Here is a 56,049-nt window from a genome sequence, read left to right on the forward strand (position 1 = left end):
ATGTGCTCTTCGTCGGGGAGGCGACAGCGATCGACACAGGACCCATCCCACCTTAGGACGGCACGAGTGTTCGTTCCCGAGACCGCCCACCTGGATCCCGAGACACCCAACATCTCCCGCATCTACGACTACTACCTCGGCGGGGCGTTCAACCTGCCGGTCGACCGCGAGCGCGCGGCCGTGATCAAGTCGGTGCTGCCCGGCATGGAGATGCTCGCGCGGTTCAACCGCGGGTTCCTGCGCCGTTCGGTGGCGTTCATGGTCGAGCAGGGCGTCACCCAGTTCCTCGACCTCGGTTCCGGCCTGCCCACGGCGGGCAACACGCACGAGGTCGCGCAGGCGCTCGACCCGGCGGCCAAGGTCGTCTACGTGGACTACGAGCCGGTGGCCGTCGCGCTCGGCGAGCGCATCCTGCGCGACAACCCGGACGCGGTGATGGTCGGCGCCGACGCCCGGCGGCCCGACGACCTGCTCGCCCACCCGGAGGTGCACCGGTTGCTCGACCTCGACCGGCCGCTGGGCGTGCTGATGACCGGGGTGATGGTGTTCGTCGGCGACCACGAGGACCCCACCGGCCTGATGAAGGCCTACCGCGACCTGTGCGCGCCGGGCAGCTACATCGCCCTGTCGCACTTGACCGACGAGCGCGCCGACCCGGAGACCAAGGTCCAGGTGCACGCCATGGTCGAGGCGTACAAGGGCGTGATCGAGCAGCTGTACGTCCGCGACCTGGCGGGCGTGCACGCGCTGTTCGAAGGCATGGCGCTGGTCGAGCCGGGCGTGACCCTGATGCCCGAGTGGCGCCCCCGCCCGGGTCTGGACATCCCCACCGGCAGCCCCGCCCACCACCTCGGCTACGCCGCCGTGGGCCTGGTGCGCTGACCACCGCGTCGGTCGGCCCGGCACGCCGCCGGACCGACCGACCGACGACGGGGTCAGTCCCGCAGTTCCATCGTGCAGCACTTCGGGCCGCCGCCGGACTTGCGCAGCTCCGAGATGTCCACGAAGACCGGTTCGAAGCCGTGGTGGGCTACTTGGTCCGCCAGAGCGGTCGCTTCGACGGGCAGGACCACGTGGTGGCCGTCGCAGACCGCGTTCAGGCCCAGGCAGGCGGCGTCCTCGGCGGTGGCGAGGATCGCGTCCGGGAACAGGCGGCGCAGGACGCGACGGCTGCCGGGGGAGAAGGCGTCCGGGTAGTACGCGACCAGGTCGTCCGCCAGGACGAACAGCGCGACGTCCAGGTGGTAGTAGCGGGGGTCCGTCAGCTGGAGGGAGATCACCGGGACGCCCAGGGCCTCCTGCGCCTCGGAGTGGGCGAGGGGGTCGGTGCGGAAGCCGGTGCCCGCCAGGAGGTACTCGCCGGTCCAGGTGAAGTCGCCCTCGGCCTCGTTCGTGCGCTCCGGCATGACGACGTCGCGGTAGCCGTTGGCCAGGAACCAGCGGCGGAAGTGGTCGGCTTCGGCGGCACGTTGGGGAGCCCGGAAGCGGGCGCCGAGGACCTGGCCGTCGATGACCGTGCCGGAGTTGGCCGAGAAGACCATGTCGGGCAGCCCCGGTTGGGGCTCGATGGTCTCGACCCGGTGCCCCAGGCGCTCGTAGGTCTCCTTCAGGGCCGTCCACTGCTCCACCGCCAGCGACGTGCTGATCGGCTGCGTGGGGTCCATCCACGGGTTGATCGCGTACTCCACCGTGAAGTACGCGGGCGGGCACATGAGGTACCGACGGGTGGTCGGCACGCGCACCTGCGCGGCGGGCGTGGCGACGTCGAGCACGATCGGCTCGTCACCGGGGCCCGCGAAGGAAACCGAGGTCATGGATCGAAATGTAGATTGCCGTCTGACCCTCGAACAACGCCGCGATATTGCGTCTTCTAGGGCACTATGTTGCGTGTGGACACGATCGACCAGCGAATCATTTCACGCCTGATGGCCAACGCCCGTTCCAGCTACGCCGACATCGGCAAAGAGGTGGGCCTGTCCGCCCCGGCGGTGAAGCGCCGGGTGGACAAGTTGCTCGACACGGGCGTCCTGCGCGGCTTCACGGCCGTCGTCGACCCGGAGCAGCTCGGGTGGGGCACGGAGGCGTTCGTGGAGGTGCACTGCCGCGGCAACGTGACGCCGCACGACATCCAGCAGCGCCTGGAGTCGATGCCCGAGGTCCGCGCCGCCTACACCGTCTCCGGCGCGGCGGACGCCATCGTGCACCTGCGCGCGGCGGACATCCACCACCTGGAGACCGCGCTGGAACGGCTGCGCGCCGTCGAGATCATCGACCGGACGGTCTCGACCGTTGTGCTGTCCCGACTCCTGGACCGACCACCGGCACCCTAGAGTCGCGCGCATGGCCGAGGTGCTCCTGGAACGCTCCGACCGCGTGGCGGTCATCACCGTGCACGACCCCGACCGCCGCAACGCGCTCACGCTCGACCTCTCCGACCAGCTCGTGGCCGCCGTCCGGACCTGCGAGGACGACGCCGACGTGCACGCCGTCGTGGTCACCGGCACGCCACCGGCGTTCTGCGCGGGCGCGGACCTCACCGCGCTGGGCGAAGCCCGGGAAGAGGGCCTGCGGCGCATCTACGCCGGGTTCCTCGCGGTGGCCCGCTGCGCGCTGCCCACGATCGCGGCGGTCGGCGGCGCGGCCGTCGGCGCGGGCCTCAACCTCGCGCTGGCCTGCGACGTGCGACTGGTCGGCGCGAACGCGAAGTTCGACGCGCGGTTCCTCCAGCTGGGCCTGCACCCCGGCGGCGGGATGACGTGGATGCTCCAGCGGCTCGCCGGCCCCCAGACCGCGACCGCCATGACCCTGTTCGGCCAGGTTTTGACCGCGGACGCCGCGGTATCCCACGGGCTGGCCTGGGCACGGGTCGACGGCGGGCACGACGAGCTGGTGGCCGCCGCGGTCGGGCTCGCGCGTCCTTCGGCCGAAGCTTCGCGCGAGCTGGTCCGAACGATCAAGGCGTCCATGCGCACCACCGCGAACCTCGCCGACCACGCCCAGGCCGTGGACACCGAGCTGACGCCCCAGGTGGCCTCGATCGCGACGCCGGAGTTCCAATCCAGGCTGGCCGCGGCGCGGGCGAGGATCAGCGGTCGAGAGTGACCTGGACAGGCAGCCCGAATAACTGTAACTTTAAGTAACAGTTACCGGCCAGTACTACTCGATTACTGCCCAGTTGCCGCCCCGCGCACCAAGTGGGACGAACCGTCCCGCAGAGTGGTACTGGAGAAACCGGCTGCCGCGCGGGCACGACTACCCTCGCGGAGGGGCACGGGGGCAGCAGCCCTCAGGCGTTGTGAGGAAAGGGATCGGCGTAGGACATGACTACCGACGTTGGTAACGGCGCCGCGCCAGGTGGCTCGCCGGACGGGCACACGCCCGAGAGGGCGGGCGAGGTCCGCAAGCTCGACCGCGTGGTGATCCGGTTCGCCGGCGACTCCGGCGACGGCATGCAGCTCACGGGTGACCGCTTCACCTCGGAAGCCGCCGCGTTCGGCAACGACCTCGCCACCCAGCCGAACTTCCCGGCCGAGATCCGGGCGCCACAGGGCACGCTCCCGGGCGTGTCCAGCTTCCAGCTGCACTTCGCCGACTACGACATCCTCACCCCCGGCGACCGCCCCGACGTGCTCGTGGCGATGAACCCGGCGGCGCTCAAGGCGAACGTCGACGACCTGCCCAAGGGCGGGATCCTGATCGTCAACACCGACGAGTTCACCAAGCGCAACCTGGTCAAGGTCGGCTACGCGGCCGACCCCCTCGAGGACGACACCCTCACCGAGACCTACCAGGTGCACAAGGTCGCGATGGCCACGCTGACCATCGGCGCCCTGGAGAACACCGGCCTCGGCAAGAAGGACGCGGAACGGGCGAAGAACATGTTCGCCCTCGGCCTGCTGTCCTGGATGTACCACCGCCCGACCGAGGGCACGGAGCGGTTCCTGCGCGAGAAGTTCGCCAAGAAGCCCGACATCGCCGAGGCCAACGTGCTGGCGTTCCGCGCGGGCTGGAACTACGGCGAGACGACCGAGTCCTTCGCGGTCACCTACGAGGTCGCGCCGGCCAAGCTCAACCAGGGCACCTACCGCCAGATCACCGGCAACACCGCGCTCGCCTACGGCCTCGTCGCCGCGGGTCAGCAGTCGGGGCTGCCCGTGGTGCTGGGCACGTACCCGATCACGCCGGCGTCGGACATCCTGCACGAGCTGTCCAAGCACAAGAACTTCGGCATCACGACCCTGCAGGCCGAGGACGAGATCGCGGGCATCGGCGCGGCGCTGGGCGCGTCCTACGGCGGCGCGCTGGGCGTGACGTCGACGTCCGGCCCCGGTGTGGCGCTGAAGTCGGAGACCATCGGCCTGGCCGTGATGACCGAGCTGCCGCTGATCGTCATCGACGTGCAGCGCGGCGGCCCGTCCACCGGCCTGCCGACCAAGACCGAGCAGGCCGACCTGCTCCAGGCGATGTTCGGCCGCAACGGCGAGTCGCCGGTCGCGATCGTCGCGCCGCAGTCGCCCTCGGACTGCTTCGACGCCGCGCTGGAGGCCGCCCGCATCGCGCTGGTCTACCGCACGCCGGTGCTGCTGCTGTCCGACGGCGCGATCGCCAACGGCTCCGAGCCGTGGCTCATCCCGGACCTGGCCGACCTGCCCGACCTGCGCGTGGAGTTCGCCACCGAGCCGAACGCGGAGGACGGCACGTTCTGGCCGTACCTGCGCGACCCGGAGACGCTGGCACGGCCCTGGGCGGTGCCCGGCACGGCCGGCTTGCAGCACCGCATCGGCGGGCTGGAGAAGGCCGACGGCACCGGCAACATCTCCTACGACCCGGCCAACCACGACTACATGGTGCGGCTGCGGCAGCGCAAGATCGACGGCATCGAGGTGCCCGACGTCGAGGTGGACGACCCGTCGGGCGAAGCACGCGTGCTCGTCGTGGGCTGGGGCTCGTCCTACGGCCCGATCGGCGCGGCGGCGCGGCGGGTGCGCAAGCTGGGCCTGCCGGTGGCGCACGCCCACCTGCGGCACCTCAACCCGTTCCCCGAGAACCTGGGCGAGGTGCTGTCGCGGTACGACAAGGTCGTGGTTCCCGAGATGAACCTCGGCCAGTTGGCGCTGCTGCTGCGCGCCAAGTACCTGGTCGACGCGATCAGCTACACGAAGGTGCAAGGTTTGCCGTTCAAGGCCGAAGAGCTTCAGGACGTGCTCGCCGACGTGATCAAGGGAGTGTCCGAATGACGGCGACGGAACTGGGCCTGCCGACCGTTGGTGGTCTCGTCGGCGTGCCCACGGCGGACGAGCCGCAGAAGGCCAAGGACTACAAGTCGGACCAGGAGGTCCGCTGGTGCCCCGGCTGCGGCGACTACGTGGTGCTCAACGCCGTGCAGTCGTTCCTGCCCACGCTGGGCCTCAAGCGCGAGAACATCGTGTTCGTCTCGGGGATCGGCTGCTCGTCGCGGTTCCCGTACTACATGAACACCTACGGCATGCACTCGATCCACGGGCGCGCGCCGGCCATCGCGACCGGCCTGGCCGTGGCCCGGCCGGACCTGTCGGTGTGGGTCGTCACCGGTGACGGCGACGCGCTGTCCATCGGCGGCAACCACCTGATCCACACGCTGCGCCGCAACGTGAACCTCAAGATCCTGCTGTTCAACAACCGGATCTACGGCCTGACCAAGGGCCAGTACTCGCCGACGTCCGAAGAGGGCAAGGTCACCAAGTCCACGCCGCTCGGCTCGCTGGACCACCCGTTCAACCCGGTGTCGCTGGCGCTGGGCGCGGAGGCCACGTTCGTCGGCCGCGCGGTCGACTCGGACCGGGCGGGGCTGACCGAGGTGCTGCGGCAGGCCGCCGAGCACCGCGGGACGGCGCTGGTCGAGATCTACCAGAACTGCCCGATCTTCAACGACGGCGCGTTCGACGTGCTCAAGGACGCCGACGAGGCCGCGCGCCGGATCATCAACGTGGTCCACGGGCAGCCGATCACGTTCGGCAACGGCGAGTACGCCGTGGTCCGGGAGGGCTTCGGCCTGGCCGTGGCCAAGTCGGCGGACGTGTCACCGGCGGACGTCGTGGTGCACGACGCGTCGGACCTGAACCTGGCGTTCGCGCTGTCGCGGCTGTCGACGCAGGACCTGCGGCACACCGTCACCGGGGTGTTCCGCAACACCGCGCGCACCACGTACGACGACGCGGCGCGGGAGCAGGTGGAGCAGGCCAAGGCCGCGAAGCCCGCGGACCTGCGCGCGCTGCTGCACGGCAAGGACACCTGGACCGTGGCCGGCTAGTCCGCGGCCCGGGACCCACCAGGCCCGACCACGACGAAGACCCCCTGTTCCGCCTCCCGGAACAGGGGGTCTTCGCGCTTCCCTCCCCGGGGAAGAGCCTGTTACGGAGCCTGGCGGAAGCCCGCCTTCTCCGCGTCCGTCGTGGTGCGGAACCAGACGTCGGCGCGCGTCTCGCGGAAGTTCGCCGACTCGTCGGTGAAGTACCGGCGGCCGGTCAGGGTCGCCTTGACCTGGAACTCCGGCGCGGGGGCCAGGCCGTCGGACTTCGGCAGCACGGAACCGGGGCCGAACGGCGAGCGCGGGTTGAAGCCCTCCTGCTGGCCCTGGAACCGGCTGCTCGCGGCTGCGGGCTGCCTGCCGCCGGTGCTCGGGCTGAACCCGACGGGCCGCGGGCGCACCGGGCGCGGTGGCGGCGGCGTGATCGGCTTCGGCGCGAGCGGCGCGGGCGAGGGCGTGCGCGGTGCGCCGGCGGGGCGGGTGGGCCGTTGCGGCAGGCCGGTCCCGGTCGGGTTCATCGGCAGCGGGTTGCCGGCCAGCAGCTCGGGCGAGAGCGTCGGCACGAACGGCTGGTCGTTGCCGGACGACGCCGCCGGGCGGGGCCGCTCGGGCTCCTCCTCGTCGTCCTCCTCCAGCGGCTCGAACAGGCTGCGCGGCCGTGCGGGCTCGTCCTTCTTCGGCTCCGGCTTGGGCGCCTCGGGCCGGTCGGCCGACCGGGCGGGCAGGGGCTGCTCGGCCGGCTGCGGGACGAACGTCGGCTCGAACGCCGGCGGCTCCGCCACCTCGGGCTCCGCGTCGGGCTCGGGCGCGACCGCCCTCGTGACGGCGGGCTCGGGCTCCTGCGGCGGCTCGGGCTCGGCGAACTCCGGCTTCGGCTCCGCCGGCGCGGACTCGACCACGGCGCGGATGACGTCGGTGTGCGGGCCTTCTTCTTCGCGGACCTCGTGGGCCTCGCGGACCTCGTCGACCGGGCGCGCGACGGGCTCGGCCGGGTGGACCTCGGCCGGGTGGGGCTCGACCAGCCGCGGGTCGACCGGGCGCACCTCGGTCAGGGCCTCGCTCTCACGGGTCGGCCGCACGTCGTCGTGTCGCGTGTCGTCGTGTCGCGTGTCGTTGTAGCGCGCGTCGTTTCGCGACAGGTGGTCCAGGAACGCCTCGTCGCTGGACGTCGGCCTCGTGGTCGGCTCGGACAGCTCACCCCGTGCCGACTCGACGTCCACCGGCGCGAAGTGGCCGGTGAGGTCGTGCTCGGGCCACGCCTGCGGCTCGGGCTCCTCGGCCCGCCGCTGCTCGCCGTCCACCTCGGCGATGGCCTGCGCCAGCGCGGTGGCCGGGATGAGCGCCGTCTCCTCGGCGGAGCGCGGCCCGCGTTCCGGCTCGTCCTCCTCCTCGTGGCCGGCGGTGTCCACGTCCTCGTCGTAGACCTCCTGGACGGGCTCCTCGCGCCACACCTCGCGCGGCTGGAAGACCTCGACCTCCGGCGGCGCGGTCGGCTCCTCCTGGCGCGGCGCGACCTCGGCGACCGGTGCGGCGGGCACCGCGGGCATCAGGTGCGTCGTCTCGGCGGGCAGCTCGGGCTCGTCGTCGGACCGGTACGGCCGGGGGCGGGGCTTGGGCTCCAGCGTCTCCCGGGTGTCCACCTCCCCGGCGCCCTCCCCCGGCGTCAGCCGCTCGAACAGGCTGCGCGGCGGCTCGGCCTCGTGCTCGGGGAAGTCGTGCTGCTCCTCGAAGTCGGACAACGGCCGGTGCTCGTCGTCCAGCTCCTCCAGCAGCGAGTCGCGCTGGTCCAGCTTCATGTTCGTCACGTCGTACCGGACCGGCTCGGGCGGCGGCGTCTCGAACCGGGCGCGCTCGGCGGCGGGCCCGTGCCCGGGCGGCTCCGGTGTCAGCACGTCGTCGGCCAGCGACCGGGACGCCTCGACGTGCCAGTTGTCGAACTCGTCACCCGCGTCGGCCTTCGGCGCGACCGAGCTGCCGGAGCTGATCGAGCTGACCGAGGTCGAGCCGGTGGTGGGGCGCGGCGACGTGAGGAGGCGTTCCTCCAGGTCTTCCAGCTCCCGCTTGGCCGGCCGCACCAGGACCAGCCAGGTGAGGGCGACGCCTGCCACGAAGGACAGCAGGCTCCACAGCCACACCTGCCCGAAGAGCGAACTCACGGGAGACCCTCCCACTGCTGCTTGTCACACCCCGACGCGCTCCGCTTCCGAGCCTTCACCCGGTAGGGGAAGCGGTGCAAAACTACCCTGACCGCCTGGTCCGGCGCGTGGGGCCGGCCGGACCTGTGACCAGGGTTCGATAGTAGGCCACCCGGAGCAACTGACCAGCCAAAACGGCCGCGTACAGTAGCCCGTGTGCCACCGTTGACCTCTGCCTCCACTGCCCCGGCGGACGTCGACCGCACGAACCGCGGCCTGGCTTTCGGCGTCGGCGCCTACGTCCTCTGGGGCATGGTGCCCGCGTACTGGCCGCTGCTCCAGCCGGCCGGTTCGGTGGAGATCCTGGCACACCGGATCGCCTGGTCGCTGGTCGTGATGGTGATCGTGACCGCCGTGCTGGGCCGCTGGGCGGGCATCCGGGGGCTGTCGGCGCGCGGCTGGGCGATGGTGGCCGCCGCGTCCGTGCTCATCGCGGTCAACTGGGGCGTCTACATCCACGCGGTCAACACCTCGCACGTCGTCGAGGCCGCGCTCGGCTACTTCATCACCCCGCTGGTGAGCGTGCTGCTCGGGGTGTTCGTGCTGCGTGAGCGCCTGCGCCTGCCGCAGTACGCCGCCCTGGCCATCGCGGTGGCGGCGGTCGTCGTGCTGGCGGTGGACTACGGCAGGCTGCCGTGGATCTCGCTGGTGCTGGCGTGCTCGTTCGGCGTGTACGGGCTGTTGAAGAAGACGGTGCCGCTGGACGCGACGGCCAGCCTGACCGCGGAGAGCGTCGTGCTCGCCCCGGTCGCGGTCGGTTACCTGGTCTGGCTCGGCCCGGCGGGGACGTTCCACTCGGGTGGCTGGGGTCACGCGCTGTGGTTGGCGTCGGCCGGCCTGGTCACCGCGGTCCCGCTGATCCTGTTCGGCGCGGGCGCCCGGCTCGTGCCGCTGGTGACCATGGGGATCGTCCAGTACCTGGCGCCCGTGCTCCAGTTCGCGTGGGGCGTGTTCGTGATGCACGAGCCGATGCCCGCGTCACGCTGGTTCGGCTTCGCCCTGGTCTGGGTCGCCCTGCTCGTCTTCACCGCGGACATCGACCACACCCGCCGCCACCACCCCTGACCCCGCGAGTCCTACGTTCAGAACGCGCGTGTCGAACGCTCAGAACACCCGAGTTGAACGCTCAGGACGGGGTGGCTGCGTTCTGAGCGTTCAACTCGGGGTACCGGAACGTAGGACACGCGCGTTCCGAACGTAGGACTCTCGCGCTGTGAACGTAGGACTCTCGGGTTAGTGGGAGCGGGTGACGACGTAGTCGCTGACCGAGGCGAGGGCGTCGCGGGCGGTGCCGGCGGGCAGGACGTCGAGGGTGGCGCGGGCGCGGGAGGCGTAGTCGTCCAGGGTGGCGCGGGCGCGTTGCAGGCCGGAGGAGGCGCGGAGGAGGGCCAGTGCCTCGTCCACCTCGGCGTCGTCGGTGATCGGGGCGGCCAGCAGCTTGGCCAGGCGCGAGTCCGGCTCGTCCTCCAGCGCGTACAGCATGGGCAGCGTCCGCACGCCCTCGCGCAGGTCCGTGCCCGGGGTCTTGCCCGACTCCTCGGACGGCGAGGCGATGTCGATGACGTCGTCGGAGATCTGGAACGCCGCCCCGATCACGTCGCCGTACGCGCGCAGCGCCTCGACCTGCTCCGGCGTCACGTCGGAGAACATCGCCCCGAACCGCGCCGCGGTGGCGATCAGCGAACCCGTCTTCTCCGCGATCGTGGTCAGGTAGTGCGAGACCGGGTCCTCGCCGGGTCGCGGGCCCATCGTCTCCCGCATCTGGCCGGTGACCAGCTCGGAGAACGTCTCCGCGATGATCCGCGCCGCACCCGTGCCCAGGTCCGCGACCAGCGCCGACGCGTGCGCGAACAGGTAGTCGCCGGTCAGGATCGCGATGCTGTTGTCCCACTTCGCGTTGGCCGACTCCGCGCCGCGGCGCATCGTGGCCTCGTCCATGACGTCGTCGTGGTACAGCGTGGCCAGGTGGGTCAGCTCGACGACGGCCGCCGCCTTGATCACGCTCTCCCGGTCCCACGTGCCGCCGAACTGGGCGGACAGGATGGTGAACAGCGGGCGGATGCGCTTGCCGCCCGCGGACACCAGGTGCAGGGACGTCTCCATCACCGGGTGGAACTCGCTCTGCACGACCTTGCGCAGCAGCTCTTCCACCTCGGCCAGCCCGTCCTGAACCACCTCCGCGAGCACGGGGTCCGAAAACCGGAACCCCGTCCCCGCCCGCTCGCTACTGGTCACGGCTACAGAGCCTACGTACCACTAGAAGATGAACGTGCCGGCACCCGCCCAATCGAGGGCGAATGACGGGTACACGCCGAGCACGAGCGTGATCGCCGCACCCAGGGTGATCGCCACCGTGGTGAACGCGCCGGGCACGCTCACCGTCGGGCCGTCCGCCGCGGGCTCGCTGAAGTACATCAGCACGATCACCCGCAGGTAGAAGAACGCCGCCACCGCCGAAGCCACCAGGGCGATCACCACCAGCGGCACCATCTCGGCTTCCACGGCCGCCGCGAACACCACGAACTTTCCGACGAAACCGCTGGTCAGCGGCAGTCCGGCCAGCGCGAGCAGCAGGAACGTGAACACGCCCGCCACCACCGGCGACCGCTTGGCCAGACCCGCCCACTGGGACAGGTGGGTGGCCTCGCCGTCGCCGTTGCGCACCAGGCTGACGATGCCGAACGCGGCGATCGTGGTGAAGCCGTACGCCATGAGGTAGAACATCGTGCCGGACAGGCCCTGGTCGTTCAGCGAGATCACGCCGATCAGCAGGAAGCCCGCGTGCGCCACCGACGAGTACGCGATCATCCGCTTCACGTCGGTCTGGGTGAGGCCGAGGACCGCGCCGATCACCATGGACGCGATGGCCACGCCCCACAGCACGCCGTTCCACTCCCAGCTCGACCGCTCGAACGCGCCGTGGAGCACGCGCAGGATGCCACCGAACGCGGCGACCTTCGTGCACGCCGCCATGAACGCCGTCACCGGCGTCGGCGCGCCCTGGTAGACGTCCGGCGTCCACGCGTGGAACGGGCCGACCGAGGCCTTGAACAGCAGGCCGACGATCAGCAGGCCGAAGCCCGCGTAGAGCAGCGTGTCGGACCGGTCGTTGGCCGTGGTCGCGTTGGCGATGTCGGACAGCTTCACCGAGCCCGCGAAGCCGTACAGCAGGGCCACGCCGTAGAGGAAGAACGCCGACGCGAACGCGCCGAGCAGGAAGTACTTCACCGCGGCCTCCTGCGACAGCAGGCGGCGACGGCGGGCCAGGCCGCACATCAGGTACAGCGGCAGCGACAGCACTTCCAGCGCGATGAACATGGTGAGCAGGTCGTTCGCCGCGACGAAGGTCATCATCCCGCCGAGCGCGAACAGCGTCAGCGGGAACACCTCGGTCTGCATCTCCCGGCGGCGCAGCTGCTCGCGCACGCCCACCGGCGCGCCGGGCAGGATCGAGGCGTCCGCGACGAACGCGCCGCCCGGCTCGACCGACCGGTCCGCGATGAGCAGCACCGCGCCGAGACCGAGCAGCAGCAGCGTGCCCCACAGGAAGATCACCGGGCGGTCGACCGCGATCGTGCCCGAGAAGGTCAGCTTGCCCTGTTCGAGGGTGCTCTCGGCGGACGCGTGCAGCGCCAGCCCGGCGCCCGCCGCGGCGAGCGTGAGCAGGGTCAGCACGACCTGCGCCGCCCACCGCTGGGTCTTGGGCAGGAACGCCTCGAAGAGCACGCTGAGGCAGGCCGCGCCGAGCACGATCAGCAACGGTGCGACGGCCCCGTAGTCGATCTCCGGGGCTTGCAGCCGCTCCACTTGCGAGAGGAACGTCGTCACGTCACTTGCCTTCCTGCGCGACCGGGTCGGCCACCCCGACCTCGCTGAGCGTCGCCCCGACGGACGGGGTGATCACGTCCAACACCGGCTTCGGGTAGAAGCCGAGCACCAGGATCAGTGCCACCAGCGGCGCGAGCACGGCCAGTTCGCGCTTGTTCAGGTCGGGCACGGCGGCCTTCTCCGGGTCGACCGCCGCACCCGGGCCGCCGACGAGGTTCAGCATCGCGGTGCCGCGCACCGGACCCTGGAACACCCGCTGGTACAGCCACAGGACGTACAGCGCGGCCAGGACCATGCCGACGGCGGCCAGGATCGTGTAGACCGGCTCGTTCGGGTAGGAGCCGATGAGCACCAGGAACTCGCTCACGAACGAGTTGGTGCCCGGCAGCGCCAGCGACGACAGGCCGGCCACGAAGAACAGCCCGCCGAGCACCGGGGTCAGCTTGGCCATGCCGCCGTAGTCCTCGATCAGGCGCGAGCCGCCGCGGGCCATCACCATGCCGACGACCAGGAACAACATGCCGGTCGAGATGCCGTGGTTGACCATGTAGAGCACCGCGCCGGTGCCGGCCTGCGAGCTGAACGCGAAGATGCCCAGCGCGATGAAGCCGAAGTGCGCGATCGAGGTGTAGGCCACGAACCGCTTCAGGTCGGACTGGCCGACGGCGAGCAGCGAGCCGTACAGGATGCCGACCACGGCTAGGACCAGCACCAGCGGCGCGAGCTCCTTGCTGGCCGCGGGGAACAGCGGCAGGCAGTAGCGCAGGAACCCGAACGTGCCGATCTTGTCCAGGATGCCGACCAGCAGCACGCCCGCGCCGACGGGCGCCTCCGCACCGGCGTCGGGCAGCCAGGTGTGCAGCGGCACCAGCGGCGCCTTGATCGCGAACGCGACGAAGAAGCCGAGGAACAGCCAGATCTGGGTGGACAGCGGCAGGTCGCGGGTGACCGTGACCAGCGTGGCCCAGTCGAGCGTGCCCTGACCGATCTTGTCCGCGCTGACCACGTACAGGCCGATCACCGAGGCCAGCATGATCAGGCCGCCGAGCAGCGAGTACAGGAAGAACTTCATCGCCGCGTACTGCCGGTTCGGCCCGCCGAAGCGGCCGATCAGGAAGTACATCGGGACCAGCACGGCCTCGAAGAACACGTAGAACACGAACACGTCGGTGGCCGCGAAGACGCCGACCATGCCGGTCTGCATGGCCAGCAGCAGCGCGAAGAACCCGCCGGCGCTGCGGCCCTCGGGCAGCTTGTCCGCCCACGAGCCGCCGATGACGACCGGCACCAGGAACGCGATCAGCGCGATCATCACCAGCGCGATGCCGTCCACGCCGAACGACAGGTGCACGCCGAAGGCCGGGATCCACTCGGCCGAGCTGGTCAGCTGCAACCGGTCGCCGCCCGGGTCGAACGCCGTCCACGCCAGCACCGCCAGCACCAGCTCCGCCAGCGAGAACGCCAGCGCGACCGTCTTGGCCAACCGGTCGTTGCCCCGCAGGAACGCCACCACCAGGCTGCCGACGAGCGGCAGCAGGAGCAGCGCGATCAGCGTCCAGCTCACGAGAACCTCACCATCAGCAGCGCGCCCAGGACGAAGACCGCACCCAGGAGCATGGAGAGCGCGTACGAGCGCACGAACCCGGTCTGCAACCTGCGCAGCCGGCCCGAGCTACCGCCGAGCAGCGCCGCCGACCCGTTCACCAGGCCGTCGACGCCCTTGTTGTCCACGAACACCAGCGCGCGGGTGAGCCAGGTGCCCGGCCGCGCGAACAGCGCCTCGTTGAGCGCGTTGCCGTACAGGTCGGCACGCGCGGCGCGGACCGGGAACGACACCCGGACCGGCCGTTCCACCGGCTGCTCACGGCGCAGGAAGAGCAGGAAGCCGAGCGCGGCGCCGAGCGCCGACAGGGCCAGCACGAGGATGTTGACCACGCCGTGGTCCAGCACGCCGTGCTGCTCCTGCAGCTCACCCAGCGACGGGGTGAGCCAGCCGGCCAGGTTGTGGCCGGAGGAGAAGAACCAGCCCGCGCCGACCGAGCCGACCGCCAGCACGATCATCGGCAGCGTCATGCTGACCGGCGACTCGTGCGGGTGGTACTCGCGGCCGTCGGCCGACTTCAGCTCGGTGTAGCGGGGCTTGCCCAGGAACACCAGGACGAACAGGCGGGTCATGTAGAACGCGGTCAGGCCCGCGCCCAGGGCGGCCACGCCGCCGAAGACCCAGCCGCGCCACCCCTCCATGCTGAACGCCGCCGCGATGATGGCGTCCTTGGAGAAGTAGCCGGACAGGAACGGGAAGCCGATGAGGGCCAGGTAGCCGAGCGTCCAGGTGACGAAGGTGATCGGCATCTTCTTCATCAGCCCGCCCATGCGGCGGATGTTGCCCTCGTCGTTCATGCCGTGCATGACCGAGCCGGCGCCGAGGAAGAGCCCGGCCTTGAAGAAGCCGTGCGTGAGCAGGTGCATGATGCCCAGCGCGTAGCCGATGGGGCCGAGGCCGACGGCCAGGATCATGTAGCCGATCTGGCTGACCGTCGAGTAGGCCAGCACCTTCTTGAAGTCGTCGTACGCGCAGCCGATGACGCACCCGATCAGCAGCGTCACGCCGCCGATGATCATCACGACCAGGCGGCCGTCGGCCGACAGGTTGTAGATCGGGTTCGAGCGGGCGATCAGGTACACGCCCGCGGTGACCATCGTGGCCGCGTGGATCAGGGCGGAGACCGGCGTCGGGCCCGCCATCGCGTCCGGCAACCACGCCTGGAGCGGGAACTGGCCCGACTTGCCGCACGCGCCGAGCAGCAGCAGCAACGTGATCGCCAGCACCTCGGCCGAGGAGAACTCGTCGACGCGGGCGAACACCTCGCCGTACTGGGTCGTGCCCAGCGTCTTGAACATGATGAAGATGGCGATCGCCAGACCCAGGTCGCCGACCCGGTTCATCAGGAACGCCTTCTTCGCGGCCGACGCCGCCTCCGGCTTGTGCTGGTACCAGCCGATGAGCAGGTACGACGCGAGGCCGACGCCCTCCCAGCCGAAGTACAGCGTCACGAAGCCGTTGCCGAGCACCAGCAGCAGCATCGCGGCCACGAAGAGGTTCAGGTAGCCGAAGAACTTCCGGCGCCCGGCCTCGTGCGCCATGTAGCCGATCGAGTAGATGTGGATCAGCGACCCGACACCGGTGATCAGCAGCACGAACGTCAGCGACAGCGGGTCGAGGCGCAGCCCGAACTCCACGTCCAGCGCGCCGACCGGGATCCAGTCGAACAGGTGCACCTCGGTGCTGCGCTGCTCCGGGTCCAGGCCGAGCGTGTCGAAGAACAGCGCGACCCCGTACGCGAACGCCGCGATCACGGTCGCGCTGCCCAGCAGGTGGCCCCACTTGTCGGTGCGCTTGCCACCCACGAGCAGCACGAGCGCGCCGAACGCCGGGAGGGCGAGCAACAGCCAGGCGAGACTCCCGATCCCGCTGGCGGCGATTGGTTCCGTCACCGGTGGCCCCTCAGTACTTCAGCAGGTTGGAATCGTCGACCGAGGCCGAGCGACGCGTCTTGAAGATCGCCATGATGATCGTCAGACCGACCACGACCTCGGCCGCCGCGACGACCATCACGAAGAACGCCATCACCTGGCCGTCCAGCCCGCCGTTGATGCGGGCGAACGTGACCAGGCTGAGGTTCACCGCGTTGAGCATGAGCTCGACGCACATGAACACCACGATGGCGTTGCGCCGCACCAGAACGCCGACCGCGCCGAGGCTGAACAGCAGCGCGGACAGCAGCAGGTAGTACGTAGGGGTCACGACGACTCTCCCTTGAGCGCGTGCGCGTCGGGCTGGTGCCCGCTGCCGGACACCTCCGCGACGTCGTCCTCGAGAGTTTCCTTGGCGGTCGTCTCGATCAGCTCGGACAGGGACTCGGCGGCGACCGAGCCGTCCGGCAGCAGGGCGGGCGTGGCTACCGAGTTGGCGGTGGCGAACACGCCAGGACCGGGCAGCGAGCCGGGGCGGTCGCCGCGGAAGCGCTCCTCGACCAGCTCCTTCTGCGTCTTCTTCGCGTCCTTGCCGGTCCGCGAGGTGAACGCGAGCACCATGGCGCCGACCGCCGCGGTGATCAGCAGCGCCGACGTCAGCTCGAACGGGAACAGGTAGTCGGTGAACAGCGCCTCGCCGATGTTGGCGACGTTGCCGCCGTTCTGGGTGTTCTGCGCGGCCAGGCCGACCGGCTCGACGTCGGTCAGCGCGCGGGCGACCGAGGCGACCACGATGCCGGCGAAGCCGACGCCGATGACCGCCGCCGCGAGCCGCTGGCCGCGCAGCACCTCGACCACCGAGTCGGAGCTGTCCCGGCCGACCAGCATCAGCACGAACAGGAACAGCATCATGATCGCGCCGGTGTAGACGATGATCTGCACGAAGCCGAGGAACGGCGCCTGCTGGACCATGTAGAGCACGCCGAGGCTGAGCATGGTGAGCACCAGCCACAGCGCGGAGTGCACCGCGTTGCGCGCGAAGAGCATGCCCAGCGCGCCGGCGAGGGCGAGCGGGCCGAGGATCCAGAACGCGACCGCCTCGCCGGTGGTGACGGTGTCGACCACCCGCTGCACCTCGTCGGGCTGCTGGAGCAGGAACGAGAGGCTCACTTCCCCGCCTCCTCGGGCCCGGTCTCCACGGTCGCGCCGGCGGGCACGCCCGCCTCCCGCGCCAGCGTCGGCCCGTTCACGTAGTAGTCCTGCTCGTTCTCGCCGAGCCGCATGGGGTGCGGCGGCTGCTCCATGCCGGAGAGCAGGGGCGCGAGCAGGTCCTCCTTGGTGAAGATCAGCTTCTGGCGGTTGTCGTCGGCCAGCTCGTACTCGTTGGTCATGGTGAGCGAACGGGTCGGGCACGCCTCGACGCACAGGCCGCAGCCGATGCACCGCAGGTAGTTGATCTGGTAGTCCTTGCCGTAGCGCTCACCCGGCGAGTAGCGCTCGTCCTCGGTGTTGTCGCCACCCTCGACGAAGATCGCGTCCGCCGGGCACGCCCACGCGCACAGCTCGCAGCCGACGCACTTCTCCAGCCCGTCCGGGTGCCGGTTGAGCTGGTGGCGGCCGTGGTACCGCGGCGCGGTGACCTTCTTGACCTCGGGGTACTCCTCGGTGACGACCTTCTTGAACATCGTGCCGAAGGTGACGCCGAAGCCCTTGACGGGATCAAACACGCCCATCGCTGGCCTCCTTGTGTGAAGCTGCGGGTACCGCGGCCGGTTCCTGCGTCTGGTTCTCGGCGCCGGGCAGCTCGGCCACCCGCACCTGCCTGCGCGGCGGCGACTGCGGGACCTTCAGGTCCAGCGGCGGCACCGGGTAGCCGCCACCGGTGACCGGCACGGCGTCGGGGTCGTGCGGTTCCCGCTTGTCCGGCAGCAGGAACGCGATCAGCAGCACCACGGCGAGGAAACCGCCGATCACGATCAGCGCCGTGCTGGTGTCCAGGCCGCTGTTGGTCTCCCACTCCTGGCGCAGGTAGCGGGCGACCGCCACCGCGACGAACCAGACCAGCGCGATCGGGACCAGGAACTTCCAGCCCAGCCGCATGAACTGGTCGTAGCGCAGGCGGGGCAGCGTGCCGCGCAGCCAGATGAACAGGAACAGGAAGCCGAGCGTCTTGACCACGAACCACAGCAGGCCGAACCAGCCGCTGTTGAGCAGGTGGTCGTCCCCGACGAACGGGAACCGCCAGCCGCCCAGGAACAGCGTGGTGGCCAGCGCCGAGACGGTCACCATGTTGACGTACTCGGCGAGGAAGAACAGCGCGAACTTCAGCGAGCTGTACTCGGTGTGGAAGCCGCCGACCAGCTCCGACTCGGCCTCGGGGAGGTCGAACGGCGCGCGGTTGGTCTCGCCGACCATCGAGCAGACGTAGATGAGGAAGCTGACCGGCAGCAGGTAGAAGTACCAGCCGCCGCTCTGCGCGTCGACGATGTCGGCGGTGGACAGCGAGTGCGAGTGCATGACGACCGCGACGATCGACAGGCCCATCGCGATCTCGTAGGAGATCACCTGCGCGGCCGAGCGCAGCGCGCCCAGCAGCGGGTACGGCGAGCCGGACGCCCAGCCCGACAGCACGATGCCGTAGACGCCGAGCGAGGAGCAGGCCAGCACGACCAGCACGCCGACCGGCAGGTCGACCAGCTGCAACGCGGTGCGCTCGCCGAAGAGGGAGACCTCGCCGCCCAGCGGGATCACCGAGAAGGCGACGAACGCGGGGATGCAGGAGATCACCGGCGCGAGGAAGAACACCCACTTGTCCGCGAGGACCGGGCGGATGTCCTCCTTGAACGCGAGCTTCAGGCCGTCGGCGAGCGACTGGAGCCAGCCGTTCGGGCCGACCCGGTTCGGTCCGGGGCGCTGCTGCATGCGGGCCACGACCTTGCGCTCCCAGTTGATCATGAACAGCGTCATGACCACGAGGAACGCGAAGATGCCGACGACCTTGACGACGATCAGCCAGAACGGGTCGTCGGCGAGGAGTTCTGCCGTGCTCATGCCTTGCCTCCAGCGGGCGACGTGATCTTCGCAGCGGAGCCCGTGACGAGCGGGGAGACGGCCACCACTGAGCCGTGGCCTGCGACGAGGTTGCGCCGCACGGTGACCGCGCCCGAGTTGCCGGGCAGCCACACGACGCCGTCGGGCAGGTCGGCCGCCTCGACCGGCAGCACCACCTCGCCCCGATCGGTGGAGACGGTGATCTCGCCACCGAGTTCGACACCCAGGTGCGCGGCGGTGGCGACGGACAGCTTCGCCACCACCGGGCGCGCGGTGCCCGCCAGGTTCGGCTCGTCGTCCTGCAACGACCCGTTGTCCAGGAGCCTGCGCCAGGTCGCGAGCACGGCCTGACCGGCCTTGGGCTGCGTGAGCAGCGGCGCGGGCACGGTCGGCGCGGACGCCGTCACCGCGACGGAGCCCAGTCGCGCCAGGTCGGCCGCGGCGGCGGCCGGGGTCTGGGTGAACAGGTCCGCGTCCATCTCCACGGCGAGCGTGTCGAGCACCCGGCCGTCCGACAGCGCGCCGGTGCCCTCGATCGTGGTGGTGAAGGGGCGCGGGCGGCCTTCCCAGTTCAGGTAGCTGCCCGCCTTCTCCACCGCGGGCGCGACCGGGAGGACCACGTCGGCGTGCGCGGTGACCGCGCTGTGCCGCAGCTCCAGGCTGACCACGAAACCGGCGAAGTCCAGCGCGCGCTCGGCCAGCGCCGGGTCCGGCAGGTCGAACGGGTCGACACCGCCGACGACCAGCGCGTCCAGCCCACCGCTCGCGGCGGCGGTCAGGATGCCCTCGGTGTCGCGACCGGCCTTCGCGGGCAGCGCGCCCGGCTCCAGGCCCCACACCCGCTCGACCTCGGCCCGGGCCGCCTCGTCGCCGACCAGGCGACCGCCCGGCAGCAACGTCGGCAGCAGGCCGGCCTCCAGCGCGCCGCGCTCACCGGCGCGACGAGGGATCCAGGCGACCTTGGCGCCGGTCCGCTCGGCCAGCGCGGCGACCGCGGAGAACAGGCCCGGCACCTCGGCGGCGCGTTCGCCGATGAGGATCACCGAACCCGGCTTCGCCAGCTCCTCGACCACGTCGGCGGCGTGCTCGGGCAGCGCGTTGATCGCCGACGGCTCGCTGCCGGGCACGCACGCGAGCAGCACGCCGTTGGTCTTCTCCACCGCGGGCGTCGTGTACTGGCCCAGGTGGTAGACCTTCGTCCGGTTCGTGCGGGCCGCCTTGCGCAGCCGCAGGAACACGATCGGCGACTCCTCCTCCGGCTCGAACGCGACCAGCAGCGCGGCCGGCGCGGACTCGATGCCCGCGTAGGTGACGCCGCCGTTGTCGGGGTTCGCGCCGAGGACCGCGCCGGTCAGGAACTCCAGCTCCTCCGCCGAGTGGGCGCGGGCGCGGAAGTCGACGTCGTTGGTGCGCAACGCGATCCGGGCGAACTTCGAGTACGCGTAGGCGTCCTCGACGGTGAGGCGACCGCCGGCCAGCACGCCGACGCCCTTGCCGTCACGCGCCTTCGCCAGACCTTCGGCGGCGTACTGCAACGCCTCGGTCCAGGACGACTCGCGCAGCTCGCCGCTGGCCTTGTCGCGCACCAGCGGGCGGCGGATCCGGTCGCCGGCGCCTGCGTAGGTGAACGCGAAGCGGCCCTTGTCGCAGGTCCACTCCTCGTTGACCTCGGGCGCGTCGCCCGCCAGCCGGCGCTGCACCTTGCCGCGCCGCCAGTCGGTGCGCGTCGAGCAGCCGGACGAGCAGTGCTCGCACACGCCGGGCGTGGACATCAGGTCGAACGGCCGGGCGCGGAACCGGTACGCGGCGCTGGTCAGCGCGCCCACCGGGCAGATCTGGATGGTGTTGCCGGAGAAGTAGGACTGGAACGGCTTCTCCGCCGCGACACCGATCTGCTGCTGCGAACCGCGCTCCAGCAGCTCGATGAACGGGTCGCCGGCGATCTGCGCGGAGAACCGCGTGCAGCGCTGGCACAGCACGCACCGCTCGCGGTCCAGCAGGACCTGCGTCGAGATCGGGATCGGCTTGGGGAACGTCCGCTTGTGCTCGTGGAACCGCGAGTCCGAGCGGCCGTGCGCCAACGCCTGGTTCTGCAGCGGGCACTCGCCGCCCTTGTCGCAGATCGGGCAGTCCAGCGGGTGGTTGATGAGCAGCAGCTCCATCACGCCCTGCTGCGCCTTGTCCGCCACCGGCGAGGACAGCTGCGTCTTGACGACCATGCCGTCGGCGACGGTCATCGTGCAGGAGGCCTGCGGCTTCGGCATCGGCCGGCCGCCCATCTCCACCTCGACCAGGCACTGCCGGCAGGCGCCCGCGGGCTCCAGCAGCGGGTGGTCGCAGAAGCGCGGGATGACCGTGCCGAGCCGCTCCGCGGTGCGGATCAGCAGCTCGCCCTTGGGCGCGACGACCTCGATGCCGTCGATGACGAGCTTGACGTGGCCCTCGGGCACCACCAGCTCGGCCTTCTGTTCAGGCGCGATCGTCATGCGCTTGCCCCCGCCAAGACCTGGGAGTTCTGGTCGCACAAAGCCAGGAACTCGTGCTTGAAGTACTTGATGCCGCTGGTGATCGGGCTGACCGCGCCGTCTCCGAGCGCGCAGAACGAGCGGCCCAGGATGTTGTCGCAGACGTCCAGCAGCGTGTCGATGTCGCTGGCCGTGCCGTTGCCCGCCACCATGCGTTGCAGGATCTGGACCAACCAGTAGGTGCCTTCACGGCACGGCGTGCACTTGCCGCACGACTCGTGCTTGTAGAACTCGGTCCACTTCATGACCGCCCACGGCACGGACACCGTCTCGTTGAAGATCTGCAACGCGGTGGTGCCCAGCATCGAGCCCGCCTCGGCCGCGCCCTCGAAGTCCAGCGGGACGTCCAGGTGGTCGGCGGTGAACAGCGGGGTGGACGAGCCGCCCGGCGTCCAGAACTTCAGCGGGATGCCGTCCTTCATGCCGCCCGCCAGGTCGAGCAGCTCGCGCAGCGTGACGCCCATCGGCGCCTCGTACTGGCCGGGGCGCTCCACGTGGCCGGACAGCGAGAAGATCTTCGGGCCCGGCGAGCGCTCGCGGCCCATGGTGCGGAACCAGTCCGCGCCGCCGTTGACGATGTAGGGCACGCTGGCGATCGTCTCGACGTTGTTCACCACGGTCGGCGAGGCGTACAGGCCGGCGGTCGCCGGGAACGGCGGCTTGAGCCGCGGCTGGCCGCGCTTGCCCTCCAGCGAGTCCAGCAGCGCCGTCTCCTCGCCGCAGATGTAGGCGCCCGCGCCCGCGTGCACGACCACGTCGAGGTCGAAGCCCGAGCCGAGGATGTCCTTGCCCAGGTAGCCCGCCTCGTACGCCTCGCGCACGGCGGCGTGCAGCCGGCGGATCACGTGCAGCACCTCGCCGCGCACGTAGATCGCGGCGAAGTTCGCCCGGATCGCGTACGAGGTGATGATGATGCCCTCGATCAGCGAGTGCGGGTCCGCCATCATCAGCGGGATGTCCTTGCAGGTGCCCGGCTCGCCCTCGTCGGCGTTGATGACGAGGTAGTGCGGCTTGCCGTCGCCCTGCGGGATGAAGCCCCACTTCAGGCCGGTGGGGAAACCCGCGCCGCCGCGTCCGCGCAGACCGGAGTCCTTGCACTGCTGGATCAGCTGGTCGGGGTGGGCCTTGAGCGCCTTGCGCAGCGCCGTGTACCCCTCCAACTGCTCGTAGGTCTTCAGCGTCCACGAGCGCGGCGACAGCCAGCGCTTCGTCAGGACGGGAGTCAGGTTGTCGACCACGTCAGCTCCCCCTACCTACTTCTTCTCCGGCAGCGGCGGGAACTCCGCGTCATCCGGCATGGCCGGCGCGGTCCAGCCGCGCTCCGCGGCGATCTTGGCCCCGCGCACCGTCTCCGGCGCGGCCGACGGGCCGTCCAGGTCCGCGTCCCGGCCCTCGAAGAACCCGGCCAGCTGCAACTCGGCCTGGCGGAAGTCGGTCAGCGGCGCGCCCCGCGTCGGGTGCGGCTTCTCACCGGCCTGCAAGGACTTCACCAGCTCCAGCGCGCCGTCGGGCGTCTGGTTGTCGAAGTACTCGTAGTTGACCTGGAGCACCGGGCCGAGGTCGCAGGCCGCCAGGCACTCGGCGTGCTCCAGCGTGATCGAGCCCGGCGTGCCCGGCTCGCCCGCGGTCTCCTCGTGGCCGACGGCCAGGTGGTCCTTGATCTTGGCGTAGATGGCGTCACCGCCGAGCGCCGCGCACAGCGTGTTCGTGCAGATGCTCACCAGGTGCTCGCCGCACGGGCGGCGCTTGTACATGGTGTAGAACGTCGCGACCGCGCTGACCTCGGCGTTGGTCAGGTCGAGCTGGTCGGCGCAGAACGTGATGCCCGCCTGGCTGACGTACCCCTCGACCGACTGCACCAGGTGCAGCATGGGCAGCAGCGACGATCGCGGCTGCGGATAGCGCGCGATGATCGCCCGCGCCTTGTCCACGATGGACTGGTCGAAGAGGTCGGTGGGTTCCTGCGTCTGCGTCATCGGTCACAACCACCCATCACCGGGTCGATAGAGGCCACCGACGCGATGACGTCGGCGACCATGCCGCCCTCGCACATCGCCGGCATCGCCTGGAGGTTCACGAAGCTGGGTTCGCGCACGTGCACGCGCATCGGCCGGGTGCCGCCGTCGGAGACCACGTGGTAGCCGAGCTCGCCGCGCGGCGACTCGATCGGCACGTACACCTGGCCCGCCGGCACCGCGAAGCCCTCGGTCACCAGCTTGAAGTGGTGGATCAGGGACTCCATGGACTGGCCCATGATCTTGCGGACGTGCTCCAGCGAGTTGCCCATGCCGTCCGCGCCGATGGTCAGCTGCGCGGGCCACGCGACCTTGGCGTCGGCGACCATGACCGGGCCGGGCGTCAGGTTGTCCACGGCCTGCCGGACGATCCGCAGCGACTGGTGCATCTCCTCCAGCCGCAGCAGGTAGCGGGCGTAGGAGTCGGCGGCGTTCGACGTGGGCACGTCGAACTCGTAGTTCTCGTAACCGCAGTAGGGGTCGACCTTGCGCAGGTCCCACGGCAGGCCCGCGGAGCGCAGGATCGGGCCGGTGATGCCCAGCGCGAGGCACGCGTCCACCGGCAGGTAGCCGACGCCCGCCAGGCGGTTGCGCCAGATCGGCTGGCCCGACAGCAGCTTGTCGTAGTCCGGCAGCCGGGAGTCCATCACCTTGATGAAGTCCTTGATCTTCTGCTCGGCGCCCTGGGGCAGGTCCTGCGCCAGGCCGCCGGGCCGGATGAACGCGTGGTTCATCCGCAGACCCGTGAGGAACTCCAGCAGGTGCAGGACCTCTTCGCGCTCGCGGAAGCCCGCGGTCATGCCGGTCAGCGCGCCCAGCTCCATGCCGCCGGTGGCCAGCGCCACCAGGTGCGAGCTGATCCGGTTGAGCTCCATGAGCAGCACGCGGATCGTCTGCGCCCGCTGCGGGACGGTGATGCCGAGCAGCTTCTCGACCGCCATGCAGTACGCGGCCTCGTTGTGCAGCGGGGCCAGGTAGTCCATCCGCGTCACGAACGTGACGCCCTGGGTCCAGTTGCGGTACTCGACGTTCTTCTCGATGCCGGTGTGCAGGTAGCCGATGACGCTGCGGGCCTGGGTGACGGTCTCGCCCTCCAGCTCCAGCACCAGGCGCAGCACGCCGTGCGTGGAGGGGTGCTGCGGACCCAGGTTCATGACGATGCGCTCGTCACCCGCGGCCTCGGCCAGCACCTCGTCCCAGTCGCCGCCGGTCACCGTGTAGACGGTGCCCTCGGTCGTCTGGCGCGAGCCCGCGTACGCGTCGGCCTCCGGCGTGCTCCGGCCGGTGTCGCGGGCTTCGGGGGCTTCGCTGTCGCGGCCCGCGGCACTGGTGTCGGTGCCGGTGGTCACGTCGGAAAGTCGCTCGGTCATGAGTAGGACCGCCTCTGGTCTGGCGGGGGGATCTCCGCGCCCTTGTACTCCACCGGGATGCCGCCGAGCGGGTAGTCCTTGCGCTGCGGGTGGCCGTCCCAGTCGTCCGGCATGAGGATCCGGGTGAGCCCCGGGTGGCCGTCGTAGACGATGCCGAACATGTCCCAGGCCTCGCGCTCCTGCCAGTCCGCGGTCGGGTAGACCGAGACCACGCTGGGGATGTGCGCGTCGTCCACGTCGACCGCGACCTCCAGCCGGATGCGCCGGCGGTAGGTCATCGACGTCAGGTGGTACACCGAGTGCAGCCGCTGCGGCGCGTCGACGCCGTAGTCGACGCCGGACACCGAGCTGCACAGCTCGAACCGCAGCGCCGGGTCGTCGCGCAGGATGCGCGCCACGTCCACCAGCGGCTCGCGGCGCAGGAAGAAGGTGATCTCGCCGCGGTCGACGGTGATCTGCTGGACCGTGTCGGCCGGCAGGCCCTTCTCCCGGATCGCGGCCAGCAGCTCGTCGGCGACCTCGTCGAACCAGCCGCCGTAGGGCCGCTCGGACGGCGCGGCGACGTGGGCGGGCAGCCGCAGGCCGCCGAAGCCGGAGGTGTCGCCCGTGCCGGAGATGCCGAACATGCCCTGGCGCGCTCTGCCCGCGACCATGCCGCCGCGCGCGAGGTGCTCCTCGTGCTGCGACTCGTCCATGCTCGCCGAGCTCAGCGCCTCGTCGTTGCCCGGGGTGCCCGCGCCAGGGGTCCGGGCGACCTCGTCCTTGGCGTTGTTGTCGTCAGCACCGGTGTCATGTGGCATTGCCGCTCACTTCTTCGCAAAGCGCTCGGAGGACGGGATGATGGCCGTCTGGTGGCCCGACTCGGCCAGCAGCGCGGCGCGGTTCGCCCCGAGCGGTTCGTCCATGATCTTCGCGTGGATCTTGAGGATCGCGTCGATCAGCATCTCCGGCCGCGGCGGACAGCCCGGCAGGTACATGTCGACCGGCACGACGTGGTCCACGCCCTGCACGACCGCGTAGTTGTTGAACATGCCGCCGCTGGAGGCGCAGACGCCCATGGCGAGCACCCAGCGCGGCTCGGGCATCTGGTCGTAGATCTGCCGCAGCACCGGCGCCATCTTGTTGGTCACCCGGCCCGCGACGATCATCAGGTCGGCCTGGCGCGGCGAGGCGCGGAAGACCTCCATGCCGAACCGCGCGAGGTCGTAGCGCGGGCCGCCGGTGGTCATCATCTCGATCGCGCAGCACGCCAGGCCGAAGGTGGCGGGCCACAGCGAGGACTTGCGGGTCCAGTTGACCAGCTTCTCCACGCTGGCGAGCAGGATGCCGTTCGGGAGCTTCTCTTCGAGACCCACTGGTTTCCCCCTCAGTTCCAGTCGAGGCCGCCGCGACGCCACACGTAGGCGTACGCGAAGCCGACCGTCGCGACGAACAGTGCGATCTCCACCAGGCCGAACAGGCCGAGCCGGTCCGCGGAGACCGCGAAGGGGTAGAGGAACACCATTTCGATGTCGAACAGGATGAACAGCATCGCCGTGAGGTAGTAGGCGACCGGCATGCGGCCACCGCCCACCACCGGTTGCGGCGACGGCTCGATGCCGCACTCGTAGGCGTCGAGCTTCGCGCGGTTGTAGCGGCGGGGACCGATGTACGGCGCGGCCGTCACCGAGAACAGCGCGAAGGCCCCGGCGAGGACGAACATCAATACGAGGGGGAGGTAAGGGTCCAGCACTCTCCGTCGTCCTTTCCTCGCGTCGCGGTGGTGGTGCACCGCCGACCGTTGCGCACCCTAAAGGGTGTTCTTGCGGCCTCCGGAGGTTAGGCGCGCCTAACAATCCGCAGGTCGCTTGTGAAACACTTCACAAGGCATCTCAGCCGGTTGTGAACTGATTCACAAGACCTGAGGGTCAGTGTAGAACGTCACACACAGGCGTGACGGGCACCCCCGACATACGCCCTGACCTGCACTTTCACGGTGCAGATCAACAGTTGGCCGTCCCGTCCGTGAACGGAAGCACACCGAAAACGAAACAGCGCCGACCCTCAAGTCAGCGCTGCGTCGGTTAGTGGGGGCCCGTTAGGCCGTTGGGGTGAGTTTCGTGGCGGCGGTGATGACGCGGTCGAACGAGTCGCCGTCCTTGGGGTCGTAAAGGCCCGCGAGCAGCTTCAGGACCAGCTTCATCAGGGTCTTGCGCGGCAGCCCGTACTTGGTCGCGGTGCGCATGACGGTGGGGTGGCCGATGAGCTTGCTGAAGACGTTGCCGAGCCGGTAGTAGCTGCCCAGGGCCTGTTCGATGCGCACCGGGTAGCCGTGCAGCGCGCGTTCCCGGCTCGCGCCCTGGCGGGCCAGCGCCTGCACCACGGTCTCGGCGGCGATCCGCGCCGACTCCATGGCGTAGCCGATGCCCTCGCCGTTGAACGGGTTGACCATGCCGCCCGCGTCGCCGACGAGCAGCAGGCCGTCGCGGTAGTGGGGCTTGCGGTTCAGGCCCATCGGCAGGGCCGCGCCGCCGATCTTGCCGGTGGCGTTCTCCTCGCGGAAGCCCCACTCCTCCGGGGTGCCGTCGAGCCAGCTCTTGAGCAGCGCGCGGTAGTCCGTGGTGCCGTAGGCCTTGGAGGTGCTGAGGATGCCGAGGCCGACGTTCACCGTGCCGTCGCCCATGCCGAAGATCCAGCCGTAGCCGGGCAGGAGGACGTCGTTGGCGCGGTCCCACAGCTCCAGGTGCGACTCCAGGTAGTCGTCCTTCGTGCGGGGGCTGGCGTAGTAGCGGCGGACCGCGACGCCCATCGGCTTGGCGTCGTCCTTCTGGATGCCGACGCTCAGCGCGAGGCGGGCGCTGACGCCGTCGCAGGCCAGGACGATCGGGGCGCGGTAGGTGACCGGGGTCTTGTCCGGGCCCTGCTTGGCCTGCACGCCGACCACTCGGCCGTGCTCGACCAGCGCGCCCGTGACGGTGGTCTGCTCGTGCATCCGGGCGCCCGCCGCGACGGCGGTGTTCGCCAGCATCTCGTCGAAGTCCTGCCGGGGGCGCACCAGGCCGTAGGGCGGGAAGGTGGCCAGCTCGGGCCAGTCGAGCTCCAGCGTGACGCCGCCGCCGACCACGCGCAGGCCGCGGTTGTGCAGCCAGCCGGCTTCCTCGCGGGTGTCGATGCCCAGGTCGATCAGCTGCTTGACCCCGCGCGGGGTCAAGCCATCGCCGCACACCTTCTCGCGCGGGAAGGTGCTCTTCTCCAGCAGCACCACGTCCAGGCCCGCGCGTGCCAGGTAGGTGGCCGCGGTGGAGCCCGCGGGCCCCGCCCCGACCACGATCACCTCGGCGTCCTCGCCTGCCTTGCGGCGGCTGGGAGTCGTCATCCCCGCTCCTTGTGCCCGTGTTCACAAAGTCCAGGGCGAGTCTACTTGCGCGCTGCTGAGGACTCCGCGCGCTCGACCGCTACGCGGGCTCGTGCGGCGCGGGCTTGGTGCCGCGGTGCAGCGCGACCATGCCGCCGGTGAGGTTCATCCAGGCGACGTCCTCCCAGCCGGCGCGGGCCACGACCTCGCCGAGCGCGCGCTGGTCGGGCCACGTGCGCATGGACTCGGCGAGGTACTTGTAGGCCTCCGGGTTGGAGGAGACGAAGCGGGCGATGAGCGGCAGGACGCGCAGCAGGTGGCGCATGTAGACGAAGCGGAACGGGCGGAACGTCGGCGTGGAGACCTCGCACACCACGAGCCGTCCGCCGGGCTTGACCACGCGTGCCATCTCGCGCAGCGCGGCCTCGGTGTCGTTGAAGTTGCGCAGGCCGAAGGAGACGGTGACCGCGTCGAAGGAGTTGTCGGCGAACGGCAGGCGCAGGGCGTCGGCGGCCACCTTCGGCACCGGCCGGTGCGCGCCGCCCAGGAGCATGCCGAGCGAGAAGTCGGCCGCCACGCACCACGCGCCCGACGCCGCGTACTCCACCGTGGACACCGCCGTGCCGGCGGCGAGGTCGAGCACCTTCTCGCCGGGCTTGGCGTCCAGCACCCGCCTGCTCCACTCCCGCCAGCGCCGGTCGAACCCCAGGGTCATCACCGAGTTCGTCCGGTCGTAGCCCTTGGCCACGCCGTCGAACATCTCGGCGACCTCGCGGGGGTTCTTGTCCAGACCTGCACGCGCCATGCCGGAAGCCTAAGTGACGCCCCCACCCCCCGCGCGAGAGTCCTACCTCCACGCCTCGTGAGTCCTACGTTCGGAACACGCGTGTCCTACGTTCAGGCACCCCGAGTTGAACGCTCAGAACACCGCCCGGCTGTTCTGAGCGTTGAACTCGGGTGTTCCGAACGTAGGACACGCACGTTCCGAACGTAGGACTCTCGCGCTGTGAAGGTAGGACTCTCGGGGTCAGGTGGCGCGGAGGGCGGTGAGCATGCCGGTCACGGCGGTGTGCCAGGGGTACTCCTCGGCGCGGGCACGGGCGGCGGAGCGGCGGGTCGGCTCCGGGTGGTCGAGCAGCGCGGTGACGGCGCCCGCGAAGGCCGGGGCGTGGTCCGGCACGGCGGCGCCGCAGCCGGGGCGGACGATCTCGCGGAGGGCGGACGACGCCGAGACGACGACCGGGGTGCCGGAGGCCAGGGCCTCCAGGGCGGCCAGGCCGAACGTCTCGTGCGGGCCCGGCGCCAGCGACACGTCGGCCGTGGCCAGCAGGTCGGCGACGTCGGCGCGCCGGCCGACGAAGCCGAGGAACGTGACCGGCAGACCCGCGGCACGGCGTTCCAACGCCTCGCGGCGCGGACCGTCACCGGCGATCACCAGCCGCACGTCGTGCCCGGCCGCGCGCAGCTCGGCCGCGGTGTCGACGCTGCGCTCGACGTGCTTCTCCGCCGACAACCGCCCGCAGTGCACGAGCAGCGCGTCGGCACCCCGCGCCAGCTCCGCCCGCAACGACCGGTCGTGCCGGGCCGGGGTGAACGTGCGCAGGTCGACGCCCAGCGGCACGCGGGCCACGTTGCGCGCGCCGATCCGGTCGAACTCCTCCCGCGCGAACTCCGTCGTGCACACCACCGTGTCGTAGGACGCGGCCATCCGCGCGTTCGCCCGGTCCGCGCACCACCGCGCCGACGGCGTGGGCAGCAGGAACTGCTCCAGCAGCCGGTCCAGCCGCTCGTGCGAGATCACCACGCTCGGCACGCCGCGCCCGGCCGCCCACCGGCCCATCCCCCGCAACGTGAGCCGGTCCGACACCTCCAGCCGGTCGGGCGCCAGGTGGTCGAGCAACGCCCGCACGCGCCACGGGTCCACCGCCCGGTACCCGCCGGTGCCCGGGATGCGCGGCGCGGGCAACGTCACCCGACGCACGCCCGGCGACAGCTCCTCGTCGGCGTGCGCGGCGCCCGGGACGACCAGCGTGACCTGGTGCCCGTTCGCCGCGTAACCGCCCCCGAGGTGGTGCAGCGCCGTGCGCAACCCACCGGAACGCGGACCGTAGAAGTTGGCCAGCTGCACGATCCTCATGCGAGCCCGATCCTCACGTGTGCCCGATCCTCATGCCGCACGACGCGCAGGCAGGTCCAGCACGGCCGCGTAGTGGCCCAGCAGCTCGTCGCACACGGCCGACCACGTGCGCCCGCGCACCCAGCGCCGGGCCGCTGGCCCGTACCGGCGGCGGCGCAGCGGGTCGCCCAGCTCCACCACCGCTCGCCGGAGCTGCGCGTCGTCGGTGAACAGGTAGCCGGTGCCGGGTCGCACCAGGTCACGCGGCCCGCCCGCGTCCGGGGCGACCACCGGCACACCGCTGGCCATCGCCTCCTGCACGGCCTGGCAGAACGTCTCGTGCGGGCCCGTGTGCACGAACACGTCCAGGCTCGCGTACGCGGCGGCCAGGTCCGCGCCGCTCTTGAAGCCGAGGAACGCCGCGCCGGGCAGGTCGTGCCGCAGCCGCGCCTCCTCCGGCCCCTCGCCGACCACCACCAGCCGCACGCCGGGCAGGTCGGCGAGCGCGGCGAGCCGGTCCACCCGCTTCTCCGGCGACAGCCGGCCGACGTACCCGACGAGCAGCTCACCGCCCGGCGCCAACGAGGCCCGCAACGCCTCGTCCCGCCGGGTGGGGTGGAACAGCTCGGCGTCCACACCACGCCCCCACCGGTGCACGCGCGGCACGCCGTGCTCCCGGAGCGCGTCCGCGGCCCACGTCGACGGCGCGAGCGTGCGGTCGGCCTGCGCGTGCAGCCGGCGCGTCCACCGCCAGGCGGCGCGGGCGGTGAGGCCGAGGCCGTAGTGACCGGCGAACCCGGCGATGTCGGTCTGGTAGACGGCGACGGTCGGGATGCCCAGCCCGCGCGCGGCGGACAGGCCCCGCGCGCCCAGCACGAACGGGCTCGCCAGGTGCACGACGTCCGGCCGGAAGTCGGCCAGCGCGGTCAGCACCTTGCGCGTGGGCACCCCGACGGGCAGCGAGCTGAACCTCGGCAGGTCCACCGCGGGCACGCGCACGACCGGCGTGCCGAGGTGGTGGTCCGCACCCGCGCCGGGCGCCACGACCACCGCCTGGTGACCGTGCGCCCGGAGGTGGTCCAGGACTCGCAGCACCGAGTTGGTGACCCCGTTGACCCGGGGCAGGAAGCTCTCGGTGACGATCGCTACGCGCACGCCGATCACCTTGCGGTGCGAAGGACACGGCGGCGTGACAACTCCGCGAACCCCCGCCGAACTCTCCGCGTCGCGGTTGACGTTGGCCCCGGGTTCACCTGGAGTACGCGACGCGGTCACCCGGTGCGCCGACACTAGGTCGGCATGACCGTCTTGTCGTCCCGACCCGCGCAGCCCGTCGATCCCGGCCTGGTGTCGATCGCGCTGGAGATAGCGGGTCGACTCGCCAACGACGCGTCCGACGTGATCATGGCGACCGCCGGGCGCGGCGCGCGACCCGATGACGAGGCGTCGCCGTTCGACTGGGTGACCGACACCGACCGGACGTTGGAGCGGCACACGCGGCGGGTGCTGACGGCCGAGTTCCCGGACATCCCGGTGTTCTGCGAGGACACCGACAGCGACGTGGTGAGCGACGCGGAGTTCCGCTGGGTGGTCGACCCGGTCGACGGGACCGCGAACTACGTCGCCGGTGTGCCTTGGTGCGCGTACAGCCTGGCGCTGATCGACCGGTGGGGCCCGGTCGTCGGCGTGGTCGCGGACCCGTACCGGGCGCAGATCTACGCGGCGGCGCGGGGGCGTGGCATGAGGGCGAACGGCACGCCGGTGCGGCTCGGCGACCAGGCGGTGAGCTCCATCGTGTGCACGGAGATGACGCGGACCGGCCCGTGGCCGGGGATGGGCGAGTTCATCTCCCGGGCCGCGCTGACGGGCACGGGCGTGCGGGTGCTCGGCTCCAAGGCCCTGGCCGTCGCCCAGGTGGCCCTCGGTCACGCCGCCGCCGCCGTCCTGGACAGCTACCACGAGTGGGACGTGGCGGGCGCGGTCGCCCTGGCCGTCGAATCGGGCGCCGCCGTGCTGGACCGCAGGGGTGAGGACGACCCCCTGCCGGTGGACGGCCTGCTCGTGGCCATGCCGGAGGTGGCGGAGGAGGTCCTGGCCTGGTGGCAGGCGTCCTCCACGTCCCGCTAGGGCCGTTCGGCGCGTGCCGGCGACCGGGGCGGCCGGGCTAACCGTTGCCCAGGTGGGGCAGCTGTTGCTCCAGGACTTCCAGGTGGGTGCGGACGGCGTCCAGGGACGTCTGGTTCAGCAGTTGCAGGGCGACGCGGCCCACCTCGTCCTCGAACGACGTGAAGTCGTGCACGGCGCTGTTCAGGCGGGCGGCCACCGGGTGGTGCTGGTCGGCGCCCAGGGCCCGGCCCAGGTCCGCGATCCGGCGCACGTCCGGCAGTTCGGCGGCGAACTGCGCGGCGATCCGCTCCAGCCACGCCCTGGCCGGTGACGGTGGCACGGTGAACACGGCGGCGGCCACCCGGCGCACGGACAGCTCGCAGCGGCCGACCATGGCGGACCAGCGGTCGTTCACCGGGGGCTGCGGCGGGGGTGGTGGGAGCAGCGTCGGTGGGCGCGGGGGCAGCACCGGGGGCCGGGAGCGGTTGCGGATGGCTCCCACGACGAGGCCCACCAGGGTGCCGGGCACGCCGCCCATCACCACGCCCATGATCCCGGACGCGACCAGGGTCGCCAGGACCGACGTCGCGGTCGCGTCATCGGGCGAGGACAGGGTCAAGCCGGACACCAGCAGGGCCGCCATCAGCAGCGTGCCGATGACCAGACCCCAGAGCGCCGACCGTCCCATGAGCCCAATGTGCCAGATCAGGCGTCGTAATCCACGGTAACGGCCGGAGTCACGGCGACCGATTGGCACGTCAGCACGAAACCGGCCTCCACCTCACGCGGCTCCAGGGCGTAGTTCCGCCGCATCTCCACCTCGCCGGACACGACCAGCGCGCGGCACGTCCCGCACACACCGCCCTTGCACGCGAACGGCAGGTCGGCGCGCACCCGCTGGGCCGCGTCGAGGATCGGCACGTCCGCCGGCAACGGCACTTCGGTGCTCCGCCCGTCCAGGACCACGGTCGCGACCGCGGCGGCGACCTCGGCGGACTCCGCGCGGCGCGGCGGGGGCGGTGGCTCGTCCACGTAGAACAGCTCGTGGCGCACGGCGGACGAGGGGACGCCCAGGGACGCCAGCACGTCCTCCGCGTCCCGCACCATCCCGTGCGGCCCGCACAGCCACCACGCGTCGACATCCGCCCACGGCACCACGGTCGAGAACAGCGCCCGCAGCTTCGCCGCGTCCAGCCGCCCGCTGAACAGCTCGACGTCCCGCGGCTCCCGCGACAGCACGTGCACCAGCTGGAACCGCGCCGGGTAGCGGTCCTTCAGGTCCGCCAGCTCGTCGGCGAACATCACCGTGTCCGCGCGCCGGTTCCCGTACAGCAGCGTCACCCGCGCCCCGCCGGCCAGCACCGATGCCGCGATCGACAACGCGGGCGTGATGCCCGACCCGGCGACCACCAGACCGTGGTGCGCCCCCTCGGACGGCGTGAAGCCGCCCGACGGCGGCAGGACCTCCAGCACGTCGCCGCGCTGCGACCGGTCCACCAGCAGCGTCGAGAACAGCCCGCCGTCCACCCGCCGCACCCCGATCCGCAGCGGACCGCCGGCGGGCGCGCAGATCGAGTACGACCGCCGCTCGTCGCCGTTGCGCAGGGTCAGGTGCTGCCCCGGGGCGAACGCGAAGTCCGCGGCCAGCGATGCGGGCACCTCGAACGTCACCGCGACCGCGTCCGAGCACAGCCGTTCGACCGACGCGACGGTCAGCTCGTGGAACACCGGCCGCGCCATCAGATCTCCTTCACGTGCTCGAACGGCTCGGCGCAGTCCGCGCACCGGCGCAGCGACTTGCACGCCGTCGACCCGAACCGCGACACCTCCGAGGTCCGCGACGACCCGCAGCGCGGGCACGGCACCCGCCGCGACGGCGGGGTCAGGTTCAGCGGCACGGGGCCGACCGCGCGCGGCCCCAGCCGGGACGGCGGCGCGATGCCCGCCTCCCGCAGCTTGCGCAGCCCGTCCTCGCTGATCCAGTCCGTGGTCCAGGCGGGTGACAGCGACAGCCGCACGTCCACCGCCGCGTACCCGGCCGCCAGCAACGTCCGCCGCAGGTCCGCGGCCATCTCGTCGAGCGCCGGGCACCCCGAGTAGGTGGGCGTGATCGTCACCGACACCCGGCCGGCCGACTCGGTCACGTCCCGCAGCACGCCGAGGTCGGCCAGCGTCAGCACCGGCAGCTCCGGATCGCGGACCCGCGCGGCGACCTCCGCCGCGGTGCTCACCACGACGCACCCGGTAGCGACCGGTGCAGGTGCTGCATCTCGGCCAGCAGGTAGCCGAACGCCTCGGTGTGCACGCCGTCGCGCCCCGCCAGCCCGTTGACCCGCGCCGCCGGCACGTCCGCGGGCCGCGTCAGCCCCGCCGCCGCCAGCACCTCGTCCAGCACGCCGTCCACTTCGGACCGCAGCTCGGCCGGGTCGACCGCGACGCCGGCCAGCCGCAGCTCCACGGCGTGCGCGGTGAACAGCTCGGCCAGGAACGGCCACACCCGGGCCAACCCCGCCCGCATCCGCCGGTGCGACTCCTCGGTGCCGTCACCGAGCCGCACGACCCACTGCGCCGCGTGGTCGCGGTGGTAGGCCAGCTCCTTCAAGCCCTTCGCCGCCACGGCCGCCAGCACCGGGTCGGCGCTGCCGCGCAGCCGCGAGTACTGGGCGAGCTTCCACGAGGAGAACACGAGCAGCCGCGCCACGGTGGTGGCGAAGTCGCCGCCCGCGAACGGCCCGCACTCGATCTCCGCCAGGTGCACGTTGCGGAAGTCGCGCTCGTCGCGCAGGTACGCGAGCGCGTCCTCGTCCCGCCCCGCGCCCTCGACCTCGCCCGCCCTGGTCAGCAGCATCCGGGCCTGGCCGAGCAGGTCGAGCGCGATGTTGGCCAGCGCGACGTCCTCCTCCAGCTCCGGCGCGCGGGAGCACCACTCGGCCAGCCGCTGGGACATCACCAGCGCGTCGTCGCCGAGCATCAGGCAGTACGCGGTCAGGTCGGCGCGGTCGACGTCGGGCACCTCGCGGTCCACCCCGGCCAACGGCTCGGCGAACCCGGTGCCGAACGCCCAGTGCGCGTCCTCGTGACCGTCGATCAACGACTCGTACGCGTTGTCGAAGCTCATAGGTGCGGCACGTCCTCGGGGATCTCGTAGAACGTCGGGTGCCGGTAGACCTTGTCCCCGCTCGGCTCGAAGAACGGGTCCTTCTCGTCCGGCGACGACGCGGTGATCGCCGTCGCCGGCACCACCCAGATCGACACGCCCTCGTTGCGCCGGGTGTAGACGTCACGCGCGTTGCGCAGCGCCATCTCGGCGTCCGGCGCGTGCAGCGATCCGACGTGCACGTGGTTCAACCCGCGCTTGCCGCGCACGAACACTTCCCACAGCGGCCACGAAGAACTCATGCGCACACCTCGCCGAGGCTCGGCGTGACAAGAGCCCAGAACACCGTGTTGGATGATTCGCTCGCGAGCTCGCTCATGCCACACCTTCCTGCGCCGCGTGCTTGGCGGCGTGCGCCTCGGCGGCGGCACGCACCCACTCGCCGTCCTCGTGCGCCTTGCGCCGGTGCTCGACGCGCTGCGCGTTCGTCGGCCCGTTGCCGCCCACGACCTGCCAGAACTCGTCCCAGTCCGGCTGGCCGAAGTCGTGGTGCCCGCGCTCGGCGTTCCACCTCAGCTCCGGGTCGGGCAGCGTCACGCCCAGCTTCCCGGCCTGCGGCACGGTCATGTCGACGAACTTCTGCCGCAGCTCGTCGTTGGTGTTGCGCTTGATCCGCCACTTCATCGACTGCTCGGTGTTGGCCGACTCGGCGTCCGGCGGGCCGAACATCATCAGCGACGGCCACCACCAGCGGTCCACCGACTCCTGCACCATCGCGCGCTGGGCGTCGGTGCCGGACATCATCGTCATCAGCAGCTCGTAGCCCTGCCGCTGGTGGAAGGACTCCTCCTTGCAGACCCGGATCATCGCCCGCGCGTACGGCCCGTAGGACGTGCGGCACAGCGGCACCTGGTTGCAGATCGCGGCGCCGTCGACGAGCCAGCCGATCACGCCGACGTCGGCGTAGGACAGCGTCGGGTAGTTGAAGATCGAGGAGTACTTCTGCCTGCCCGAGATCAGCTTCTCGGTCAGCTCGCCCCGGTCCGCGCCCAGCGTCTCGGTGGCGGCGTACAGGTACAGCCCGTGCCCGGCCTCGTCCTGGACCTTGGCCAGCAGGATCGCCTTGCGGCGCAGCGACGGCGCGCGGCTGATCCAGTTGCCCTCGGGCTGCATGCCGATGATCTCGGAGTGCGCGTGCTGCGCGATCTGCCGGATCAGCGTCTTGCGGTAGCCGTCGGGCATCCAGTCGCGCGGTTCGACGCGCTGCTCGGCCGCGACGGTGCGCTCGAACTGCGCCTCCAGGTCCATGCAACCGATGTTACACCTGAAGGCCGATTTTGGGCAGGACTGTCACAAGCCCTGGTCACCACCGGCGGCGGACCCACCAGAGCAGCGGCGCCAGCACCGCCCACACGGCGAGCAGGAACGTGCCGATCGGCAGCAGCGCGAGCACGGCCGTGCGGCCGGCGACCCGCGCCACCTCGGGGTCGGCCGTGTCGTACTCGACGCGCACCAGCTGGCCCGGCTCCAGCCCCTCCGGGTACAGCAGGCCCTGCGACGGGCTGTGCACGGCGCCGTCCGGCGTGGCGAAGCGCACCACGGTGCGCTGGAACGAGACGGACACCACCTCGGCGGTCGCCTTGCCCAGCCGCTCCTCGATCATCAGGTCGTCGCGCCAGCACGCCGCGAGCAGGATCACCCCGATCAGCGTCACCACCGCGCCCAGCAGCGCCAACGCCCGGCTGACCAGGAGCCGAGCCTTGGGGCGGGCACCCGTCCGCACTGCGTCGTCCACCACAGCTGAGGAGTCTAGGGCGGCCTCCGCGCCGGATCTCAGCGATGAGTCCATACCCTCGACGCCGTGACCTCAGCTCCTGCCTCGCGGACCCGACAACGGCTGCGCGTGCACACCAGGCGCGTCGTGGGCGACAACCTGCTGGGCCGGTTGCCCTCGCCGACCGGTGCGCTGAGCTGGGTGAGGGACGGAACGGGCCTGGTCGGATGGGGTGAGGCGGCCAGGTTCGAGGTGTCGGGGCCGGACCGGTTCGCCGCCGCCGACCGCTGGTGGCGCGAGTTCACCGACGACCTCGACGTGGCCGACGAGCTCGGCGTGCCCGGCACCGGACCGGTGGCGTTCGTCAGCATGGCGTTCGCCGACCGGCCCGGCCGCTCGGTGCTCGTGGTGCCGGAGGTCGTGCTCGGCCGCCGCAACGGGCAGAGCTGGCTGACCACGATCGGCGACGGCGGCAAGCGGCGGGTCGAGCCCGTGCGCAAGCCCTCGCAGGTGCGCTACAGCGACGGGCAGGTGTCCGTCACCGGGTACCGCGAGGCCGTGCGCGCGGCGGTCGAGCGGATGCGCGAGGGCGAGCTGGAGAAGGTGGTGCTCGCGCACGACCTGCTCGCGGTCGCGGACGTCGGCATCGACCACCGGTTCGTGCTGGAGGGCCTGGCCCGGCGCTACCCCGAGTGCTGGGTGTACGCCGTGGACGGCCTGATCGGCGCCACGCCCGAACTGCTGCTGCGGCGCAGCGGGTCCGTGGTCGACTCGCGGGTGCTGGCGGGCACCACGTGGCCGCACGACGGCATCTCGGACGACGAGCTGGCCGCCGCGCTGCTGTCGTCGGGCAAGAACCGCGACGAGCACGAGTACGCGGTGGCGTCGCTGGTGCAGACGCTGCGGCCGTTCTGCGACACCATGTCGGTGGAGGGGCCCTCGGTGCTGCGGCTGCCGAACGTCTCCCACCTGTCCAGCGACGTCATCGGCACGCTCAGCGGCACGCCGTCGCTGCTCGCGCTGGGCGAGGCGCTGCACCCCACGGCGGCCGTCGGCGGCACGCCGCGCGCGGAGGCCATCGCGATGATCGAGGAGCTGGAGGGCATGGACCGGGGCCGCTACGCGGGTCCGGTCGGCTGGATCGACGGCAACGGCGACGGCGAGCTCGGCATCGCGTTGCGCTGCGCGCAGGTGGAGGGCCGCACGGCCCGCCTGTTCGCCGGCTGCGGCCTGGTCGCCGAGTCCGACCCGGACTCCGAGGTGCGCGAGGCGCACGCCAAGATGCTGCCCTTCCGCGAGGCCCTCGAAGGCATGTGACACACGTCACCGGGACGCCCGAGGGCACTTCGGCCAACCGGTACGTGACCACAGCACTGGACAAACCACCCGACCTGCGCGGGCCGGACGTCACGGCCGCGTTCGCCGAGCTGTTCGACGCGCACGCCCGGCAGTTGCGCGGCTACCTCGCCGGTCGGGCCGGTGACGCCGCGGCCGACGACCTGGTCGCCGAGACGTTCCTGGTGGCGTTGAAGCGGCGGCACAGCTACGACCCGGGGCAGGCGCCGGTGAAGGGCTGGCTCTACGGCATCGCCACCAACCTCGTGCGCGAGCACGTCCGCCGCGAGACGCGCGGCCGACGCGCGGGCCTGCGCGCGGTCGGCCGCCCCGAACCCGACCACGGCGGCGCGGTCGCCGACCGGGTGGACGCCCAGCGGCACGCCGGACTGCTCACCCGCGCCCTGGCCGACCTGCGCGACGAGGACCGGGACGCGCTCCTGCTCACGTCGTGGGCCGGGCTCACCCCGGCCGAGGTCGCCGCCGCGCTCGGCGAGCCCGCCAGCACCGTCCGCTCCCGGCTGCACCGGGTCCGCGCCAAGCTCCAAGCCCTGCTCACCGAGGAGAACCGCGATGCGTGAACTCGACGACGCGCTCGACCGGCTGCACCACGACGTCCGCACCGCCGACGTGCCGCTCGACGCCGTGCGCGCCCGCGTCCTGGCCGCCGCGGCGGAGTCCTCCCCGAAGCGCGCACGCCGCGCCCGGTGGCTCGCACCCGTCGCCGTCGCCGCGGCGGCGGCCCTGATCACCGGCGTGGTCGTGGTCGACAACGGGGCCGGGCAGCCGCCGCCCGTGGCGGGCACGTCCTCCGGCGCGCACTCCGAAACGCCCTCCGAGACGCCGCCCCCGGCCGTCGAACTGCTGTCCGCGCGGGAGTACCTGACGCGGGCGGCCGACGCGATCACGGCCGTCGACCAGCCGTTGGCCGTCGGTCAGTACCGCTACATCGCGGCGCACGAGTGGAACTCGCGCGGCGTGATGATGGGGACGTCGGTCGACGAGCCGGCGGCCGAGCCCTCCGGCTACGCGTACCTGGTCGAGTCCCGCACCGAGACGTGGATCCCGCAGGACGTGACGCATGAGTGGCTCAACCGGCGCACGCCGCTGGAGGGCGCGAAGTGGCTCGGCGGCACGGTGCCGCAGTCCGAGGCGCCGCTGCCCGAGCCGGACGTGACCGCGAAGGGCGAGCGCCGGGGCGCGTGCGGCGACTTCTTCCCCCAGTCCCTGCCGAAGAAGGTGTGCGGCGACCCGGCCGACTGGGACAACCCGGACTTCTACGCGCCGCTCCCCCGCGACCCGCAGGCCCTCCTCCAGTGGCTGCGCGACCTCACGGCCCAGCGCGGCAGCACGCCGGCCGCGGTGTTCCACTGGGCCGTGCAGCTGCTGCACACCGGCCTCGTGCCCGCCGACCTGCGCGCCTCGCTCTACCGGGCGCTGGCGCTGCTCGACGGCGTCACGGTCGCCGACGGCAAGGCCAACCTCGACGGTCGCGTCGGCGTCGCGGTCACCATCGAGGACGTGCACGAGCGGCGTGAGCTGATCGTGGACCCGGCCACCGGCGACTTCATCGGCGAGCGCACCGTCGCCGGTCCGCAGCCCCACGAGCCGTACCTGGAGCCGGGCACCGTGACCGGCTACAGCGCGATCACCACGAAGGTCGTCGACGGGCTCGGCGAGACCGGCTGACACGCGGCGGGGCCGCCCTCGGTCACGAACCCGAGGGCGGCCCTCCACCGTGCGGTCAGTGCCGGTGACCCGCGAGCAGCTCGTGCGTCTCCCGGATCTTCTGGTACGACTTCGGCTCCGCCACGGCGGCGGCACGTGCCGCGAGACCGTCCGAGCCCGGTGCGGCGGCCGGCTTGACCGGCGTGAACAGCCAGGTCCGGAACAGCTCGTCGAGCTGCTTGCCGGACAGCTCCTCGGCGAACGCGATGAACTCGTCCGTCGACGCGTTGCCGTTGCGCTTCGCGGTCGGCCACTCCTGCAGCAGCCGGAAGAACGCCTCGTCGCCGATCTCGGCGCGCAACGCGTGCACGGTCAGCGCGCCGCGGTCGTACACCGCGCCGTGGAACTGGTTCGCCGCGCCCGGGTCACCGGGCAGCACCTGCCAGAACTCGTCCTCGGCGGGGTAGGAGGCGTAGACGAAGTCCGCGTTCTCCTGGACCGTGCCCTCGCCGACGTGCTCGGACCACAGCCACTCGGCGTAGCTGGCGAAGCCCTCGTTGAGCCAGATGTCCTGCCAGCCCCGCACGGCCACCGAGTCGCCGAACCACTGGTGGGCGATCTCGTGCGTGACGACGTAGGTGTTCGAGCCGCGGCGGAAGAACCCGGCGTCGTAGGTCGGGCGGGTCTGGTTCTCCAGCGCGAAGCCGATGCCCGGCGTGACCACGCCGCCCTGCGCCTCGAACGGGTACGGCCCGAAGTGGCCCTCCAGGAACTCGGTCACCTCGGGCGTGCGCTCGATGCTGGCGACGGAGGCGCCGTAGTCCGCGCCCAGCCGCTCCGAGTAGGCGTTGAGCACCGGCTGGCCGTTCGGCGCGGTCGACTGGCGGATCTCGAACTGGCCGATGGCGATGAACGCCAGGTACGTGGCCTGTGGCTGCAAGCTGCGGTACCGCCACCGGGTCCAGCCGTTGATCTGCTGGGTCGTGCCGCCGAACAGGCCGCCGGAGAGGACCTCGACGCCGGTGGGCACGGCCACCGAGATGTCGAACTTGGCCTTGTCGGTCGGGTGGTTGTTGCTCGGGAACCACCACGGCGCGATGTCGGGCTGGTCGATCGCCAGCGCGCCGTCCGGCGTCCGCTTCCACGACGTGTAGCCGTCCACGGCGTGCGTGGAGGGCACGTCGGCGTACGTCACGACGACCGTCACGTTCGAGCCCTCGCGCAGCGTGCCGCGCGGGTCGACCACGAGTTCGCCGCCGGACTGCGAGAACGCGGCGACCTTGTTGTTCACCCGGACGGAACTGACCTTCAACAGGAAGTCGAGGTTGAACCGGCTCAAGTCCTGAGTGGTCCTGGCCAGGATCGTCGTGGTGCCGGAAAGCGTGTCACTGCTCGGCTGGTAGTTGAGCCTGATGTCGTAGTGGGAAACGTCGTACCCGCCGTTGCCCGCGTTCGGGTAGTAGGGGTCGCCGATGCCGGGCGCTCCTGGTTGGGCCGCCGTCGCCGTGCCGGCGAGCAGGAGCACGGACGCCGCGGTGGCGGTACCGAGGGTCAGCTTCGCTCTCAGGGACATGCGGCGAAGCTAGTCGCGGCCACCGGCGGGCTGTACCCCCGTCGGTAGGATTCCCACTAGTGGAACGCGGTTGACACGGCGGATTTCAAGCGGGCGTGCAGATCGCGCAATTCGTGGCGTTCCGCCCGGATTTCCACCACCCGGATTCCGCTCGGCCGGTCGAGCGCCCGCCGCAGCTCCTCCGGTGTCGCGGCCTCGGTGTGCGGCACGTGGTGCGCGGCGCACAGCGACTTCAGGTCGACGCCGTGCGGCGTGCCGAAAACGCGTTCGAACGCCTGCTGGTGCTCCTCCGCACCCTGTTCCAACAACGCGAAGATGCCGCCGCCGTCGTCGTTGAGCACGACGACCGTCAGGTCGGGACGCGGCTCGCCGGGACCGATGAGCAGGCCGTTCGCGTCGTGCAGGAACGTCAGGTCGCCGATCAGGGCGTAGGTCGGACCCCGGGTGAGCGCGATGCCGGCGGCCGTGGAGACGCTGCCGTCGATGCCGGCCACGCCCCGGTTGGCGTAGGTGCGCACGTCGCGGCGCGGCTCGGCGACCAGGTCGACGTCGCGGACCGGGTTGGACGAGCCGAGGAACAGGTTCGCGCCCGACGGCAGCGCGGCGACCAGGTCGCGGGCCACGTGCAGGCCGGTCGGCCAGGGCTGCTCCGCCAGCAGGCCGTCCACCACCTCGGCGACCGCCTTGTCCGCGTGCTGCCAGGCGGTGAGCCAGTCGTCGTCCACGTCGTGCTCGCCGAGGACCAGGTCGGTCGACGTGTGCGTGGCGGCGAACTGCGGGTCCGACCAGTCCAGCTCGTCGGACAGCACGTGCACGACCGGGGTCCGCGCGATGAGCTTGAGCACACCCCGGGAGAGGGTGGCGCGGCCGACCACGACCACCGCCCGCGGCCGGAGGTGCTCGGGCAGCCCACCCGCGTTGAGCAGCAGCGCGCCGTGGCGCAAACCGTGGCCGGTCGGTTCGGCGACGATCGGCCAGCCGGCGCGTTCGGCCAGGTCGGAGAGGTCGTGCCCGGTGTCGCCGACGATCACCAGGGTGCGCGGGCCGAGGTGGTCGGCGGCGTGCGTGGAGGTGGTCGTGCGGCGGGCCGTGCGGGTCCACGGCATGTCGAACGGGCGGCCGTCCAGGCTCTCCGGCCAGTCGTCGGCGCGGTCGGGCACGAGGGGCTCGCGGAACGGGACGTTGACGTGCACCGGGCCCTGCTCGCGCGCGGTGGCGACGGCGCGGCACACCAGGGAGCGCCACAGGCCGTTCTGGTCGTCCCGGCGTTCGGCGATGGGGAACTGGAGCGTGTCCAGGCCGAAGACGCGCTGCTGGTCCACGGTCTGGCTGGCGCCCGTGCGGTAGAGCTCGACCGGCCGGTCGGCGGTGAGCGCGATGACCGGCACACCCGAGTGCCTGGCCTCCAGCACGGCGGGGTGCAGGTTCGCCACGGCGGTGCCGGACGTGCAGGTGACGGCGGTGACCTCGCCGCTGCCCTTGGCCAGGCCCAGGGCGAGGAAGCCCGCGGTGCGCTCGTCCACGCGGACGTGCAGGGTGAGCCGGCCGGCCGCGGCTGCCTCGTGCAGGGCGAACGACAGCGGCGCGTTGCGCGATCCGGGGCTCAGCACGACGTGTCGGACGTCGTTGCGGATCAGCTCGTCGACGAGCACCCTGGCCTGCGCGGTGGACGGGTTCACCCGCTCATTGTCGCTCAGCCCGCGACCAGGTGGTTCCACGCGCCGAGCCGGACCGGTACCGCGACCGGCCGCGGCGCGGGCCTATTGTCCCTGCCGTGGCAGATCAGGACGTTTCCGAGCTGTTCGACGCCGCCCGCTGGAAGCGGGTCGAGGGCTTCGACTTCACCGACATCACCTACCACCGCGCGGTCGACCAGGGCACGGTGCGCATCGCGTTCGACCGGCCGGAGGTGCGCAACGCGTTCCGGCCCCACACGGTCGACGAGCTGTACCGCGCGCTGGACCACGCCCGGATGAGCTCGGACGTCGGGTGCGTCCTGCTCACCGGCAACGGCCCGTCGCCGCGCGACGGCGGCTGGGCGTTCTGCTCGGGCGGCGACCAGCGCATCCGCGGGCGCAGCGGCTACCAGTACGCGTCCGGCGAGACGGCGGAGACCATCGACCCGGCCCGCGCGGGCCGGCTGCACATCCTGGAGTGCCAGCGCCTGATCCGGTTCATGCCGAAGGTCGTCATCGCGGTCGTGCCCGGCTGGGCCGCGGGCGGCGGGCACAGCCTGCACGTGGTGTGCGACCTCACGCTGGCCAGCGCCGAGCACGCGAAGTTCAAGCAGACCGACGCCGACGTCGGCAGCTTCGACGGCGGCTACGGCTCGGCGTACCTGGCCCGGCAGGTCGGCCAGAAGTTCGCCCGCGAGATCTTCTTCCTCGGCCGGACCTACAGCGCCGAGGACATGCGGCAGATGGGCGCGGTGAACGCGGTCGTGCCGCACGCCGAGCTGGAGTCGACGGCGCTGGAGTGGGCGAAGGAGATCAACGGCAAGTCGCCGACGGCGCAGCGGATGCTGAAGTACGCGTTCAACCTGATCGACGACGGCCTGGTCGGGCAGCAGATCTTCGCGGGCGAGACCACGCGCCTGGCGTACATGACCGACGAGGCGGTGGAGGGCCGGGACGCCTTCCTGGAGAAGCGCCCGCCGGACTGGTCCGACTACCCCTACTTCTACTGATGGCCACCCTCGACGAGCTGCGCGCCGCCCTGGCCGGCGGCGGCACGGCACGGGCGCAGGCCGGCGACCTGCCGCCGCTGCGCGGGTGGGAGACCGGGGCCGCGCTCGCGGTCACGACGTCCGGCTCCACCGGCGAGCCGAAGACCGTGCTGCTCGGCGCGGACGCGCTCACCGCGTCCGCCGAGCTGACCCACGCCCGCCTCGGCGGGCCCGGCCGGTGGCTGCTCGCCCTGCCGACCACGCACATCGCGGGCATCCAGGTGCTGGTGCGGTCGGTCGTGGCGGGCGTCGAGCCGGGCGTGATGGACCTGGCGCCCGGTTTCCGCGCCGCCGACTTCGCCGTCGCGGCCCGACCGTTGCTGGCCACGCCGGGACGTCACTACACCGCGCTCGTGCCCACCCAGCTGGCCCGCCTGGTCGCCACCGAGGGCCCGGGGCTGGCCGCCGCCCGGCAGTTCGACGCCGTGCTGATCGGCGGCGCGGCCACCCCGCCCAGCCTGCTGGAGCGGTCGCGGCGGCTCGGTGTCCGGGTCGTCACCACGTACGGGATGAGCGAGACGTCCGGCGGGTGCGTCTACGACGGGCTGCCGCTGGACGGCGTGCGCGTGCGGCTGGTCGACGGCCGGATCGAGGTCGGCGGGCCCGTGCTGGCGCTGGGCTACCAGGGCGGCGAGCCGTTCGGCGAGTGGTTCCGCACCGGCGACCTGGGCCGCGTCCTGCCCGACGGCACGGTGGAGGTGCTCGGCCGGGCCGACGACGTGATCATCAGCGGCGGCGAGAACATCGCGCCCACCAGGGTCGAACGGGTGCTGGTGGCCCAGCCCGGCGTGCGGGAGGCGTGCGTGGTGGGCCTGCCCGACGCCGAGTGGGGTCAAGTGGTGGCCGCGGCCGTGGTGCCGGAGGATCCGGGTGACCCGCCCGACGCGGACGAGCTGTGCGCGGCGGTCGGCGACGTGGTGGGGCGGTTCGCCATGCCGAAGCGGGTCGCGTTCGTGACGGAACTGCCGCTGCGCGGGCCCGGCAAGGTGGATCGGAAGGCGGTCGCCAGCTCGTTTGGGTGAGTTTCTGTCTTATTAGCAAGATTGTTGGTTGACAGGTAACCACGCCAGGCGGTTGGCTCGGCGACGCCGAGGCGCGCGGCCCTGCCGCGGTCACCACCGCACCGCGCGCCCGGACGAGGAGTGCTGCGATGACCAGGCGCTACCTGATACCGCTCGCCGTCGCCACCGTCCTGACCGCCGGTCTGGCGGCGCCCGCCGCCGCCGAGGGCGACCACGAGTGGACGGCCGACCTCTCCACCGTGAACGCCGACGACAACGGCGTCACGACGCACCACGGCGCGGTGCGGCTCGACCGCGCCGCGCCGACGCCCGCCAGCGCGCGGGCCGCCGTCCGCACCGGGTTCCTGCAACTCGACCCGCGGACGTTCGACGCGCCGGTCAACGCCGTCGCCGCGACCGTGAGGAGCCACGTCCCCGCCGGCGCGGAAGTCGCCGTGGACGTGCGCGGCGCGGTGGGCGACGAGCAGTGGACCGAGTGGGTCGAGGCCCGCCCCGACGCGCCCGCCGTGCTGCCCGCCGCGGTCACCACCGTGCAGGTCCGGCTGGCGCTGACGGCCGAGAAGGCGTCGCCCGAGGTGAGCCGGGTGGACCTCCGGGCGTTCACCACGGCCGCCTCGTCGGACGTCGGGGCGCAGGCCGCCGGTCTGTCCTACCGGGTCTACGCGACCCGTGAGGGCCTGGTCGGCGGCACGACCGCAAACGGGCACGTGATCGTCAGCCGCGACCACTTCGTCGCCCTGCCGTCCCGGCGCGGCCTGTCCGCCAAGGGGACCGGCACGTACAGCGTGCGGGTGTGCGCGTCCAACGGCCGGTGCGAGTGGGCGCCGGTGTGGGACGTCGGCCCGTGGAACACCAAGGACGACTACTGGAACCCGTCGTCCACCCGGGAGATGTGGAAGGACCTGCCCCAGGGCAAGCCCGAGGCGCAGGCCGCCTACCAGGACGGCTACAACGGCGGCAAGGACCAGTTCGGCCGCGCCGTGGCCAACCCGGCGGGCATCGACCTGGCCGACGGCACGTTCTGGGACGGCCTGAAGCTGACCGACAACTCGTGGGTCACGGTCACCTACCAGTGGACCGGTTCGGGCCCGGCGGGCTTCGTCCGCACCGCGGGCGACCCGCTGAACGTGCGCGGCGGCGCGACGTCGACGGCTGCCCAGGTCGGCCTGGCCGCGAACTACGCGCAGGTGCGGGTCGAGTGCCAGGTGACCGGCCAGTCGGTGACGGGCTCGCAGGGCACGTCGAACATCTGGTTCCGGATCGCGGCGGGCAAGTTCATCGCCCGGGCGTACGTGTCCGGCGTGTCGGGCGCCACCGCGTGCTGATCCACCCGGCTCGCTGATCCACCCGGTCGCCGATCCACCCCGGTTCGCCGATCCACCCGGTTCGCTGATCAGGCGGCCACCCGGGAGCGGGTCCCCGTTCACCATGTCGGAGGATGTCCGACATGGCCACAGTCGCCCAGTGGGTATCGGGGACCCGCCCCCGCACGCTGCCGAACTCGATCGCGCCGGTGCTGGTCGGCGCGGGCGCCGCGCACCACATCGACGGCTTCGACCTGACCCGGGCGGTGCTGGCGCTCGTGGTCGCGGTGGCGTTGCAGGTCGGCGTCAACTACGCCAACGACTACTCCGACGGCATCCGGGGGACCGACGAGCACCGCGTCGGCCCGTTCCGGCTGGTCGGGTCGGGTGCGGCCGATCCGCGGGCGGTGCGCGCGGCGGCGTTCGCGGCGCTGGGCGTGGCGGCGGTGGCGGGCCTGGCGCTGGTCGTGCTGTCGGGCCGGTACTGGTTGGTGGCGTTCGGCGCGGTGTGCATCGCGGCGGCGTGGTTCTACACCGGTGGCCGCAAGCCGTACGGGTACTCGGGCCTGGGCGAGCTGGCCGTGTTCCTGTTCTTCGGGCCGGCGGCGGTGCTCGGCACGCTGTACGTGCAGACCGGGGAGGTCACCGGCATCGGCATCGGCGGCGCGGTCGCGATGGGCGCGTTCTCGACCGGCGTGATGATCGCGAACAGCCTGCGCGACATCCCGACCGACATCCAGGCGGGCAAGCGGACCCTGGCGTCCACCCTGGGCGACCGGGACTCTCGCCGGCTGTACCTGGCCCTGGTCTCGATCCCGTTCCTGATCACGCCGGTGATCGGCTTGCGCGTGCCGCTGGCCCTGATCGGCTTCCTGGCCCTGCCCCTGGCCGTGCTCGGCGCGCGCCGGGTGCTGAACGGCAGCAAGGGCCGCGACCTGATCCCCGTGCTGCGCGACACGGGCCTGGCCATGCTCGTCTGGGGCATCGCCGTGCCGGTCGCGCTGGTGCTGGGCTGACCCCTCAGCGCTCGTTGCCCGCGCGCAGCCAGGCGAGGTAGTCGGCGACGGCCCGTTCGGTGTCGTAGGCGGGTTCGTAGCCGGTGTCCTGCCGGAGCCGGGTGATGTCGAGCCAGCTCCGTCCCCCTGTCCCGCCGGTCGGCAGGTCGACCTTCGCGTCCGGGACGACCCGCTTGATCGCGGCGATGAGGTCGGCGTTGGACGTCGCGCGGCCGGAGGCGACGTTGTAGGTGCGGTGGTGGAGCCCGGGCGTGGTCTGCAGGAGCGCGATGGCCCGGCCGCAGTCCTTGGCGTAGCAGAGGTCGAGGGCGTCTTCGGCGTACGCCGGGCCGTGGAGGGCGGAGAGGTCCGGCTCGGTGCCGCGCGCGGCGGCGTGGACCAGTTCGGGCGCGGCGAAGAAGAGCGCGCCGTGGGGCTCGCCCGGTCCCCAGATGCCGGAGATGCGGTAGTCCACGATTTCGATGCCGGTGGCCTCCGCCAGGTGCCCGGTGAGCAGTTCGCCGATCTTCTTGAACCTCGGGATCACGTGCGGTGAGGACATCGGCAACGGCAGGTCCTCGCTGAGCGGGCCGTCACCGGGCACGCCGCCGTAGACGCCGATGGTGCTGGCGACGCCGACGCGCGCCACGCCCCAGGTCCGGGCCGCCTCCACGATGTTGAGCAGACCGCCGAGCGCGGTGCGCGTGGCCTCCACCGGGCGCTCCGGGGCGGGCGGCCAGGGCATCGAGCCGGCGAGGTGCACGATGCCGGTGATCTCGTGCCGCGTGCCGACGTCGAGCAGCGCCGCGAGGTCGGTGATGTCGACCCGCTCCACCGCCACCCGTTCGCCGGCGAGGTGCGCGGGCACGTCGGCGGCACGGCGCTGGACCAGCACGCAGCCCTCGCCGAGGTCGAGCAGCGCCCGCACGGTGTGCGAGCCGATGAAACCGAGACCCCCGGTGACCAGGATCATCGTCCGGCCTTTCTGTCGTCCAGCTGATTATCAGTGCTACTGACGATCAGGCTAGCGGTAGGATCGGCGGGTGGCAAGGACCGACGGACCAGGACCGGAGCTTCGGGGCAACCTCGTCTACCTGCTCAAGCACGCGCAGCTGCGGATGGCGGAACTGCTCGCGGACGCGTTGGAGCCGCACGGCGTCGAGGGACGGGAGCTGGGCGTGATGCTCACCCTCGCCGGCCACGAGCCGCTGTCCCAGCAGCAGGCCGCGCACCGGCTCGGCATCGACCGCACGACGATGGTCGCGCTGCTGGACGCGCTGGAGGGCAAGGGCCTGGTGTCACGCCACCCCGACGCCGACGACCGCCGCCGCAACGTGGTCGAGCTGACCGTGGCGGGCCGGGAAACCCTCCGCCTCGCCACGGCGGCGAGCGACGAGGCCGAGCGCGCGTTCCTCACGTCGGTCAGCGACCGGGCCGCACACGACCTGCGGAGCACGCTGCAAGCGATCGTGTTCGACCCGACCGACCGAGACTCCTGACGCGGACCGGCGACCGTGACCGGTGACCGGACCGGTGACCGCTTACCAGGCGTCCTCGGTGAACGTCATCGGTTCGTCGTCGTCACGCGGTTCGGGTTCGGGGGCGGCCACGCGTGGTTCCTCGCCGCGGCACAGGGCGGCCAGGGCGTCGCGGTCCGCTTCCAGCGCCGCCTTCACGCCGCGGTCCTCGGCGGCCTCGCCCATGAGGACCTGGCGCCAGCTCAGGTAGCCGCCCGCGATCCGCCGCTGCAACGCCTGGAGCTCCGGCGTCGCCGCGTTCGACTTCGCGTACTGCATCACCCGCCGCACGTCGTCGGCCGACGGCTCGCGCCGCGGGTACCGCAGCTTCGCCGCCTCGCGCATCGCCTTGTCGGCATCGGCGACGGACCTGGCCAGCACGTCCTCCGCCGTGAGCACCTCCGCCGTCCGCCACGCGCTCACCGCACACCCCTTTCCACGCGCCGATCCCGCTGCGACGCACGGCACGCGCCGCGCGTTCCCATGAAAACGAGAATCAGCGGTCCCAGGTGCCGGTCGCGCGGAACCTCGCCAACGTGGCCAGGTGCGGTTCGAGGTCCATGCCCTGCGCGGCGACCCACTCGTCGTCGTAGTAGGTGTTCGCGTAACGCTCGCCGCCGTCGCACAGCAACGTCACGACGCTGCCGCGCAACCGCGACGCCCGCAGCTCCGCGATCAGCTGGAACGCGCCCCACAGGTTCGTGCCGGTCGACCCGCCGACCCGCCGGCCCAGCACCTCCTCGACGTGCCGGATCGTCGCCAGCGACGCCGCGTCCGGCACCTTGATCATCCGGTCGATCACGTCGCCGATGAACGACGGCTCCACCCGCGGCCGGCCGATGCCCTCGATGCGCGAGCCCCGGGTGGCGGTCAGCGACGGGTTCCCGTCGCACCACGCGTCGAAGAACACCGAGTGCTCCGGGTCCACCACGGCCAGCCGGGTCCGCAGCTTCCGGTAGTGGATGTAGCGGCCGATGGTGGCGCTCGTGCCGCCCGTGCCCGCGCCCACCACGACCCACTCCGGCTCGGGCGCGGCCTCCAGCTCCATCTGCTGGAACACCGACTCGGCGATGTTGTTGTTGCCGCGCCAGTCCGTCGCCCGCTCGGCGTGCGTGAACTGGTCCATGAAGTGCCCGTCCAGCTCGGCCGCGAGCCGGCGCGACTCGTCGTAGATCGCGCCCGGCTCGTCGACGAAGTGGCACCGGCCGCCCTGGCGCTCGATCAGCGCCACCTTCTCCCGGCTGGTGGACCGGGGCATCACCGCGATGAACGGCAACCCGAGCAGCCGCGCGAAGTACGCCTCCGACACGGCGGTCGAGCCGGACGACGCCTCGATCACGGGCGTGCCGCCGACCACCCAGCCGTTGCAGATCGCGTACAGGAACAGCGACCGCGCGAGCCGGTGCTTGAGCGAGCCGGTGGGGTGGGTCGACTCGTCCTTCAAGTACAGGTCGATCCCCCACTCCGGTGGGAGGGGGAAGTGCAGCAGGTGCGTGTCGGCGCTGCGGTTGGCGTCCGCTTCGATGATGCGGACGGCCTCGCACACCCATTCCCTGGTCCGGGAGCTACATCGATCTACCGAAGTCGTCACGCCGGCACGATACTTCTGCGACGTGACCTCACTTCGGATCGGCTCACTCCGCGGCAGCCTCCTCGCCGGCGCCGTCGGCGACGCGCTCGGCGGTGCGATCGAGTTCGACCGGATCGACCGCATCCGGGGCCGGTTCGGTCCCTCGGGCCTGACCGACTACGCCCCCGCCTACGGTCGGCTCGGCGCGATCACCGACGACACGCAGATGACCCTGTTCACGCTGGAAGGGCTGCTGCTGGCCCGCAAGCGCGGCAGCGACCCGGTGCACGAGGTGCGCGTGGCGTACGCGCGGTGGCTGCGCACGCAGGGCGGCCCGGAGGTGAGACCGGACGGGTGGCTGCTGGACGTGCCCGAGCTGCACGACCGGCGCGCGCCCGGCAACACGTGCCTGACCGCGTTGCGCTCGGGCGTGCTCGGCACGGTGGACGCGCCGATCAACGACTCCAAGGGCTGCGGCGCGGTGATGCGCGCGGCGCCGGTGGCGTTGTGGTCCGACGACGTGCGCGAGGTGTTCGACCTGGCCGCCGCGACCGGCGCGCTGACCCACGGCCACCCCAGCGGCTACCTGTCGGCGGGCGTGCTGGCCGTGCTCGTGCAGCAGGTGCTGGCGGGCGTGCCGCTGCCGTCCGCGATCGAGGTGGCCCGCGCCGAGCTGATCCGGTGGGACGGCCACGAGGAGCAGCTGGCCCTGCTGGACCTCGCCGTCGAGCTGGGCGTCGGTGGCGTGCGGCCGACGCCCGAGGTGATCGAGACCACGTTGGGCGGCGGGTGGGTCGGCGAGGAGGCGTTGGCGATCGCGGTGCTGACCGCGCTGGCCGCGCGCGACCTGGCGGACGGGCTGCTGCTCGCGGTCAACCACTCCGGGGACAGCGACTCGACCGGCGCGCTGTGCGGGAACCTGCTCGGCGCGCGCGACGGCGTCGAGGCCGTGCCGGAGCACTGGCTGGAGGCGCTGGAGCTGCGGGACGTGGTCGAGCGCCTGGTCGACGACGCGGAGGCCACTTTCGCGCGATAGGGCCGCGAACCTCGACAAGCCTTGATCTACATAGGTAGGCTAGCGCCGTGGAGCCACTCGGACGCATCGGAGCGGCCACGGTCGACGTGCTGGGAGTGCTGCTCGGGAGCGACCGGCCGCGCTGGGGCCTGGAGATCATCAAGCTGACCGGCCGCCCGTCCGGCAGCGTCTACCCGCTGCTCGACCGCCTGGAACGGGCCGGGTGGGTCACCTCGTCGTGGGACGACGACAGCGAACGCCGCGGTCCGCGCCGCCGGGTGTACGTGCTCACGCCCGGAGGCGCCCAGGAGGCGGTCAAGGTGTGCGCGAAGAAGGCCAGACCCGTGCCCGTCACCCGACCGGAGGTCGCCCGATGAGCCGACTCACCACCCGACTCGCCCTGGCCGTGGTCCGGGTCGCCGTCCTGCGGCTGCCCCAAGGGCAGCGGGACCGTTACCTGGAGCAGTGGCGCGCCGACGTCGGGGGCGCGCGCGAACTGGGGCTGAACCCGCTCGGCGTGGCGTCCGGCGCGGTCCGCATCGCCCACCGGGAGCGCAGGCCCCTGCTGCTGCCGATCGGCCCGCTGGCGCTGGCCCTGCGGCTGCGCGAGAGCACGAACATCGGCGCGGTGCTGGCCGTGCTGGTGCTGGCCAACCTCGGCGGGGCGATCCTGCTGGTGGTGTGAGGGGCTAGGCGGCGTCGCCGCGCAACTGGGCGCGCAGCTTCTCGCGCTCGGCGCGGCGCACGGCCTGCTTCTCCTCCAGGCCCTGCGCGACCCGCTTGCGCAGCCCGCCGAAGACGAAGAGCGACAGCGGCAGCGCCACCACCACGCCCACGGCGAGGGCGACCAGCAGCGGCACGTCGACGAGCACGAGCAGCGCGGTGACCGCGGCGACCATGCCGAGGCGCGCGCCGACGTAGAGCGTCACATCACGACCCAGGTGCACGGTTACCCAGGTTACGCGTCGTCGGATGGACCGGCCGCCGCGGTGTTCGGACGGCCCTCGAACCGGGTGGACAGCACGACCGTGGTGCGCGTGCGCGCGACGCCCTGGATGCGCCGCAACCGGCCGAGCGAGCGCTCCAGGTCGTCCACCGTGGCCACCCGCACCTTCACGATGAACGACTCGTCGCCCGCCACCCGGTAGCACGACTCGACCTCGACCAGCTCGGCCAGCGCGACGGCCAGTTCGTCGTCGTCCGCGGTGTCGGTGGGGTGGATGCTGACCAGCGCGGTCACGCCGAGGCCCACGGCGCTCGGGTCGACCACGGCGTGGTAGCCGACGATCACGCCGGTGGTCTCCAGCTTGCCGACCCGCTCGTGCACGGCGGAGGCCGAGAGGCCCACCTTGCGCCCCAGGTCGGCGTAGGTGGCCCGGCCGTTCTCCCGGAGGGCGGCGATGATCTGCCGATCAAGAGCGTCCACCGGTCACAGCGTAGGCCCACCGCCCCCGATGTCCGAACCGCACGCTTCGTCCCTTACTACCTCTTTACCATCACCCAAGCGTTCGAGTACCCGATGGGTGAGGTGCCACGATGCGTCCGGTACGTCTGTTCGCCATCGGGGAGGATGCCGTGACGTTGACGCAGGGACACCAGGGGGAACGCCTGCTGACACCGGGCGAGGTCGCGAGCCTGTTCCGGGTCGACCCAAAGACGGTCACCAGGTGGGCCACCGCGGGCCGGATCGGCTCCATCCGCACGCCGGGCGGTCACCGGAGGTTCCGCGAGTCCGAGGTCCAGCAGCTGTTGTCCCAGCTGACCACGGAGGCGACCGAGCCGGTCCGGCACTGACCACGCCACCTCCGCGGCAAGGGTAATGTCATGGCAAAGGAGGTGGCGACCATGCTCTACCTGCTCGCGGTCATCGGTGCGCTCACCATCGCCGTGCTGCTGTGGCGTGCGTTCGGACCGAACCGGGTCGATACCGCCCCCAGTCGTCGAATCGTGGCGCCGGACGACGATCCGGACTTCCTGCGCAAGCTCGGCGAGCAGCGCAAGAAGAAGCCGGAGGACGAAGAGTGACAACGGTGGGGCCTCGCACGGAGGCCCCCACGTCGTGCTGACCCGGTCGTCGTGACGACCTAGTTGTTCGGGAAGTCGTCGGCCACGGTGGCGGCGAGCTCCAGCAGCGCGAGCCGGGTGTCCGGGGCGAGCTTGTCCAGCTCGATCTCCGCGCCCTCTTCCAGGTGCGAGTCGAACGGGATCCGCACCACGGCGCGGCAGCGCTGGGCGAAGTGCGCGGCCAGCTTGTCCAGGTCGACCTTGCCCGAGCCCGGCCGCACCGAGTTGATCACCGCGACGGACTTCGCGACCAGGTCGCGGTAGCCGTGGGCGTCCAGCCAGTCCAGCGTCGCCGCCGAGGTCTGCGCGCCGTCCACCGAGCCGGACGAGACCAGCACCAGGGAGTCGGCCTGGTCCAGCACGCCCTTCATGGCCGAGTGCATCAGGCCGGTGCCGCAGTCGGTGAGCACGATGTTGTAGAACAGCTCCAGCAGGCCCATCGTGCGCAGGTAGTCGAGGTCGCTGAACGCCTCCGACACGGCCGGGTCCTGCTCGGACGCCAGCACCTCCAGGCGGCTGGGCGACTGCGAGGTGTACGCGCGCACGTCGCTGTACCGGGTGATCTTCGAGGCGTCGCGCAGCAGGTGCCGCACGGTCGCCGTGGTCTCCCTGGGCACCTTCAGCGCCAGCGTGCCGCGGTCGGGGTTGGCGTCCACCGCGATGACCCGGTCGCCGCGCAGCGAGGAGAACGTCGAGCCGAGCGTGGTCGTCGTCGTGGTCTTGCCGACGCCGCCCTTGAGGCTCAGCATGGCGATCTTGTAGCAACCGCGCAGCGGCTGGTTGATCCGGCCGATCAGCTCGCGCCTGCGGACGTCCGCGGGGCTCTCGCCGAGGTTGACCAGACCGCCGGTGACCGAGTGCACGGTCTTGCGCCAGCCGGACTGCGGCGGGCGCTTCGCACGCTTGATCAACTGCTGCGAGGACACGTCGCTGGCGTTGGCCGCGCGCTGCGGCGGTTGCTGCTGGGGCTGGACGCTCTGCGGGAAGTTGTTGGGAAAACCGCCCTGGTACTGCTGCGGGCCTGGCTGCTGCGGTCCCGCCTGGTGGGGTCCCGACTGCCCCGGGCCGGGGTACGGACCGGACTGACCGCCCGACACCTGGTACGCGCCGGACTGACCGCCGGAGACCTGGTAAGCGCCCGATTGGCCACCAGGCACCTGGTACGCGCCCGACTGACCGCCGGGCACCTGGTAAGCGCCCGACTGGCCACCGGGCACCTGGTAGGCGCCGGACTGGCCACCGGGCACCTGGTACGCGCCGGACTGCTGCCCGGGGACCTGGTACGGCCCGGACTGCTGGCCCTGCACCTGGTACGGCCCCGACTGCTGGCCCTGCACGGGGTACGGGCCGGACTGCTGAGCCTGCGCGGGGTGAGGACCGGACTGCTGGCCCTGCGCCGGGAACCCGCCCGACGGGGGTCCGGTCACCTGGCCGGACTGCGCCGGGTCCAGGTACACGGTCTGGGGGTCGACGTAGTGGGCACCCGACCCCGGCTCGACCTGGTGGCCGCCCGACTGGTTCGGGTTGGGCTGCTGCCCTTCCGCTCCGGCCGGCTGCTGCCACGACGGCTCAGGATTCTCGTAGCGACCGGTCACCGCTGGGGTCCTCCCTGAGCGAAGCGGATCGAGACCTCCCCGACCCCGCGCGTTCGACGGTAGTCGGCGACCAGTGGTTCCACGACACTGGGTGTTCGCTCGTCCGAGCCTCGCGAACACCGCCTGACACGTGGTCTACGGCATCAGCCGACGCCCGCGTACGAGTGCATCCCAGTCGTTACGAGGTTGATGAAGAACAGGTTGAACACGGTCAGCGCGAAGCCGAGCGAGTTGATCCACGCGGCGGGCCGGCCGCGCCACCCCGCCGTCGCCCGCGCGTGCAGGTACGCCGCGAAGACGACCCACGAGACGAACGCCACGGTCTCCTTGGGGTCCCAGCCCCAGAACCGGCCCCACGCCGCCTCGGCCCAGATCGCGCCGCAGATGATGCCGATGGTGAACAGCGGGAACGCGAACACCGTGCTGCGGTAGGCGAGCCGGTCGAGCACGTCGGCGTCGGGCAGCCTGGTGAACCGCGCGCGACCCGAGGTCTTC

At 71.8% G+C, this 56,049-nt stretch carries 57 protein-coding genes (1 of these 57 running past the window's edge); 20 read left to right on the forward strand and 37 right to left on the reverse strand.

The features are described 5' to 3' along the window. Nucleotides 1-66: 66 nt before the first annotated feature. The gene (locus ACQPYE_RS38195) at nt 67-882 is read left to right on the forward strand and encodes an SAM-dependent methyltransferase (protein ID WP_498717955.1); all 816 of its coding nucleotides are present in this window, start codon (nt 67-69) and stop codon (nt 880-882) included. 53 nt (nt 883-935) lie between these two features. Here the strand turns inward: ACQPYE_RS38195 and ddaH are convergent, their stop codons facing one another. Beyond that, nucleotides 936-1,814 (reverse strand): dimethylargininase, encoded by an 879-nt coding sequence (ddaH, locus tag ACQPYE_RS38200; protein WP_498717956.1) that lies wholly within the window; start codon nt 1,812-1,814, stop codon nt 936-938. 75 nt (nt 1,815-1,889) lie between these two features. Here ddaH and ACQPYE_RS38205 point away from each other — a divergent pair, with 75 nt between their 5' ends. From ACQPYE_RS38205 to ACQPYE_RS38220, 4 genes are all read left to right on the forward strand, one after another. Beyond that, on the forward strand, nt 1,890-2,330 hold the full coding sequence (locus ACQPYE_RS38205) for an Lrp/AsnC family transcriptional regulator (protein ID WP_498717957.1): 441 nt from the start codon (nt 1,890-1,892) through the stop codon (nt 2,328-2,330). A gap of 10 nt (nt 2,331-2,340) precedes the next feature. Beyond that, nucleotides 2,341-3,102: an enoyl-CoA hydratase gene (locus ACQPYE_RS38210; protein ID WP_498717958.1), complete on the forward strand. Its 762-nt coding sequence runs from the start codon at nt 2,341-2,343 to the stop codon at nt 3,100-3,102. A gap of 218 nt (nt 3,103-3,320) precedes the next feature. After that, entirely contained in the window at nt 3,321-5,237 is a 1,917-nt protein-coding gene (locus tag ACQPYE_RS38215) for a 2-oxoacid:acceptor oxidoreductase subunit alpha (RefSeq protein WP_498717959.1), read from the forward strand. Next, nucleotides 5,234-6,289: a 2-oxoacid:ferredoxin oxidoreductase subunit beta gene (locus tag ACQPYE_RS38220; RefSeq protein WP_498717960.1), complete on the forward strand. Its 1,056-nt coding sequence runs from the start codon at nt 5,234-5,236 to the stop codon at nt 6,287-6,289. The genes ACQPYE_RS38215 and ACQPYE_RS38220 overlap by 4 nt, the downstream gene beginning before the upstream one ends. A 101-nt stretch (nt 6,290-6,390) precedes the next feature. Here ACQPYE_RS38220 and ACQPYE_RS38225 read toward each other — a convergent pair whose 3' ends face one another. Continuing rightward, entirely contained in the window at nt 6,391-8,442 is a 2,052-nt protein-coding gene (locus ACQPYE_RS38225; RefSeq protein ID WP_498717962.1) for a sunset domain-containing protein, read from the reverse strand. A gap of 195 nt (nt 8,443-8,637) precedes the next feature. Between ACQPYE_RS38225 and rarD the strand changes: the two genes are divergently transcribed. After that, nucleotides 8,638-9,546 carry an EamA family transporter RarD gene (gene rarD, locus ACQPYE_RS38230; RefSeq protein WP_498717963.1) on the forward strand — a complete coding sequence of 303 codons (909 nt, stop codon included), beginning with the start codon at nt 8,638-8,640 and terminating at the stop codon, nt 9,544-9,546. A gap of 168 nt (nt 9,547-9,714) precedes the next feature. Here rarD and ACQPYE_RS38235 read toward each other — a convergent pair whose 3' ends face one another. From ACQPYE_RS38235 to ACQPYE_RS38325, 19 genes are all read right to left on the reverse strand, one after another. Then, the gene (locus tag ACQPYE_RS38235) at nt 9,715-10,716 is read right to left on the reverse strand and encodes a polyprenyl synthetase family protein (RefSeq protein WP_498717964.1); all 1,002 of its coding nucleotides are present in this window, start codon (nt 10,714-10,716) and stop codon (nt 9,715-9,717) included. Between the two features lie 21 nt (nt 10,717-10,737). Beyond that, a complete protein-coding gene (gene nuoN, locus ACQPYE_RS38240; protein WP_498717965.1) occupies nt 10,738-12,309 on the reverse strand; it encodes an NADH-quinone oxidoreductase subunit NuoN in 1,572 nt (523 codons plus the stop codon). 1 nt (nt 12,310) lies between these two features. Next, nucleotides 12,311-13,873, reverse strand: a complete 1,563-nt coding sequence (locus ACQPYE_RS38245; RefSeq protein ID WP_498717966.1) for an NADH-quinone oxidoreductase subunit M — start codon at nt 13,871-13,873, stop codon at nt 12,311-12,313. Further along, on the reverse strand, nt 13,870-15,804 hold the full coding sequence (nuoL, locus tag ACQPYE_RS38250; protein ID WP_498717967.1) for an NADH-quinone oxidoreductase subunit L: 1,935 nt from the start codon (nt 15,802-15,804) through the stop codon (nt 13,870-13,872). Before nuoL ends, ACQPYE_RS38245 begins: the two co-directional genes overlap by 4 nt. 10 nt (nt 15,805-15,814) lie before the next feature. Beyond that, a complete protein-coding gene (gene nuoK, locus ACQPYE_RS38255) occupies nt 15,815-16,114 on the reverse strand; it encodes an NADH-quinone oxidoreductase subunit NuoK (protein WP_053715303.1) in 300 nt (99 codons plus the stop codon). Then, nucleotides 16,111-16,953: an NADH-quinone oxidoreductase subunit J gene (locus ACQPYE_RS38260; RefSeq protein WP_498717968.1), complete on the reverse strand. Its 843-nt coding sequence runs from the start codon at nt 16,951-16,953 to the stop codon at nt 16,111-16,113. Before ACQPYE_RS38260 ends, nuoK begins: the two co-directional genes overlap by 4 nt. Further along, complete coding sequence (gene nuoI, locus ACQPYE_RS38265) at nt 16,950-17,516, reverse strand: NADH-quinone oxidoreductase subunit NuoI (protein ID WP_498717969.1); 567 nt, start codon at nt 17,514-17,516, stop codon at nt 16,950-16,952. Before nuoI ends, ACQPYE_RS38260 begins: the two co-directional genes overlap by 4 nt. After that, nucleotides 17,503-18,834 (reverse strand): NADH-quinone oxidoreductase subunit NuoH, encoded by a 1,332-nt coding sequence (nuoH, locus tag ACQPYE_RS38270; protein ID WP_498717970.1) that lies wholly within the window; start codon nt 18,832-18,834, stop codon nt 17,503-17,505. The genes nuoI and nuoH overlap by 14 nt, the downstream gene beginning before the upstream one ends. Then, a complete protein-coding gene (locus tag ACQPYE_RS38275; protein ID WP_498717971.1) occupies nt 18,831-21,320 on the reverse strand; it encodes an NADH-quinone oxidoreductase subunit G in 2,490 nt (829 codons plus the stop codon). Before ACQPYE_RS38275 ends, nuoH begins: the two co-directional genes overlap by 4 nt. Beyond that, on the reverse strand, nt 21,317-22,597 hold the full coding sequence (nuoF, locus tag ACQPYE_RS38280; RefSeq protein WP_498717972.1) for an NADH-quinone oxidoreductase subunit NuoF: 1,281 nt from the start codon (nt 22,595-22,597) through the stop codon (nt 21,317-21,319). The genes ACQPYE_RS38275 and nuoF overlap by 4 nt, the downstream gene beginning before the upstream one ends. Before the next feature lie 15 nt (nt 22,598-22,612). After that, nucleotides 22,613-23,335, reverse strand: a complete 723-nt coding sequence (gene nuoE, locus ACQPYE_RS38285; protein ID WP_498717973.1) for an NADH-quinone oxidoreductase subunit NuoE — start codon at nt 23,333-23,335, stop codon at nt 22,613-22,615. Further along, nucleotides 23,332-24,744, reverse strand: coding sequence for an NADH-quinone oxidoreductase subunit D (locus ACQPYE_RS38290; protein ID WP_498717974.1), 1,413 nt, complete (start codon nt 24,742-24,744; stop codon nt 23,332-23,334). The genes nuoE and ACQPYE_RS38290 overlap by 4 nt, the downstream gene beginning before the upstream one ends. Then, on the reverse strand, nt 24,741-25,439 hold the full coding sequence (locus tag ACQPYE_RS38295) for an NADH-quinone oxidoreductase subunit C (protein WP_498723071.1): 699 nt from the start codon (nt 25,437-25,439) through the stop codon (nt 24,741-24,743). Before ACQPYE_RS38295 ends, ACQPYE_RS38290 begins: the two co-directional genes overlap by 4 nt. Nucleotides 25,440-25,550: 111 nt before the next feature. Beyond that, nucleotides 25,551-26,099, reverse strand: coding sequence for a NuoB/complex I 20 kDa subunit family protein (locus tag ACQPYE_RS38300; protein WP_123745201.1), 549 nt, complete (start codon nt 26,097-26,099; stop codon nt 25,551-25,553). A gap of 11 nt (nt 26,100-26,110) precedes the next feature. Next, nucleotides 26,111-26,476, reverse strand: a complete 366-nt coding sequence (locus tag ACQPYE_RS38305) for an NADH-quinone oxidoreductase subunit A (RefSeq protein ID WP_053715312.1) — start codon at nt 26,474-26,476, stop codon at nt 26,111-26,113. 345 nt (nt 26,477-26,821) lie between these two features. Further along, nucleotides 26,822-28,099, reverse strand: a complete 1,278-nt coding sequence (locus tag ACQPYE_RS38310) for a geranylgeranyl reductase family protein (RefSeq protein WP_498717975.1) — start codon at nt 28,097-28,099, stop codon at nt 26,822-26,824. Between the two features lie 79 nt (nt 28,100-28,178). Continuing rightward, a complete protein-coding gene (locus ACQPYE_RS38315) occupies nt 28,179-28,883 on the reverse strand; it encodes a demethylmenaquinone methyltransferase (RefSeq protein ID WP_498717976.1) in 705 nt (234 codons plus the stop codon). A 222-nt stretch (nt 28,884-29,105) separates the two neighbouring features. After that, complete coding sequence (locus ACQPYE_RS38320) at nt 29,106-30,215, reverse strand: glycosyltransferase (protein ID WP_498717977.1); 1,110 nt, start codon at nt 30,213-30,215, stop codon at nt 29,106-29,108. 30 nt (nt 30,216-30,245) lie between these two features. Then, nucleotides 30,246-31,349: a glycosyltransferase family 4 protein gene (locus tag ACQPYE_RS38325; RefSeq protein ID WP_498717978.1), complete on the reverse strand. Its 1,104-nt coding sequence runs from the start codon at nt 31,347-31,349 to the stop codon at nt 30,246-30,248. Between the two features lie 144 nt (nt 31,350-31,493). On the opposite strand from ACQPYE_RS38325, the gene ACQPYE_RS38330 reads away from it, so the two are divergent. Continuing rightward, nucleotides 31,494-32,321, forward strand: a complete 828-nt coding sequence (locus ACQPYE_RS38330; protein WP_498717979.1) for an inositol monophosphatase family protein — start codon at nt 31,494-31,496, stop codon at nt 32,319-32,321. 37 nt (nt 32,322-32,358) lie between these two features. On the opposite strand, the gene ACQPYE_RS38335 is transcribed toward ACQPYE_RS38330, so the two are convergent. From ACQPYE_RS38335 to ACQPYE_RS38365, 7 genes are all read right to left on the reverse strand, one after another. Further along, nucleotides 32,359-32,988, reverse strand: a complete 630-nt coding sequence (locus ACQPYE_RS38335; RefSeq protein ID WP_498717980.1) for a hypothetical protein — start codon at nt 32,986-32,988, stop codon at nt 32,359-32,361. 17 nt (nt 32,989-33,005) lie between these two features. After that, entirely contained in the window at nt 33,006-34,040 is a 1,035-nt protein-coding gene (gene paaE, locus ACQPYE_RS38340) for a 1,2-phenylacetyl-CoA epoxidase subunit PaaE (RefSeq protein WP_498717981.1), read from the reverse strand. Beyond that, nucleotides 34,040-34,531 (reverse strand): 1,2-phenylacetyl-CoA epoxidase subunit PaaD, encoded by a 492-nt coding sequence (gene paaD, locus ACQPYE_RS38345; protein ID WP_498717982.1) that lies wholly within the window; start codon nt 34,529-34,531, stop codon nt 34,040-34,042. Before paaD ends, paaE begins: the two co-directional genes overlap by 1 nt. After that, complete coding sequence (gene paaC / locus ACQPYE_RS38350; protein ID WP_498717983.1) at nt 34,528-35,418, reverse strand: 1,2-phenylacetyl-CoA epoxidase subunit PaaC; 891 nt, start codon at nt 35,416-35,418, stop codon at nt 34,528-34,530. Before paaC ends, paaD begins: the two co-directional genes overlap by 4 nt. Further along, on the reverse strand, nt 35,415-35,699 hold the full coding sequence (gene paaB, locus ACQPYE_RS38355) for a 1,2-phenylacetyl-CoA epoxidase subunit PaaB (RefSeq protein ID WP_158845120.1): 285 nt from the start codon (nt 35,697-35,699) through the stop codon (nt 35,415-35,417). Before paaB ends, paaC begins: the two co-directional genes overlap by 4 nt. A gap of 73 nt (nt 35,700-35,772) precedes the next feature. Continuing rightward, on the reverse strand, nt 35,773-36,705 hold the full coding sequence (gene paaA / locus ACQPYE_RS38360) for a 1,2-phenylacetyl-CoA epoxidase subunit PaaA (protein ID WP_498717984.1): 933 nt from the start codon (nt 36,703-36,705) through the stop codon (nt 35,773-35,775). A gap of 55 nt (nt 36,706-36,760) precedes the next feature. Further along, the gene (locus tag ACQPYE_RS38365; protein ID WP_498717985.1) at nt 36,761-37,195 is read right to left on the reverse strand and encodes a DUF3592 domain-containing protein; all 435 of its coding nucleotides are present in this window, start codon (nt 37,193-37,195) and stop codon (nt 36,761-36,763) included. A 63-nt stretch (nt 37,196-37,258) separates the two neighbouring features. On the opposite strand from ACQPYE_RS38365, the gene ACQPYE_RS38370 reads away from it, so the two are divergent. Genes ACQPYE_RS38370 through ACQPYE_RS38380 form a run of 3 tightly spaced genes read left to right on the forward strand, consistent with a single transcriptional unit; the run spans nt 37,259 to nt 40,195 of the window. Continuing rightward, nucleotides 37,259-38,488, forward strand: coding sequence for an isochorismate synthase (locus ACQPYE_RS38370; RefSeq protein ID WP_498717986.1), 1,230 nt, complete (start codon nt 37,259-37,261; stop codon nt 38,486-38,488). 44 nt (nt 38,489-38,532) lie between these two features. Continuing rightward, the gene (locus ACQPYE_RS38375; RefSeq protein WP_498717987.1) at nt 38,533-39,087 is read left to right on the forward strand and encodes an RNA polymerase sigma factor; all 555 of its coding nucleotides are present in this window, start codon (nt 38,533-38,535) and stop codon (nt 39,085-39,087) included. Next, the gene (locus ACQPYE_RS38380; RefSeq protein ID WP_498717988.1) at nt 39,080-40,195 is read left to right on the forward strand and encodes a CU044_5270 family protein; all 1,116 of its coding nucleotides are present in this window, start codon (nt 39,080-39,082) and stop codon (nt 40,193-40,195) included. The genes ACQPYE_RS38375 and ACQPYE_RS38380 overlap by 8 nt, the downstream gene beginning before the upstream one ends. 55 nt (nt 40,196-40,250) lie before the next feature. On the opposite strand, the gene ACQPYE_RS38385 is transcribed toward ACQPYE_RS38380, so the two are convergent. Beyond that, nucleotides 40,251-41,747, reverse strand: coding sequence for a M1 family metallopeptidase (locus ACQPYE_RS38385; protein ID WP_498717989.1), 1,497 nt, complete (start codon nt 41,745-41,747; stop codon nt 40,251-40,253). A 56-nt stretch (nt 41,748-41,803) separates the two neighbouring features. Next, nucleotides 41,804-43,426, reverse strand: a complete 1,623-nt coding sequence (gene menD, locus ACQPYE_RS38390) for a 2-succinyl-5-enolpyruvyl-6-hydroxy-3-cyclohexene-1-carboxylic-acid synthase (RefSeq protein WP_498717990.1) — start codon at nt 43,424-43,426, stop codon at nt 41,804-41,806. A gap of 95 nt (nt 43,427-43,521) precedes the next feature. Here menD and ACQPYE_RS38395 point away from each other — a divergent pair, with 95 nt between their 5' ends. The 4 genes from ACQPYE_RS38395 to ACQPYE_RS38410 all read left to right on the forward strand — a co-directional run bounded on the left by ACQPYE_RS38395 (nt 43,522) and on the right by ACQPYE_RS38410 (nt 47,814). After that, a complete protein-coding gene (locus ACQPYE_RS38395) occupies nt 43,522-44,433 on the forward strand; it encodes a 1,4-dihydroxy-2-naphthoyl-CoA synthase (protein WP_498717992.1) in 912 nt (303 codons plus the stop codon). Beyond that, nucleotides 44,433-45,494, forward strand: coding sequence for an o-succinylbenzoate--CoA ligase (menE, locus tag ACQPYE_RS38400; protein ID WP_498717993.1), 1,062 nt, complete (start codon nt 44,433-44,435; stop codon nt 45,492-45,494). Before ACQPYE_RS38395 ends, menE begins: the two co-directional genes overlap by 1 nt. Before the next feature lie 128 nt (nt 45,495-45,622). Then, entirely contained in the window at nt 45,623-46,819 is a 1,197-nt protein-coding gene (locus ACQPYE_RS38405; protein WP_498717994.1) for a DUF8814 domain-containing protein, read from the forward strand. A 122-nt stretch (nt 46,820-46,941) separates the two neighbouring features. Beyond that, on the forward strand, nt 46,942-47,814 hold the full coding sequence (locus tag ACQPYE_RS38410; protein ID WP_498717995.1) for a 1,4-dihydroxy-2-naphthoate polyprenyltransferase: 873 nt from the start codon (nt 46,942-46,944) through the stop codon (nt 47,812-47,814). Between the two features lie 4 nt (nt 47,815-47,818). Here the strand turns inward: ACQPYE_RS38410 and ACQPYE_RS38415 are convergent, their stop codons facing one another. Then, nucleotides 47,819-48,766, reverse strand: a complete 948-nt coding sequence (locus tag ACQPYE_RS38415) for an NAD-dependent epimerase/dehydratase family protein (protein WP_498717996.1) — start codon at nt 48,764-48,766, stop codon at nt 47,819-47,821. A 70-nt stretch (nt 48,767-48,836) separates the two neighbouring features. On the opposite strand from ACQPYE_RS38415, the gene ACQPYE_RS38420 reads away from it, so the two are divergent. Continuing rightward, the gene (locus ACQPYE_RS38420; protein WP_498717997.1) at nt 48,837-49,292 is read left to right on the forward strand and encodes a MarR family winged helix-turn-helix transcriptional regulator; all 456 of its coding nucleotides are present in this window, start codon (nt 48,837-48,839) and stop codon (nt 49,290-49,292) included. A gap of 42 nt (nt 49,293-49,334) precedes the next feature. Here ACQPYE_RS38420 and ACQPYE_RS38425 read toward each other — a convergent pair whose 3' ends face one another. After that, complete coding sequence (locus ACQPYE_RS38425) at nt 49,335-49,733, reverse strand: hypothetical protein (protein WP_498717998.1); 399 nt, start codon at nt 49,731-49,733, stop codon at nt 49,335-49,337. Between the two features lie 73 nt (nt 49,734-49,806). Further along, nucleotides 49,807-50,901 carry an L-cysteine desulfhydrase Cds1 gene (cds1, locus tag ACQPYE_RS38430; protein ID WP_498717999.1) on the reverse strand — a complete coding sequence of 365 codons (1,095 nt, stop codon included), beginning with the start codon at nt 50,899-50,901 and terminating at the stop codon, nt 49,807-49,809. 22 nt (nt 50,902-50,923) lie between these two features. Between cds1 and ACQPYE_RS38435 the strand changes: the two genes are divergently transcribed. The 3 genes from ACQPYE_RS38435 to ACQPYE_RS38445 are packed head-to-tail and all read left to right on the forward strand — an operon-like array spanning nt 50,924 to nt 52,580. Further along, the gene (locus tag ACQPYE_RS38435; RefSeq protein WP_498718001.1) at nt 50,924-51,916 is read left to right on the forward strand and encodes an ADP-ribosylglycohydrolase family protein; all 993 of its coding nucleotides are present in this window, start codon (nt 50,924-50,926) and stop codon (nt 51,914-51,916) included. Nucleotides 51,917-51,963: 47 nt separating this feature from the next. Next, nucleotides 51,964-52,272 carry a PadR family transcriptional regulator gene (locus tag ACQPYE_RS38440; protein ID WP_498718002.1) on the forward strand — a complete coding sequence of 103 codons (309 nt, stop codon included), beginning with the start codon at nt 51,964-51,966 and terminating at the stop codon, nt 52,270-52,272. Next, complete coding sequence (locus ACQPYE_RS38445; RefSeq protein WP_498718003.1) at nt 52,269-52,580, forward strand: hypothetical protein; 312 nt, start codon at nt 52,269-52,271, stop codon at nt 52,578-52,580. Before ACQPYE_RS38440 ends, ACQPYE_RS38445 begins: the two co-directional genes overlap by 4 nt. A gap of 4 nt (nt 52,581-52,584) precedes the next feature. Here the strand turns inward: ACQPYE_RS38445 and ACQPYE_RS38450 are convergent, their stop codons facing one another. Both ACQPYE_RS38450 and ACQPYE_RS38455 read right to left on the reverse strand, forming a co-directional pair. Continuing rightward, nucleotides 52,585-52,842, reverse strand: a complete 258-nt coding sequence (locus ACQPYE_RS38450) for a DUF4229 domain-containing protein (RefSeq protein WP_498718004.1) — start codon at nt 52,840-52,842, stop codon at nt 52,585-52,587. An 11-nt stretch (nt 52,843-52,853) separates the two neighbouring features. Further along, a complete protein-coding gene (locus ACQPYE_RS38455; RefSeq protein WP_498718005.1) occupies nt 52,854-53,321 on the reverse strand; it encodes an Lrp/AsnC family transcriptional regulator in 468 nt (155 codons plus the stop codon). 110 nt (nt 53,322-53,431) lie between these two features. Between ACQPYE_RS38455 and ACQPYE_RS38460 the strand changes: the two genes are divergently transcribed. Next, the gene (locus tag ACQPYE_RS38460; RefSeq protein WP_236594552.1) at nt 53,432-53,689 is read left to right on the forward strand and encodes a BldC family transcriptional regulator; all 258 of its coding nucleotides are present in this window, start codon (nt 53,432-53,434) and stop codon (nt 53,687-53,689) included. A gap of 51 nt (nt 53,690-53,740) precedes the next feature. After that, entirely contained in the window at nt 53,741-53,920 is a 180-nt protein-coding gene (locus ACQPYE_RS38465; RefSeq protein WP_498718006.1) for a hypothetical protein, read from the forward strand. Nucleotides 53,921-53,979: 59 nt separating this feature from the next. On the opposite strand, the gene ACQPYE_RS38470 is transcribed toward ACQPYE_RS38465, so the two are convergent. After that, entirely contained in the window at nt 53,980-55,554 is a 1,575-nt protein-coding gene (locus ACQPYE_RS38470) for a MinD/ParA family ATP-binding protein (protein WP_498718007.1), read from the reverse strand. A gap of 143 nt (nt 55,555-55,697) precedes the next feature. Continuing rightward, nucleotides 55,698-56,049 carry the end of a c-type cytochrome biogenesis protein CcsB gene (ccsB, locus tag ACQPYE_RS38475; RefSeq protein ID WP_498718009.1) on the reverse strand. Its footprint extends 590 nt past the window's final position, so 352 of the gene's 942 nt are visible here — the last part of the coding sequence; the start codon falls outside the window, past its right edge — the gene reads right to left on this strand; its stop codon occupies nt 55,698-55,700.

This window comes from Actinosynnema sp. CA-299493, from assembly GCF_050946825.1.
GTDB lineage: Bacteria > Actinomycetota > Actinomycetes > Mycobacteriales > Pseudonocardiaceae > Actinosynnema.

What these genes read in the sequence shown, in the direction of transcription:
- ACQPYE_RS38310 (WP_498717975.1), bottom strand. Translation starts at nt 28,099, where the DNA reads ATGACGACTCCCAGCCGCCGCAAGGCAGGCGAGGACGCCGAGGTGATC.
- ACQPYE_RS38410 (WP_498717995.1), top strand. Translation starts at nt 46,942, where the DNA reads ATGGCCACAGTCGCCCAGTGGGTATCGGGGACCCGCCCCCGCACGCTG.
- ACQPYE_RS38385 (WP_498717989.1), bottom strand. Translation starts at nt 41,747, where the DNA reads ATGTCCCTGAGAGCGAAGCTGACCCTCGGTACCGCCACCGCGGCGTCC.
- ACQPYE_RS38290 (WP_498717974.1), bottom strand. Translation starts at nt 24,744, where the DNA reads ATGACCGAGCGACTTTCCGACGTGACCACCGGCACCGACACCAGTGCC.
- paaC (WP_498717983.1), bottom strand. Translation starts at nt 35,418, where the DNA reads ATGAGCTTCGACAACGCGTACGAGTCGTTGATCGACGGTCACGAGGAC.
- ACQPYE_RS38445 (WP_498718003.1), top strand. Translation starts at nt 52,269, where the DNA reads ATGAGCCGACTCACCACCCGACTCGCCCTGGCCGTGGTCCGGGTCGCC.
- paaA (WP_498717984.1), bottom strand. Translation starts at nt 36,705, where the DNA reads ATGGACCTGGAGGCGCAGTTCGAGCGCACCGTCGCGGCCGAGCAGCGC.
- nuoE (WP_498717973.1), bottom strand. Translation starts at nt 23,335, where the DNA reads ATGACGCAGACGCAGGAACCCACCGACCTCTTCGACCAGTCCATCGTG.
- paaB (WP_158845120.1), bottom strand. Translation starts at nt 35,699, where the DNA reads ATGAGTTCTTCGTGGCCGCTGTGGGAAGTGTTCGTGCGCGGCAAGCGC.
- ACQPYE_RS38315 (WP_498717976.1), bottom strand. Translation starts at nt 28,883, where the DNA reads ATGGCGCGTGCAGGTCTGGACAAGAACCCCCGCGAGGTCGCCGAGATG.
- ACQPYE_RS38465 (WP_498718006.1), top strand. Translation starts at nt 53,741, where the DNA reads ATGCTCTACCTGCTCGCGGTCATCGGTGCGCTCACCATCGCCGTGCTG.
- nuoH (WP_498717970.1), bottom strand. Translation starts at nt 18,834, where the DNA reads ATGAGCACGGCAGAACTCCTCGCCGACGACCCGTTCTGGCTGATCGTC.
- ACQPYE_RS38415 (WP_498717996.1), bottom strand. Translation starts at nt 48,766, where the DNA reads ATGATCCTGGTCACCGGGGGTCTCGGTTTCATCGGCTCGCACACCGTG.
- ACQPYE_RS38220 (WP_498717960.1), top strand. Translation starts at nt 5,234, where the DNA reads ATGACGGCGACGGAACTGGGCCTGCCGACCGTTGGTGGTCTCGTCGGC.
- nuoI (WP_498717969.1), bottom strand. Translation starts at nt 17,516, where the DNA reads ATGGGCGTGTTTGATCCCGTCAAGGGCTTCGGCGTCACCTTCGGCACG.
- ACQPYE_RS38380 (WP_498717988.1), top strand. Translation starts at nt 39,080, where the DNA reads ATGCGTGAACTCGACGACGCGCTCGACCGGCTGCACCACGACGTCCGC.
- ACQPYE_RS38405 (WP_498717994.1), top strand. Translation starts at nt 45,623, where the DNA reads ATGACCAGGCGCTACCTGATACCGCTCGCCGTCGCCACCGTCCTGACC.
- ACQPYE_RS38215 (WP_498717959.1), top strand. Translation starts at nt 3,321, where the DNA reads ATGACTACCGACGTTGGTAACGGCGCCGCGCCAGGTGGCTCGCCGGAC.
- menE (WP_498717993.1), top strand. Translation starts at nt 44,433, where the DNA reads ATGGCCACCCTCGACGAGCTGCGCGCCGCCCTGGCCGGCGGCGGCACG.
- ACQPYE_RS38295 (WP_498723071.1), bottom strand. Translation starts at nt 25,439, where the DNA reads ATGGACGAGTCGCAGCACGAGGAGCACCTCGCGCGCGGCGGCATGGTC.
- ACQPYE_RS38320 (WP_498717977.1), bottom strand. Translation starts at nt 30,215, where the DNA reads ATGAGGATCGTGCAGCTGGCCAACTTCTACGGTCCGCGTTCCGGTGGG.
- ACQPYE_RS38460 (WP_236594552.1), top strand. Translation starts at nt 53,432, where the DNA reads ATGCGTCCGGTACGTCTGTTCGCCATCGGGGAGGATGCCGTGACGTTG.
- ddaH (WP_498717956.1), bottom strand. Translation starts at nt 1,814, where the DNA reads ATGACCTCGGTTTCCTTCGCGGGCCCCGGTGACGAGCCGATCGTGCTC.
- ACQPYE_RS38275 (WP_498717971.1), bottom strand. Translation starts at nt 21,320, where the DNA reads ATGACGATCGCGCCTGAACAGAAGGCCGAGCTGGTGGTGCCCGAGGGC.
- paaE (WP_498717981.1), bottom strand. Translation starts at nt 34,040, where the DNA reads ATGGCGCGGCCGGTGTTCCACGAGCTGACCGTCGCGTCGGTCGAACGG.
- ACQPYE_RS38330 (WP_498717979.1), top strand. Translation starts at nt 31,494, where the DNA reads ATGACCGTCTTGTCGTCCCGACCCGCGCAGCCCGTCGATCCCGGCCTG.
- ACQPYE_RS38210 (WP_498717958.1), top strand. Translation starts at nt 2,341, where the DNA reads ATGGCCGAGGTGCTCCTGGAACGCTCCGACCGCGTGGCGGTCATCACC.
- ACQPYE_RS38335 (WP_498717980.1), bottom strand. Translation starts at nt 32,988, where the DNA reads ATGGGACGGTCGGCGCTCTGGGGTCTGGTCATCGGCACGCTGCTGATG.